Annotated in this window: 53 protein-coding genes and 2 tRNA genes (2 of these 55 running past the window's edge); 20 read left to right on the plus strand and 35 right to left on the minus strand. The window is 66.2% G+C overall.

Translation table 11 applies throughout. The annotated features are described in order from the left end of the window. From truB to rlmE, 13 genes are all read right to left on the minus strand, one after another. A protein-coding gene (truB, locus tag M6E97_RS20680; RefSeq protein WP_003100522.1) for a tRNA pseudouridine(55) synthase TruB crosses the window boundary here: on the minus strand, positions 1–806 show its 5' portion. The gene continues 109 nt to the left of window position 1, outside the view; 806 of the gene's 915 nt are visible here — the first part of the coding sequence; it begins with the start codon at positions 804–806; its stop codon lies off the left edge, out of view. Between the two features lie 2 nt (positions 807–808). Then, positions 809–1,198: a 30S ribosome-binding factor RbfA gene (rbfA, locus tag M6E97_RS20685; protein ID WP_003095188.1), complete on the minus strand. Its 390-nt coding sequence runs from the start codon at positions 1,196–1,198 to the stop codon at positions 809–811. A 102-nt stretch (positions 1,199–1,300) separates the two neighbouring features. Further along, on the minus strand, positions 1,301–3,823 hold the full coding sequence (gene infB, locus M6E97_RS20690; protein ID WP_003100517.1) for a translation initiation factor IF-2: 2,523 nt from the start codon (positions 3,821–3,823) through the stop codon (positions 1,301–1,303). A 27-nt stretch (positions 3,824–3,850) separates the two neighbouring features. Further along, entirely contained in the window at positions 3,851–5,332 is a 1,482-nt protein-coding gene (gene nusA, locus M6E97_RS20695; RefSeq protein WP_003095192.1) for a transcription termination factor NusA, read from the minus strand. A 44-nt stretch (positions 5,333–5,376) separates the two neighbouring features. Then, complete coding sequence (gene rimP / locus M6E97_RS20700; protein WP_003095193.1) at positions 5,377–5,835, minus strand: ribosome maturation factor RimP; 459 nt, start codon at positions 5,833–5,835, stop codon at positions 5,377–5,379. A 126-nt stretch (positions 5,836–5,961) separates the two neighbouring features. Further along, positions 5,962–6,038 (minus strand) — tRNA-Met (locus M6E97_RS20705). Positions 6,039–6,128: 90 nt separating this feature from the next. Continuing rightward, positions 6,129–6,214, minus strand: a tRNA-Leu gene (locus M6E97_RS20710). 13 nt (positions 6,215–6,227) lie between these two features. After that, positions 6,228–6,617 (minus strand): preprotein translocase subunit SecG, encoded by a 390-nt coding sequence (secG, locus tag M6E97_RS20715; RefSeq protein ID WP_024947269.1) that lies wholly within the window; start codon positions 6,615–6,617, stop codon positions 6,228–6,230. 2 nt (positions 6,618–6,619) lie between these two features. Further along, positions 6,620–7,375 carry a triose-phosphate isomerase gene (gene tpiA, locus M6E97_RS20720; RefSeq protein WP_003100513.1) on the minus strand — a complete coding sequence of 252 codons (756 nt, stop codon included), beginning with the start codon at positions 7,373–7,375 and terminating at the stop codon, positions 6,620–6,622. Between the two features lie 65 nt (positions 7,376–7,440). Then, a complete protein-coding gene (glmM, locus tag M6E97_RS20725) occupies positions 7,441–8,778 on the minus strand; it encodes a phosphoglucosamine mutase (protein WP_003095196.1) in 1,338 nt (445 codons plus the stop codon). A gap of 16 nt (positions 8,779–8,794) precedes the next feature. After that, the gene (gene folP / locus M6E97_RS20730) at positions 8,795–9,646 is read right to left on the minus strand and encodes a dihydropteroate synthase (RefSeq protein ID WP_003123508.1); all 852 of its coding nucleotides are present in this window, start codon (positions 9,644–9,646) and stop codon (positions 8,795–8,797) included. A 9-nt stretch (positions 9,647–9,655) separates the two neighbouring features. After that, the gene (gene ftsH, locus M6E97_RS20735; protein ID WP_003095200.1) at positions 9,656–11,575 is read right to left on the minus strand and encodes an ATP-dependent zinc metalloprotease FtsH; all 1,920 of its coding nucleotides are present in this window, start codon (positions 11,573–11,575) and stop codon (positions 9,656–9,658) included. Between the two features lie 198 nt (positions 11,576–11,773). Continuing rightward, positions 11,774–12,397 (minus strand): 23S rRNA (uridine(2552)-2'-O)-methyltransferase RlmE, encoded by a 624-nt coding sequence (rlmE, locus tag M6E97_RS20740; RefSeq protein WP_003095202.1) that lies wholly within the window; start codon positions 12,395–12,397, stop codon positions 11,774–11,776. 94 nt (positions 12,398–12,491) lie between these two features. Here rlmE and yhbY point away from each other — a divergent pair, with 94 nt between their 5' ends. Next, positions 12,492–12,806, plus strand: coding sequence for a ribosome assembly RNA-binding protein YhbY (gene yhbY / locus M6E97_RS20745; protein ID WP_003095204.1), 315 nt, complete (start codon positions 12,492–12,494; stop codon positions 12,804–12,806). 40 nt (positions 12,807–12,846) lie between these two features. Here the strand turns inward: yhbY and M6E97_RS20750 are convergent, their stop codons facing one another. The 9 genes from M6E97_RS20750 to grpE all read right to left on the minus strand — a co-directional run bounded on the left by M6E97_RS20750 (position 12,847) and on the right by grpE (position 23,635). After that, a complete protein-coding gene (locus tag M6E97_RS20750) occupies positions 12,847–13,254 on the minus strand; it encodes a DUF4149 domain-containing protein (protein ID WP_003109321.1) in 408 nt (135 codons plus the stop codon). 10 nt (positions 13,255–13,264) lie between these two features. Next, positions 13,265–13,741: a transcription elongation factor GreA gene (gene greA / locus M6E97_RS20755; RefSeq protein ID WP_003095206.1), complete on the minus strand. Its 477-nt coding sequence runs from the start codon at positions 13,739–13,741 to the stop codon at positions 13,265–13,267. Next, complete coding sequence (gene carB / locus M6E97_RS20760) at positions 13,738–16,959, minus strand: carbamoyl-phosphate synthase large subunit (protein ID WP_003095207.1); 3,222 nt, start codon at positions 16,957–16,959, stop codon at positions 13,738–13,740. The genes greA and carB overlap by 4 nt, the downstream gene beginning before the upstream one ends. A gap of 19 nt (positions 16,960–16,978) precedes the next feature. Next, positions 16,979–17,629 carry a leucine efflux protein LeuE gene (leuE, locus tag M6E97_RS20765; RefSeq protein WP_003095208.1) on the minus strand — a complete coding sequence of 217 codons (651 nt, stop codon included), beginning with the start codon at positions 17,627–17,629 and terminating at the stop codon, positions 16,979–16,981. 11 nt (positions 17,630–17,640) lie between these two features. Continuing rightward, positions 17,641–18,777 (minus strand): glutamine-hydrolyzing carbamoyl-phosphate synthase small subunit, encoded by a 1,137-nt coding sequence (gene carA, locus M6E97_RS20770; protein WP_003095209.1) that lies wholly within the window; start codon positions 18,775–18,777, stop codon positions 17,641–17,643. 182 nt (positions 18,778–18,959) lie between these two features. Beyond that, the gene (dapB, locus tag M6E97_RS20775) at positions 18,960–19,766 is read right to left on the minus strand and encodes a 4-hydroxy-tetrahydrodipicolinate reductase (protein ID WP_003095210.1); all 807 of its coding nucleotides are present in this window, start codon (positions 19,764–19,766) and stop codon (positions 18,960–18,962) included. Between the two features lie 56 nt (positions 19,767–19,822). Next, positions 19,823–20,956, minus strand: coding sequence for a molecular chaperone DnaJ (gene dnaJ / locus M6E97_RS20780; protein WP_023092638.1), 1,134 nt, complete (start codon positions 20,954–20,956; stop codon positions 19,823–19,825). A gap of 115 nt (positions 20,957–21,071) precedes the next feature. Further along, positions 21,072–22,985 (minus strand): molecular chaperone DnaK, encoded by a 1,914-nt coding sequence (gene dnaK / locus M6E97_RS20785; protein WP_003095212.1) that lies wholly within the window; start codon positions 22,983–22,985, stop codon positions 21,072–21,074. Positions 22,986–23,074: 89 nt separating this feature from the next. Further along, on the minus strand, positions 23,075–23,635 hold the full coding sequence (grpE, locus tag M6E97_RS20790; RefSeq protein WP_003095213.1) for a nucleotide exchange factor GrpE: 561 nt from the start codon (positions 23,633–23,635) through the stop codon (positions 23,075–23,077). 167 nt (positions 23,636–23,802) lie between these two features. Here grpE and recN point away from each other — a divergent pair, with 167 nt between their 5' ends. Further along, a complete protein-coding gene (gene recN, locus M6E97_RS20795) occupies positions 23,803–25,479 on the plus strand; it encodes a DNA repair protein RecN (RefSeq protein WP_003135243.1) in 1,677 nt (558 codons plus the stop codon). Positions 25,480–25,548: 69 nt separating this feature from the next. Here recN and fur read toward each other — a convergent pair whose 3' ends face one another. After that, on the minus strand, positions 25,549–25,953 hold the full coding sequence (gene fur / locus M6E97_RS20800; RefSeq protein ID WP_003095216.1) for a ferric iron uptake transcriptional regulator: 405 nt from the start codon (positions 25,951–25,953) through the stop codon (positions 25,549–25,551). Positions 25,954–26,050: 97 nt separating this feature from the next. On the opposite strand from fur, the gene M6E97_RS20805 reads away from it, so the two are divergent. Continuing rightward, positions 26,051–26,581, plus strand: coding sequence for an outer membrane protein assembly factor BamE (locus tag M6E97_RS20805; protein WP_003109323.1), 531 nt, complete (start codon positions 26,051–26,053; stop codon positions 26,579–26,581). A 67-nt stretch (positions 26,582–26,648) separates the two neighbouring features. Here the strand turns inward: M6E97_RS20805 and M6E97_RS20810 are convergent, their stop codons facing one another. Continuing rightward, positions 26,649–26,954 carry an RnfH family protein gene (locus M6E97_RS20810; protein WP_003095218.1) on the minus strand — a complete coding sequence of 102 codons (306 nt, stop codon included), beginning with the start codon at positions 26,952–26,954 and terminating at the stop codon, positions 26,649–26,651. Beyond that, positions 26,947–27,381: a type II toxin-antitoxin system RatA family toxin gene (locus tag M6E97_RS20815; RefSeq protein ID WP_003100497.1), complete on the minus strand. Its 435-nt coding sequence runs from the start codon at positions 27,379–27,381 to the stop codon at positions 26,947–26,949. The genes M6E97_RS20810 and M6E97_RS20815 overlap by 8 nt, the downstream gene beginning before the upstream one ends. Before the next feature lie 274 nt (positions 27,382–27,655). Between M6E97_RS20815 and smpB the strand changes: the two genes are divergently transcribed. Then, complete coding sequence (smpB, locus tag M6E97_RS20820; RefSeq protein WP_003100496.1) at positions 27,656–28,135, plus strand: SsrA-binding protein SmpB; 480 nt, start codon at positions 27,656–27,658, stop codon at positions 28,133–28,135. A 22-nt stretch (positions 28,136–28,157) separates the two neighbouring features. On the opposite strand, the gene M6E97_RS20825 is transcribed toward smpB, so the two are convergent. Beyond that, positions 28,158–28,931, minus strand: a complete 774-nt coding sequence (locus M6E97_RS20825) for an FCD domain-containing protein (protein ID WP_023098137.1) — start codon at positions 28,929–28,931, stop codon at positions 28,158–28,160. Positions 28,932–29,259: 328 nt separating this feature from the next. On the opposite strand from M6E97_RS20825, the gene M6E97_RS20830 reads away from it, so the two are divergent. The 9 genes from M6E97_RS20830 to cueR all read left to right on the plus strand — a co-directional run bounded on the left by M6E97_RS20830 (position 29,260) and on the right by cueR (position 40,423). Next, the gene (locus M6E97_RS20830; RefSeq protein ID WP_023098138.1) at positions 29,260–30,942 is read left to right on the plus strand and encodes a lactate permease LctP family transporter; all 1,683 of its coding nucleotides are present in this window, start codon (positions 29,260–29,262) and stop codon (positions 30,940–30,942) included. Positions 30,943–31,097: 155 nt separating this feature from the next. Then, positions 31,098–32,243: an FMN-dependent L-lactate dehydrogenase LldD gene (lldD, locus tag M6E97_RS20835; RefSeq protein WP_003100494.1), complete on the plus strand. Its 1,146-nt coding sequence runs from the start codon at positions 31,098–31,100 to the stop codon at positions 32,241–32,243. Positions 32,244–32,309: 66 nt separating this feature from the next. Next, positions 32,310–35,126: an FAD-binding and (Fe-S)-binding domain-containing protein gene (locus M6E97_RS20840; protein WP_033939364.1), complete on the plus strand. Its 2,817-nt coding sequence runs from the start codon at positions 32,310–32,312 to the stop codon at positions 35,124–35,126. A gap of 227 nt (positions 35,127–35,353) precedes the next feature. Next, complete coding sequence (gene speD, locus M6E97_RS20845; protein ID WP_003095236.1) at positions 35,354–35,836, plus strand: adenosylmethionine decarboxylase; 483 nt, start codon at positions 35,354–35,356, stop codon at positions 35,834–35,836. Then, the gene (locus M6E97_RS20850) at positions 35,836–36,963 is read left to right on the plus strand and encodes a fused MFS/spermidine synthase (RefSeq protein WP_016254383.1); all 1,128 of its coding nucleotides are present in this window, start codon (positions 35,836–35,838) and stop codon (positions 36,961–36,963) included. Before speD ends, M6E97_RS20850 begins: the two co-directional genes overlap by 1 nt. A gap of 2 nt (positions 36,964–36,965) precedes the next feature. Next, positions 36,966–37,826, plus strand: a complete 861-nt coding sequence (locus M6E97_RS20855) for a hypothetical protein (protein ID WP_033939363.1) — start codon at positions 36,966–36,968, stop codon at positions 37,824–37,826. A 12-nt stretch (positions 37,827–37,838) separates the two neighbouring features. Beyond that, complete coding sequence (gene pmrA, locus M6E97_RS20860; protein WP_003102236.1) at positions 37,839–38,504, plus strand: two-component system response regulator PrmA; 666 nt, start codon at positions 37,839–37,841, stop codon at positions 38,502–38,504. A gap of 23 nt (positions 38,505–38,527) precedes the next feature. Continuing rightward, positions 38,528–39,961, plus strand: coding sequence for a two-component system sensor histidine kinase PmrB (pmrB, locus tag M6E97_RS20865; protein ID WP_003111296.1), 1,434 nt, complete (start codon positions 38,528–38,530; stop codon positions 39,959–39,961). Positions 39,962–40,024: 63 nt separating this feature from the next. Then, a complete protein-coding gene (gene cueR / locus M6E97_RS20870; protein WP_003095248.1) occupies positions 40,025–40,423 on the plus strand; it encodes a Cu(I)-responsive transcriptional regulator in 399 nt (132 codons plus the stop codon). On the opposite strand, the gene M6E97_RS20875 is transcribed toward cueR, so the two are convergent. From M6E97_RS20875 to yedA, 6 genes are all read right to left on the minus strand, one after another. Continuing rightward, complete coding sequence (locus M6E97_RS20875) at positions 40,392–40,958, minus strand: nucleotidyltransferase family protein (RefSeq protein WP_003111297.1); 567 nt, start codon at positions 40,956–40,958, stop codon at positions 40,392–40,394. The genes cueR and M6E97_RS20875 overlap by 32 nt on opposite strands. Continuing rightward, on the minus strand, positions 40,955–41,848 hold the full coding sequence (locus M6E97_RS20880) for an EamA family transporter (RefSeq protein ID WP_033939362.1): 894 nt from the start codon (positions 41,846–41,848) through the stop codon (positions 40,955–40,957). The genes M6E97_RS20875 and M6E97_RS20880 overlap by 4 nt, the downstream gene beginning before the upstream one ends. An 89-nt stretch (positions 41,849–41,937) precedes the next feature. Then, a complete protein-coding gene (locus M6E97_RS20885; RefSeq protein ID WP_003095255.1) occupies positions 41,938–42,831 on the minus strand; it encodes a PA4780 family RIO1-like protein kinase in 894 nt (297 codons plus the stop codon). A gap of 123 nt (positions 42,832–42,954) precedes the next feature. Then, positions 42,955–44,136, minus strand: a complete 1,182-nt coding sequence (locus M6E97_RS20890; protein WP_003095256.1) for a cyclic di-GMP phosphodiesterase — start codon at positions 44,134–44,136, stop codon at positions 42,955–42,957. Between the two features lie 107 nt (positions 44,137–44,243). Beyond that, positions 44,244–44,489, minus strand: coding sequence for a hypothetical protein (locus M6E97_RS20895; RefSeq protein ID WP_003102243.1), 246 nt, complete (start codon positions 44,487–44,489; stop codon positions 44,244–44,246). A gap of 33 nt (positions 44,490–44,522) precedes the next feature. Continuing rightward, the gene (yedA, locus tag M6E97_RS20900; protein ID WP_021264024.1) at positions 44,523–45,413 is read right to left on the minus strand and encodes a drug/metabolite exporter YedA; all 891 of its coding nucleotides are present in this window, start codon (positions 45,411–45,413) and stop codon (positions 44,523–44,525) included. 154 nt (positions 45,414–45,567) lie between these two features. Between yedA and M6E97_RS20905 the strand changes: the two genes are divergently transcribed. Beyond that, positions 45,568–46,035 (plus strand): Lrp/AsnC family transcriptional regulator, encoded by a 468-nt coding sequence (locus M6E97_RS20905; RefSeq protein WP_003095262.1) that lies wholly within the window; start codon positions 45,568–45,570, stop codon positions 46,033–46,035. A gap of 322 nt (positions 46,036–46,357) precedes the next feature. Here the strand turns inward: M6E97_RS20905 and M6E97_RS20910 are convergent, their stop codons facing one another. Continuing rightward, positions 46,358–47,635, minus strand: a complete 1,278-nt coding sequence (locus M6E97_RS20910) for an acetyl-CoA C-acetyltransferase (protein WP_003095263.1) — start codon at positions 47,633–47,635, stop codon at positions 46,358–46,360. Between the two features lie 254 nt (positions 47,636–47,889). Here M6E97_RS20910 and M6E97_RS20915 point away from each other — a divergent pair, with 254 nt between their 5' ends. Continuing rightward, positions 47,890–49,245: a 3-oxoacyl-ACP reductase gene (locus tag M6E97_RS20915; RefSeq protein WP_003111301.1), complete on the plus strand. Its 1,356-nt coding sequence runs from the start codon at positions 47,890–47,892 to the stop codon at positions 49,243–49,245. 111 nt (positions 49,246–49,356) lie between these two features. Here M6E97_RS20915 and M6E97_RS20920 read toward each other — a convergent pair whose 3' ends face one another. Beyond that, a complete protein-coding gene (locus tag M6E97_RS20920; protein WP_003095270.1) occupies positions 49,357–50,358 on the minus strand; it encodes an AraC family transcriptional regulator in 1,002 nt (333 codons plus the stop codon). 260 nt (positions 50,359–50,618) lie between these two features. Here M6E97_RS20920 and M6E97_RS20925 point away from each other — a divergent pair, with 260 nt between their 5' ends. The 4 genes from M6E97_RS20925 to M6E97_RS20940 all read left to right on the plus strand — a co-directional run bounded on the left by M6E97_RS20925 (position 50,619) and on the right by M6E97_RS20940 (position 53,295). After that, the gene (locus M6E97_RS20925) at positions 50,619–51,476 is read left to right on the plus strand and encodes a MaoC family dehydratase (protein ID WP_003095272.1); all 858 of its coding nucleotides are present in this window, start codon (positions 50,619–50,621) and stop codon (positions 51,474–51,476) included. 81 nt (positions 51,477–51,557) lie between these two features. Next, the gene (locus M6E97_RS20930) at positions 51,558–51,863 is read left to right on the plus strand and encodes a nucleotide pyrophosphohydrolase (RefSeq protein ID WP_003102255.1); all 306 of its coding nucleotides are present in this window, start codon (positions 51,558–51,560) and stop codon (positions 51,861–51,863) included. Next, positions 51,860–52,609, plus strand: a complete 750-nt coding sequence (locus tag M6E97_RS20935) for a methyltransferase domain-containing protein (protein WP_049310686.1) — start codon at positions 51,860–51,862, stop codon at positions 52,607–52,609. The genes M6E97_RS20930 and M6E97_RS20935 overlap by 4 nt, the downstream gene beginning before the upstream one ends. 65 nt (positions 52,610–52,674) lie before the next feature. Then, entirely contained in the window at positions 52,675–53,295 is a 621-nt protein-coding gene (locus M6E97_RS20940; protein ID WP_003102259.1) for a DUF4136 domain-containing protein, read from the plus strand. Here M6E97_RS20940 and M6E97_RS20945 read toward each other — a convergent pair. Further along, positions 53,280–54,215 (minus strand): glycerophosphodiester phosphodiesterase family protein, encoded by a 936-nt coding sequence (locus M6E97_RS20945; protein WP_003102260.1) that lies wholly within the window; start codon positions 54,213–54,215, stop codon positions 53,280–53,282. The two genes, M6E97_RS20940 and M6E97_RS20945, sit on opposite strands and share 16 nt — an antisense overlap. Before the next feature lie 131 nt (positions 54,216–54,346). Here M6E97_RS20945 and M6E97_RS20950 point away from each other — a divergent pair, with 131 nt between their 5' ends. After that, on the plus strand, positions 54,347–54,629 hold the 5' portion of the coding sequence (locus tag M6E97_RS20950) for a DUF4136 domain-containing protein (RefSeq protein ID WP_003095282.1). It continues 281 nt past the right edge of the window; the window shows 283 of its 564 coding nt (coding positions 1–283); it begins with the start codon at positions 54,347–54,349; its stop codon lies off the right edge, out of view.

Raw genomic sequence — 54,629 nt, forward strand, 5'->3', positions numbered from 1 at the left:
GCTTCCGGGGCCCGCACCGGCTGCCCGTGCAGCCAGTAGTACGCACTGTGCTCGGACAACTGCAACACCGGCCAATGCAACAGGCCGCTGTCTTCCGGCATCAGGAATTGGTCCAGCGCTTCCGGACCACCTTCGGCATGCACGCGTTCGAGCGTCTCGAGGGTGATCGCCTGGGCCAGGGCGAACGGCCCGGCCTGGGTCCGCCGCAGTGCCGCGACGTGCGCGCCGCAGCCCAGGACCTGGCCAAGATCTTCCACCAGCGTACGCACGTAGGTGCCTTTGCTGCAGGAAACGGCCAGGGTCGCACAGGGCGGCTCGAAAGAGAGCAAATCCAGGCGCGTAATAGTAACAGAACGCGCCTCGCGCTCCACTACCTCTCCTGCACGGGCGAGCTTGTACAGCGGCTGTCCGTCTTTCTTCAGCGCCGAGTACATCGGCGGCACCTGCTCTATGTCGCCACGGAAGCGCGGCAGGGCCTGTTCGAGATCGTCCCGACCGACGGTCACGTCCCGCTCGGCGAGCAGTTCGCCCTCGGCGTCGCCGGTGGTGGTGGTGATGCCCATGCGCATCACCGTCTCGTAACCCTTGTCGGCATCGAGAAGATACTGGGAGAACTTGGTCGCCTCGCCGAAGCACAGCGGCAGCACCCCGGTGGCCAGCGGGTCGAGGCTGCCGGTGTGGCCGGCCTTCTCGGCATTGAGCAGCCAGCGGACTTTCTGCAGTGCCTGGTTGGAACTCATGCCGCGAGGCTTGTCGAGCACCAGGATGCCGCTGATGGAGCGGCGGATACGCTTCACCTGGGCCACGCTCAGTCCTCGGTCTCGTCGCCGTGGCGGCGGCCGTCTTCGGCCACCGCACGTTCGATCAGCGCGGACAGCTCGGCGCCGCGGCGGATGCTTTCGTCGTAGTGGAAATGCAGTTGCGGCACGCTGCGCAGCTTCATCGACTTGCCCAGCAACATGCGCAGGTAGCCGGCGGCGTCGTTGAGGATTTCCATGTTCAGGGCGATCTTGCCGGCATCGTCCTGGCCCATGACGGTGATGAACACCTTGGCGTGCGCCACGTCGCGGCTGACCTCGACACCGGTGATGGTGACCAGGCCCAGGCGCGGGTCCTTGATCTCGCGCTGGATCAGTTGAGCCAGTTCGCGTTGCATCTGATCGCCGATACGCTGGGTACGGCTGTAGTCTTTTGCCATTTTTCAACCTGCCTCCAGCGACACCCGGCCACTGGAAAAAAAAGCGACAAACGCCCGGGACAGCTGGAAGCCGGCCCGGGCGCTGTGGTTACGCACTCGCCATCAAAGGCTGCGTGCGACTTCGACCTTCTCGAACACTTCGATCTTGTCGCCGACCTTGACGTCGTTGTAGCTCTTCACGCCGATGCCGCACTCCATGCCGGCACGCACTTCGGCGACGTCGTCCTTGAAGCGACGGAGAGACTCCAGCTCGCCTTCGAAGATGACCACGTCGTCGCGCAGTACGCGGATCGGACGGTTGCGGTGCACCATGCCCTCGGTGACCATGCAGCCGGCGATCGCGCCGAACTTCGGCGAGCGGAACACGTCGCGCACCTCGGCGATGCCCAGGATGTTCTCCCGCAGATCGCTGCCGAGCATGCCGGTCAGGGCCTTCTTGACGTCCTCGATGATGTCGTAGATCACGTTGTAGTAACGCATATCCAGACCTTCGGCTTCGACGATCTTGCGCGCGCCGGCGTCGGCGCGCACGTTGAAGCCGAACAGCACCGCGTTGGAAGCCAGCGCCAGGTTGGCGTCGGACTCGGTGATGCCACCGACGCCGCCACCGACCACGCGGACCTGCACTTCGTCGTTGCCCAGGCCGCTGAGCGAGCCTTGCAGAGCCTCGAGCGAACCGCGCACATCGGCCTTGAGGACGATGTTCAGGGTCTTCTTCTCTTCCTGGCCCATGTTCTCGAAGATGTTTTCCAGCTTGCCGGCATGGGCACGCGCCAGTTTCACCTCACGGAACTTGCCTTGACGGAACAGGGCGACTTCGCGGGCCTTCTTCTCGTCGGCGACCACGGTCATCTCGTCACCGGCATCCGGCGTACCGTCCAGGCCGAGGATCTCGACCGGGATCGACGGGCCGGCTTCCTTGATCGGCTTGCCGTTCTCGTCGAGCATGGCGCGGACACGACCGTAGTTGATGCCGACCAGCACCATGTCGCCCTGGCGCAGGGTACCGTCCTGGACCAGCACGGTGGCCACCGGGCCGCGTCCCTTGTCCAGGCGCGACTCGACCACCACACCACGGCCCGGGGCCGACGGAGTGGCTTTCAGTTCGAGCACTTCTGCCTGCAGCAGGACCGCTTCGAGCAGTTCATCGACGCCAGTACCGAGCTTCGCCGAAACCGGGACGAAGGGAGCGTCGCCGCCCCACTCTTCCGGGATCACGTCGAGAGCGGCCAGGCCGTTCTTGATGTTGTCCGGGTTGGCCTCGGGCTTGTCGATCTTGTTCACCGCGACCACGATCGGCACGCCCGCCGCTTTCGCGTGCTGCACGGCTTCCTGGGTCTGCGGCATGACGCCGTCGTCGGCCGCGACCACCAGGATCACGATGTCGGTCGCCTGGGCGCCACGGGCACGCATCGCGGTGAACGCGGCGTGGCCGGGGGTATCCAGGAAGGTCACCATGCCACGCTCGGTTTCGACGTGGTAGGCACCGATATGCTGGGTGATGCCACCGGCCTCGCCCGCGGCGACCTTGGCGCGACGGATGTAGTCGAGCAGCGAGGTCTTGCCGTGGTCGACGTGGCCCATGACGGTGACGACCGGCGCGCGGGTGACCGCCTCGCCTTCGAACTTCAGGGACTCGGCCAGTTGTTCTTCCAGCGCGTTCTCGCTGACCAGCTTGACCTTGTGGCCCAGCTCTTCGGCGACCAGTTGGGCGGTCTCCTGGTCCAGGACCTGGTTGATGGTCACCGGGGAGCCCATCTTGAACATGAACTTGACGACTTCGGCGCCCTTGACCGACATCTGGGCGGCCAACTCGGCTACGGTGATGGTCTCACCGATGTTCACTTCACGCACGATCGGTCCTGTCGGGTTCTGGAACCCGTGCTGGTTGCGCTTCTTCAGCTTCGACTTGCCACCACGACCGCCGCGACGGTAACCATCGCTTTCCTCGTCGGTGCTGCGTGGAGCCACGCGCGGAGCAGGAACCTTTTCCTTCTCCTTGACCGAGGGACGGTGCTGGGTGTGCTTGCGGTCGCGGCGGTCATCGTCCTCGTCACGCTTGGGCGCGCGGCGCGGCTCTTCCTTCTTGCGTTCTTCCACGGCGGCAGGCTTGGCCACCGGTTCGGCAGCCGCGACATCCGCCACCACGGCAGGCTCGGCACCGGCAGTAGCCGCTGCTTCCTGGGCAGCCTTGGCACGCGCAGCTTCCTCGGCCTTGCGCGCTTCCTCTTCGGCACGCTGGCGGGCAGCGGCCTCTTCGGCCTTCAGACGCTCCGCCTCTTCCGCCGCGCGCTGCTCCTCGAGTTCGCGCTGGCGCTCGGCCTCGATCTCGTCGGGGCTGCGCTTGACATAGGTTTTCTTCTTGCGAACTTCGACGCTCACCGTCTTGCTGCCACCCACTTTCAGCGTGGTAGTGGTCTTGCGTTGCAGGGTGATCTTGCGCGGCTCGCTGGCGCGATCGCCATGGCTGCCTTTCAGGTGGGTCAGCAGGGCTTGCTTCTCACTATCCGTTACAACTTGTTCGGCACTGGTGTGCGGCAGACCTGCGTCACGCATCTGCAGCAGCAGGCGCTCCACCGGTGTGTCGACCACCTGGGCCAGTTCTTTCACCGTGACTTGCGTCATGCACTTCTCTCCTCAGGCCGCGACTGCTTACTCGAACCAATGGGCCCGGGCGGCCATGATCAACTTGCCGGCACGCTCTTCGTCCATGCCGTCGATGTCGAGCAGATCGTCGATCGATTGCTCGGCCAGATCTTCACGGGTGGTTACGCCACGCAGCGCCAGGTCCAGGGCCAGCTCCTTGCTCATGCCATCGAGGCTGAGCAGGTCTTCTGCCGGTTGTGCGTCGGCGAGCTTCTCTTCGGTCGCAATGGCCTTGGTCAGCAGGCGATCCTTGGCACGGGAGCGCAGCTCGTTGACGATGTCTTCGTCGAAGCCATCGATGCTGAGCATCTCTTCCATCGGTACGTAGGCGATTTCCTCAAGAGTCGTGAAGCCCTCTTCCACCAGTACCTGGGCCAGTTCCTCGTCGACATCCAGCTCGTCGACGAAGCGCTGCAGGATATCCCCGGTCTCGGCCTGTTGCTTGGCCTGGATATCCGCCTCGGTCATCACATTCAGGGTCCAGCCGGTCAACTGGCTGGCCAGACGGACGTTCTGGCCACTGCGGCCGATAGCCTGCGCCAGATTGTCCTCGGCGACGGCGATATCCATGGTATGGGTATCCTCGTCGACGATGATCGCCGCCACCTCGGCCGGAGCCATGGCGTTGATCACGAATTGCGCCGGGTTGTCGTCCCACAGGACGATGTCCACCCGCTCTCCACCGATCTCGCCGGATACCGCCTGGACCCGCGAACCGCGCATGCCGATGCAGGCGCCCTGCGGATCGATGCGCTTGTCCTTGGAACGAACGGCGATCTTGGCGCGCGAGCCCGGGTCACGGGCGGCGGCCATCACGTCGATCAACTGCTCGGCGATTTCCGGTACTTCGATGCGGAACAGCTCGATCAGCATTTCCGGCGCGGTACGCGACAGGACCAGCTGAGGACCGCGGTTCTCGGTACGGATCTCCTTCAGCAGGGCACGCACGCGGGTGCCAACGCGGAAGGTCTCGCGCGGAATGATCTGGTCGCGGGCCAGCAGCGCCTCGGCGTTGTTGCCGAGATCGACGATGACGTTGTCGCGGGTGACCTTCTTCACGGTACCGGAAATGATCTCGCCGACCTTCTCGCGGTAGGCATCGACCACCTGGGCGCGCTCGGCCTCGCGGACCTTCTGCACGATGACCTGCTTGGCAGTCTGCGCAGCGATGCGGCCGAACTCGATGGATTCGATCTTTTCTTCGATGACCTCGCCGACCTTCGCGCCCGGCTTCTGCTCCTGGACGTCCTCGACGGTGATCTCGGTGGCGGGGTCCTGGTAGTCCTCGTCGGCGACGACGTGCCAACGACGGAAAGTCTCGTAGCTGCCGTTATGACGATTGATCTCGACGCGCAGGTCGACCTCGTCCTCGAAACGTTTCTTGGTGGCGGTCGCCAGAGCCAGCTCCAGCGCCTCGAAAATCACGCCGGCCGGTACGCCCTTTTCGTTGGATACCGACTCAACAACCAGCAGTACTTCTTTGCTCATTGTACGCCTCGCCTTTCAATCCATTGGATCCGCGGATTCGCGTCTCAATCAAAACGGGGAATGATGTTGGCCTTGTCGATCGAATCGATCGGCAGCAGGTACTCGTGATCGTCCACCAGGACCACCACATCCTGCTCCTCCACACCACGGAGAATGCCTTGGTAGTTACGCCGCCCCTCATAGGGCGAACGCAGCCTGATCTTCACTTGCTCGCCGGCATGCTTGGCGAACTGTTCGAGGGTGAACAGCGGCCGATCCATGCCCGGAGAGGACACCTCCAGGGTGTACTCGCCGCTGATCGGGTCTTCGACGTCGAGAATACCGCTGACCTGCCGACTGACGGCTTCACAGTCATCGATGAGGATGCCTTCGGGGCGGTCGATATAGACGCGCAACACCGAATGACGACCCTGGGAAATGAACTCGACGCCCCAGCACTCATAGCCGAGCGCCTCGACCACAGGGGCCAGCAAGGCCTGCAACTGTTCTAGCTTGCTCGACACCTGATCGCCTCGCGTATGTCGTAGAAACAAAAAATGGGCGAAACGCCCATCCCTAAATTGCCACTCGGAACCGTGGCATGGACTGTCCAGCTAACAAAAAGCCCCTAAAAAGGGGCCCTGAAAAACTGGTTGCGGGGGCTGGATTTGAACCAACGACCTTCGGGTTATGAGCCCGACGAGCTACCAGACTGCTCCACCCCGCGTCAAAGCTGGTGCAAGATTATACGACCGACACCCTGGTGGGTCAACCGAACCTTGCGGAGACAAACCCCGCATGACGGGGCTTGCTTATATGGTACCGAGGAGGGGACTCGAACCCCTACAGCCTATGGCCACTACCACCTCAAGGTAGCGTGTCTACCAATTCCACCACCTCGGCAGAAACCTTTCTCTTACTTCTGTTCAGGAGCCGCCGGTACATCGCCTGCACTTTCCGCAGACTTGGACTGCTCCTGAAGAACCGGCACATCGTCAGCGGCCGGTGCTTTCTCTTGCTTCTGCTCCAGAACTGCCGGATCCGGCAGCCCGATGTGTTGCAGAGCATCAGACTTTTCTTTAGCGAAGTACGCTAAGCCAAGGCTGGTCAAGAAAAAAACCGCTGCCAGTATACCAGTAATCCGACTCAAAAAGGTAGCGGAACCTTGGCTTCCGAAAACAGTTGCCGAAGCACCTGCACCGAAAGAAGCCCCTGCATCCGCACCCTTGCCATGCTGAACGAGGATCAGGCCAACAAGACCCAATGCCATCAGCAGATGCACGACAATTACGACCTTTTCCAGCATCTTCAGCTTCCCGCGGCACGACAGATCGCGCCGAACTCATCCGCATTGAGGGAGGCTCCACCTACCAGCCCCCCATCGATATCCGGCATGCCGAACAACTCGGCTGCACTTGCCGCCTTTACACTGCCGCCGTAAAGGAGTCGCACACCTTTTGCGACCTCGGCATTTTCCGCTGCCAGTTGCGCGCGGATCGCCGCGTGCACTTCCTGGGCTTGCGCGGGGGACGCGGTCAACCCGGTCCCGATCGCCCAGACCGGCTCGTAAGCCACGACTGCGCGAGCAAAAGCTCCAACACCCAACTCGTCGATCACGCTACCCAGCTGCCTTGCGACAACCTCCAGCGTCTTGCCTGCCTCGCGCTCCGCCCGGGTCTCCCCGACACACAGCACCGGCACCAGGCCGCACGACTGAGCCGCAGCAAACTTGCGACTCACAACCTCGTCACTCTCGCCGAGAATCAGGCGACGCTCCGAGTGGCCCACGAGGACCATGCTACAACCGACATCCGCCAACTGACTGGGAGCAGTCTCACCGGTCAGCGCGCCTTGCATCGGCTCGACGGCGCTGTTCTGCGCACCTACATCGATCGCCTTGCCGGCCAGGCCCTGGATGACCTGACTGATGAACAAGCAAGGCGGCATCACAGCTACATCGACTCCGCTCGGCAACGCCAGCTGACGCAAGCCTTTGATCAACTCGGCCACACTGGAATGCGTACCGTGCATTTTCCAGTTACCGGCCACCAAGGGTCGACGCATGCTGTACCTCGCGGGGCAAAGTGGGCGCAGATGTTACTCAACAGTTTCCAGACTGGCAAGCAAAATCAAGCACATACCTCAGAAACAATTTTTGCCAACTGTTCGGCGTGGGCACGAACGCTAGCTTCCTCGTCGCCCTCGACCATCACCCGGACCAACGGCTCTGTGCCGGATTTGCGCAGCAGGACACGACCGCGCCCGCCCATTTGCTCGGTGACGCGGACGCTGGCCTCCTTCACCGAGGGGTGCTCGAGCGGATCGTTTTCGCCCTTGAAGCGCACATTGATCAGCACCTGGGGGCACTTGCGAATCCCCTGGCGCGCCTCGGCCAGGGTCTGGCCGCGATGCTTGAGCGCCATCAGCACCTGTAGCGCCGCGATGATGGCATCGCCCGTCGTGGTGTTCTGGCAGCAGACGATATGCCCCGAATTCTCCCCTCCCAGCATCCAGTTCCGAGCCAGCAGTTCGGCCATCACATAGCGATCGCCGACCTTCGCCCGCACGAACGGGATATGCAGTTCCTGCAAAGCCAGCTCCAGGCCGAGGTTGCTCATCAGGGTGCCGACCACACCACCTTGCAGCCGCCCGCTTTCCTGCAGGTCGCGCGCGATGAGGAAAAGCAGTTCGTCGCCATCCACGACCGCACCGGTATGGTCGACCATCATCACCCGGTCGCCGTCGCCGTCGAAGGCGATGCCGAGGTCGGCATGGTGCTCGACCACCGCAGCCTGCAGGCCATCCAGGTGAGTGGAGCCGCACTTGTCGTTGATATTCAGGCCATTCGGGCTGGCCGCCAGCACCGTCACTTCCGCGCCCAGTTCCCGGAAGACGCTGGGAGCGATCTTGTAGGTAGCGCCGTTGGCGCAGTCGAGCACGACCTTGAGACCGTTGAAGTCGGTGCTGGTCGGCACGCTGCTCTTGCAGAATTCGATGTAGCGCCCCGCCGCGTCATTGATCCGCGAAACCTTGCCGAGACGGGCGGACTCCACCACGGTCATCGGCGCATCGAGCAGTTCCTCGATCATCAGCTCGACGTCGTCCGGCAGCTTGGTCCCCTGCCCGGAGAAGAACTTGATGCCGTTGTCGTCGTGGGGATTGTGCGAAGCGCTGATCACCACCCCGGCCTCGGCGTGGAAAGTCCGCGTCAGGTAGGCGATGCCCGGGGTAGGCATCGGCCCCAGCAACAGGGTGTCGGCGCCGGAAGCGGAGAGCCCGGCCTCGAACGCCGACTCGAACATGTAACCCGAGCTGCGCGTGTCCTTGCCGATCAGGACCCGGCAGTTGCCCTGCCGGCGGAAGGCCATGCCCACCGCCCAGCCCAGCTTGAGAACGAAGTCCGGAGTAATCGGAAACTCGCCAACACGACCACGGATACCGTCAGTCCCGAAGTATTTTCTGCTCATCTTTTGTCTTCCGTGCTCAATCCGCCATTTCAACGGCGGAGATCATTCGCATCACGTCGACGGTCGCCGCCACGTCATGCACTCGAATTATCCGTGCGCCCTTGGCCAGCGCCAGGGCCGCCAGCGCGAGACTGCCGTAGAGGCGTTCGTCCACCTCCCGCCCCAGTACCTTGCCGATCATGCTCTTGCGCGAAACGCCGACCAACAACGGCAGGCCCAGGTCATGGAGCGCCTGCAGATGCCTGAACAGCACCAGGTTGTGCTCCAGTGTCTTGGCAAAACCGAAACCCGGATCCAGTAACAGCCGCTCGCGGTCGATTCCGGCCGCCACGCAGGCATCCACACGTTCCTGCAGGAACGCGCCGACTTCCGCCACCACATCCTGGTAGGCAGGCGCATCCTGCATGGTCTGCGGTTCTCCACGCATGTGCATGAGGCAGACCGCCAGGCCGCTATCCACCGCAGCATCCAGCGCACCGTCGCGCTGCAGCGAACGGACGTCGTTGATCAGACCCGCTCCGAGACGCGCAGTTTCGCGCATGACCGCAGGCGTGGAGGTATCCACCGAAATCACGACGTCCAGCTCGCGGGCGATGCGTTCGACTACCGGAGCGACCCGCTCCAGCTCCTCCGTCGGAGAAACGCTGCGCGCACCGGGACGGGTCGACTCGCCGCCGACGTCGATGAGCGTTGCGCCTTCCCGCACCATGCGCTCGGCATGCCGCAGGGCATCGTCCAGCCGGTCGTAACGGCCGCCGTCGGAAAAGGAATCGGGGGTGACATTGAGGATGCCCATGACATGCGGGCGGGCCAAATCAAGAACCCGACTGCCGCAAGGCAGTCGGGTCGGGTATTGCGGATTGCTCATTCAGGGCTCTCAGTGCTCGCCGGCCGGCCCACCGATGGGAGGGGTGTTCTCGCGGCGGCCCGACTCTTCCAGGTTGGCCGGCGGGGTGCCGGTACCCGAACCACCCTGCCAGTCACGCGGCTCGCGCGGCACGCGACCGGCCATGATGTCGTCGATCTGGTCGGAGTCGATGGTCTCGTACTTCATCAGTGCGTCGGCCATCATCTCCAGCTTGTCGCGGTTCTCGTCGAGCAGTCGCTTGGCGGTACCGTAGCAGTCGTCGATGATGCGCCGGACTTCCTGGTCGATCATCTTGGCGGTCTCGCCCGACACATTGGCGTGCTGGCTGCCGGCGCTACGGCCGAGGAACACCTCGCCCTCCTCCTCCGCGTACATCAGCGGGCCGAGTTTCTCGGACAGACCCCACTTGGTCACCATGTTCCGCGCCAACTGGGTAGCACGCATGATGTCGTTGGAAGCGCCAGTGGTGACGCCTTCGAAGCCGAGGGTCATCTCTTCCGCGATACGGCCGCCGAACAGCGAGCAGATCTGGCTTTCCAGCGCGCGCTTGGACAGGCTGTAGCGATCTTCCTCGGGGAGGAACATGGTCACGCCCAGGGCACGTCCGCGCGGAATGATGGACACCTTGTAGACCGGGTCATGCTCCGGCACCAGGCGACCGACGATGGCGTGGCCGGCCTCGTGGTAGGCGGTGTTGCGCTTCTCCTTCTCGGACATGACCATGGTCTTGCGCTCGGCGCCCATCATGATCTTGTCCTTGGCCAGCTCGAACTCGCGCATGTCGACGATGCGCTTGTTGGAGCGCGCGGCGAACAGCGAGGCCTCGTTGACCAGGTTGGCCAGGTCGGCGCCGGAGAAACCGGGCGTACCGCGGGCGATGACGGCAGGATCGACATGGTCGCCCAGCGGCACCTTGCGCATGTGCACCTTGAGGATCTGTTCGCGCCCGCGGATATCCGGCAAGCCGACCACCACCTGGCGGTCGAAGCGGCCCGGACGCAGCAGCGCCGGGTCCAGAACGTCCGGACGGTTGGTGGCAGCGATGACGATGATGCCATCGTTCATCTCGAAGCCATCCATCTCCACCAGCAACTGGTTGAGGGTCTGCTCGCGCTCGTCGTGACCGCCGCCCAGGCCGGCGCCGCGATGGCGGCCGACGGCGTCGATCTCGTCGATGAAGATGATGCACGGCGCGTGCTTCTTGGCCTGGTCGAACATGTCGCGGACACGGGAGGCGCCCACGCCGACGAACATCTCGACGAAGTCGGAACCGGAAATGGTGAAGAACGGCACCTTGGCTTCGCCGGCGATGGCCTTGGCCAGCAGGGTCTTGCCGGTGCCGGGCGGGCCGACCATCAGCACGCCACGCGGGATACGGCCGCCCAGGCGCTGGAACTTGCCCGGATCGCGAAGGAACTCGACCAGCTCGCTGACCTCCTCCTTGGCCTCGTCGCAGCCGGCGACGTCAGCGAAGGTGGTCTTGACCTGGTCCTCGGACAGCAGGCGCGCCTTGCTCTTGCCGAAGCTCATCGGGCCACCGCGGCCGCCGCCGCCGCCCTGCATCTGGCGCATGAAGAACATGAAGACGGCGATGATCACCAGGATCGGGAAGCTGGCGACCAGCAACTGGGTCCAAATGCTCTGCTGTTCGGGCTGCTTGCCCTCGACCACGACGTTGTTGTTGACCAGGTCGCCGATCAGGCCGTTGTCCTGGATCGCCGGGCGGATGGTCTTGAAGGTATCGCCGTCGCTACGCTTGCCGGTGATGACATAGCCATCCACGGTCACTCGCTCGACCTTGCCATCCTTGACCTGCTGGATGAAGTCCGAGTAGTTCAGCGTCTGTGGCTCGCTCGGGCTCGAGAAATTGTTCATCACGGTCACCAGTACCGCCGCGATGATCAGCCACAGAATCAGATTCTTTGCCATGTCGTTCAATTGACTACCCTCTGAAGCCGGCTCCGTCCTGGAAACCGCTTCACACGACGGCCAGACTCCTTCCGGCCAAAAGTACTACACAAGCGCCCGCGCACGCAGGCGTTGTCTGTAACCCTTTATGAACCCTCGCCCGTCCCGGCACAACAGGTCATCGACCAATAGACAGGCTATAGGGTCAATCATTCCAGTCTATTCCCCGCGAAAGCCGCGTGCGAGCAGATACTGTTCCCGCGAACGATCACGCGACGACAGGGGCTTGCGCATCTGTACCTTGTCGAACATTTCCCGGGCCTGCTTGTGGTACTGGTCGAAACCTTCGCCCTGGAAGATCTTGATCAGGAAATCGCCGCCCGGCCGCAGCACACGGCCGGCCAGGTCCAGCGCCAGTTCGCAGAGATACATGGCGCGCGGCTGGTCGGCGGCCCGCACTCCACTCATATTGGGGGCCATATCGGAAATCACAAGGTCTACCGGATGATCGCCGATCGCCTCGAGGATCCGCGCGAACACCGCGTCCTCGGTGAAGTCGCCCTGGATGAAGGTGACGTCGGGGATGCTGTCCATCTCAAGGATGTCCGAAGCGATCAGCCGGCCACGGTCGCCGATCACCCGGCTGGTGACCTGCGACCACCCGCCCGGCGCGGCGCCCAGGTCGACCACGGTCATGCCCGGACGCAGGATGCGGTCCTTCTCCTGGATCTCCAGCAGCTTGTAGCTGGCACGCGAGCGATAGCCATCGCGCTGGGCCATCTTCACGTAGGGATCGTCGAAATGTTCTTTCAGCCAACGCTGGCTGGTTTTGGAGCGGGCCACGGAATACCTCTTCGGGCACCCCCGGTCGGCGGGGGCAGCATCACTTGGACTAAAACTGGGGTAAAATAGACGACTTTTTCCCAGGGGTCTGATTATGGCGCTCACTCAAGAGCAGAAGAAACAGTTCAAATCTATCGGTCACCACCTGAAACCGGTATTGATCGTAGCCGAGAACGGCTTGACCGAAGGCGTTCTCGCCGAACTCGAGCGCGCACTCAACGATCACGAACTGATCAAGGTGAAACTGGCGCTGGCCGAGCGCGACGATCGCCGCGCCCTGCTCGACGAACTCTGCGCGCAGTCGCGCAGCGACCTGGTGCAAAGCATCGGCAAGATGGCGCTGGTCTATCGGAAGAACCCGAAGCCGAACAAGAATCTCTCGAACATCAGCCGTTTCGCCGGCATCTGATGCCCCATCCAACCAAGGTCGGGAAACTTCCCGACCTGGTTCAGACGCCTTCCTCGTCCCGCCCCGGTACCGGCTGCAACACCAGCAGCAGGCCACACATCGCCACCGCCAGGTAGTTGAACAGCAGCCAGCGCACCGCCTCGGGCGCCAGCCCACGCACCAGGAAATACACCAGGCAGAGCAGCGCGACGGCGAGCAACAACTGACCGCGAAGGTCTCGCCAGAGGCTCCTCGGCCCGTGGCTCGACACCAACACCAGCGCCTGCAGCACCGCACAGAATCCGGCGAAGCCGATCAGCAGCGGCGTCAACGCCGCGGCTACGGTTTCCACCAGCAGCGGCGCCAGTCCGGTCTTGGCCAACGCAGGCAGGACCACGAACTGCAGCAACCAGAGGCCGCCGACCCAGAACGTCTGGGCCAGCAGCCAACTGATCGCGCCTGCGCGCAACGGGGCGCGCTTAGATATGGCGAACCTCGACGATCTCGTACTCGACGTCGCCGCCCGGGGTTCTCACCAGCACGGCATCGCCTTCGGTCTTGCCAATCAGCGCACGGGCGATCGGCGAATTCACCGAGATCTTGCCACCCTTGATATCCGCCTCGTCGTCGCCGACGATCTGGTAGGTCACGGTCTCGTCGGTCTCGACGTTGGCGATGTCGACGGTGGTGCCGAAGATCACCTTGCCGCTGTGCGGGATGGCGGTGACATCGATGACCTGGGCGTTGGACAGCTTGGCCTCGATGTCGCGGATACGCGCCTCGACCATGCCCTGCTGTTCGCGCGCCGCATGGTACTCGGCGTTTTCCTTGAGGTCGCCCAGTTCACGCGCTTCGGCGATGGCCTGGCTGATCTGCGGGCGCAGCACGCCCTTCAGGTGTTTCACTTCTTCTTCCAGGGCGCGGGCGCCCTGGACGGTCATGGGGAACTTGCTCATGCCTTGATTCCTGCGTGGAGATCCTGCAGACGCCGAACGGTCTTCTCGGGACCGAACTTGAGCGCCTCACAGATCGCCTGCCCACCCGCAATGGTGGTGGTGCAGCAGATCTTGTGCTGCAGGGCGTTTCGACGAATGGAGTAGGAGTCAGCGATGGACTGCCGGCCCTCGGTGGTGTTGATGATCAGGGTGACCTCGTCGTTCTTGATCATGTCCACCACGTGCGGGCGACCTTCGGTCACCTTGTTCACGCGACGCACCGGCAGGCCTGCGGCTTCGATGACACGCGCGGTACCGGCGGTGGCTACCACTTCGAAGCCCAGCGCGACCAGGTCGCCAGCCACCTGGGCGGCGAACGGCTTGTCGTCTTCGCGGACGCTGATGAAGGCGCAACCGGCGGTCGGGAGGATCTCGCTGGCCCCCAACTGAGCCTTGGCAAAGGCTTCGGCAAAGCTATCACCGACGCCCATCACTTCACCAGTGGACTTCATTTCCGGGCCGAGGATCGGATCGACGCCGGGGAACTTGGCGAACGGGAACACCGCTTCCTTGACGCTGAAGAACGGCGGGATGATTTCCTGGGTGAAGCCGACCTCGGCCAGGGTCTTGCCGGCCATGACGCGGGCGGCGACCTTGGCCAGCGACTCGCCGACGCACTTGGAGACGAACGGCACGGTACGCGAGGCGCGCGGATTGACCTCGATGACGAAGATATCCTCGCCCTGCACCGCCATCTGCACGTTCATCAGGCCGACCACGCCAAGCTCCAGGGCCATTTTCTTGACCTGCTCGCGGATCTCGTCCTGGATGTGCTGCGGCAGCGAGTACGGCGGCAGCGAACAGGCGGAGTCGCCGGAGTGAACGCCAGCCTGCTCGATATGCTGCATGATCGCGCCGATCACCACGATCTCGCCGTCGCATACCGCGTCGATGTCGACTTCGATGGCGCAGTTGAGGAAGTGATCGAGCAGCACCGGGCTGTCGTTGGAAACCTGCACCGCCTCGCGCATGTAGCGCTTGAGTTCTTCTTCCTGGTAGACGATTTCCATCGCCCGCCCGCCCAGCACGTAGGACGGACGTACCACCAGCGGATAACCGATGGCCTTGGACGCGGCCAGGGCCTCGTCTTCGCTGCGCGCGGTAGCGTTGGCCGGCTGGCGCAGGTTCAGGCGCTGGACCATCTGCTGGAAGCGCTCGCGGTCTTCGGCACGGTCGATGGCGTCCGGGCTGGTGCCGATGATCGGCACGCCGGCCTCTTCGAGGGCGCGGCAGAGTTTCAGCGGGGTCTGGCCGCCGTACTGGACGATCACGCCCTTGGGCTGCTCGACGCGGACGATCTCAAGGACGTCCTCGAGGGTCACCGGCTCGAAGTACAGGCGGTCGGAGGTGTCATAGTCGGTGGAGACGGTTTCCGGGTTGCAGTTGACCATGATGGTCTCGTAGCCGTCTTCGCGCATCGCCAGCGCCGCGTGCACGCAGCAGTAGTCGAACTCGATGCCCTGGCCGATGCGGTTCGGACCGCCGCCGAGGATCATGATCTTCTCGCGGCTCGACGGGTTGGCCTCGCACTCTTCCTCGTAGGTCGAATACATGTAGGCGGTGTCGGTGGCGAACTCGGCGGCGCAGGTATCGACACGCTTGTAGACCGGCAGCACCTTCAGCTTGTGGCGATGGCTGCGCAGGTTCTTCTCGGTGACGCCTAGCAGCTTGGCCAGGCGCGCGTCGGAGAAGCCCTTGCGCTTGAGCTTGTACATCAGCTCGCGATCGATGGAGGACAGGCCGAGGGTCTTGACCTTCTCCTCGTCCTTGACCAGGTCCTCGATCTGCACCAGGAACCATTCGTCGATGCGGGTCAGCTCGAACACTTCCTCGACGCTCTTGCCGGCGCGGAAGGCGTCGGCGACGTACCAGACACGCTCGGCGCTGGGCACGGTCAGCTCGCGCTTGAGGATGCTGTCGGCCTCCGGGTCGTTCAGGTCGAGCTTCGGATCGAAGCCGGTGGCGCCGACTTCCAGGCCACGCAAGGCTTTCTGCACCGACTCCTGGAAGGTCCGGCCGATGGCCATGACTTCGCCGACCGACTTCATCTGGGTGGTCAGGCGGGCATCGGCTTTCGGGAACTTCTCGAAGGCGAAGCGCGGGATCTTGGTCACCACGTAGTCGATGGCCGGCTCGAACGACGCCGGGGTGCGACCGCCGGTGATGTCGTTCTGCAGTTCGTCGAGGGTGTAGCCGACCGCCAGCTTGGCGGCGATCTTGGCGATCGGGAAACCAGTGGCCTTGGAGGCCAGGGCCGAGGAGCGGGAAACCCGCGGGTTCATCTCGATCACCACCATGCGCCCGGTGTTCGGGCAGATGCCGAACTGCACGTTGGAACCGCCGGTTTCCACGCCGATCTCGCGCAATACCGCCAGCGAGGCGTTGCGCATGATCTGGTATTCCTTGTCGGTCAGGGTCTGCGCCGGCGCCACGGTGATCGAGTCACCGGTGTGCACACCCATCGGGTCGAAGTTCTCGATGGAGCAGACGATGATGCAGTTGTCCTTCTTGTCGCGGACCACCTCCATCTCGTATTCCTTCCAGCCGATCAGCGACTCGTCGATCAGCAGCTCGTTGGTCGGCGACAGGTCGAGGCCACGGGCGCAGATCTCTTCGAACTCTTCACGGTTGTAGGCGATACCGCCGCCGGTGCCGCCCATGGTGAAGGACGGACGGATGATGCAGGGGAAGCCGACCTGCTCGAGCACGCCGTAGGCCTCCTCCATGCTGTGGGCGATGCCCGAGCGCGGACAGGCCAGGCCGATATCCTTCATCGCCTTGTCGAAGCGCGAGCGGTCCTCGGCCTTGTCGATGGTATCGGCATTGGCGCCGATCATCTCCACGCCGAACTTCTCCAGCACGCCGTGGCGCTCCAGGTCCAGGGCGCAGTTCAGCGCAGTCTGGCCGCCCATGGTCGGCAGCAGCGCGTCGGGGCGTTCCTTCTCGATGATCTTGGCCACGGTGGCCCACTTGATCGGCTCGATGTAGGTCGCGTCGGCCATCGCCGGGTCGGTCATGATGGTCGCGGGGTTGGAGTTCACCAGGATGACGCGGTAGCCCTCCTCGCGCAGGGCCTTGCAGGCCTGGGCGCCGGAGTAGTCGAATTCGCAGGCCTGGCCAATCACGATGGGGCCGGCACCGAGGATCAGGATGCTCTTTATGTCTGTACGTTTTGGCATGGGACTCTCGTTGCAATAATCAGGACAGGGTTGCGGTGGCCAGCTTCACACCAAAGCCGACGAACAGGGCGCCGACGCCCGAAGTGGCGCCGGCAGCCAACCGTTGCCGCCGGCGGAACCAGGCCGCCAGCCGCACACCGGTGAAAATCAGGAAGCTCAGGTAAAGGGCGCTGACCAGTTCCAGGATCACCGCCAGCACCAGGAACGACAGGCCCGGATAGGCATAGCCGGGATCGACGAACTGGATGAAGAAGGAGATGAAGAACAGGATCGCCTTGGGATTCGACAGGCTGAGCAGCAGCGCCTTGCGGAACGGCTGGTGGACATCCACCTGTTCGGCCTGCGCCGCCGTCGCCTCGGGATTGCGCAGCTTGCGCCAGGCGCCCCGCAGCATGCCGACGCCGAGATAGAACAGGTAGGCCGCACCGAGGTACTTCAGGCCGATGAACAGCATCGGCTCGGCCTTCAGCAGGGAGGCCACACCGAGGGCCGACAGCAGCATCAGCACCGCGTCTCCGAGGAACACGCCGCAGGCGGCCCGGTAGCCGGTCGCCACGCCACGCTGGGCCGAAGTCGCGAGGACGAACAACGAATTCGGTCCGGGCAACAGGATCACGAAAACCACACCCAGCACGTAGGTCCAGAAATCGGTTATCCCCAGGGTCGGCATGGCTCTGCTCCTCAGCGACGCTCGGCCATCGCCGAGATGAAGCGGTCGAACAGCGGGGCGACGTCATGCGGACCGGGGCTCGCCTCGGGGTGGCCCTGGAAGCTGAAAGCGACCTTGTCGGTGCGCTCGATACCCTGCAGGGTACCGTCGAACAGCGACTTGTGAGTGGCTCGCAGGTTGTCCGGCAGGGTGCTCTCGTCGACCGCGAAACCGTGGTTCTGGCTGGTGATCATCACCACGCCGCTGTCCAGGTCCTGCACCGGGTGGTTGGCGCCGTGGTGCCCGTGGCCCATCTTCAGGGTCTTGGCGCCAGAGGCCAGGGCCAGCAACTGATGGCCGAGGCAGATGCCGAACACCGGGATCTCGGTATCGAGGAATTCGCGGATCGCCTGGATCGCGTAGTCGCACGGTTCGGGGTCGCCGGGGCCGTTGGAAAGGAAGATGCCGTCAGGGTTCAGCGCCAGCACTTCGCTGGCCGGTGTCTGCGCCGGCACCACGGTCAGGCGGCAGCCGCGCGCCACCAGCATGCGCAGGATGTTCAGCTTCACGCCGTAGTCGTAGGCCACCACGTGATACGGCAGTTCACCGGCCGGGATCTCCGGATGACTGTCGCTTTCCAGGTTCCAGACGCTGGAGCGCCACTCGTAGCGCTCGGCGGTGGTGACCTCCTTGGCCAGGTCCATGCCCTTCAGGCCGGGGAAGGCGCGAGCCAGCTCCAGCGCGCGTTCCTCGGTAGCGTCGGCACCAGCCAGGATGCAGCCGTTCTGCGAACCCTTCTCGCGGAGGATACGGGTCAGGCGACGGGTATCGATGCCGGCGATGGCGACGGTGCCGTTGGCTTTCAGGTAGTCAGGCAGCGACTGCTTGCTGCGCCAGTTGCTGGCGATCAGCGGCAGGTCGCGGATGATCAGGCCGGCGGCCCAGACACGGTTGGCCTCGGCGTCTTCCGGGGTGGTACCGGTATTGCCGATGTGCGGGTAGGTCAGGGTGACGATCTGCTGGGCGTAGGAAGGATCGGTAAGGATTTCCTGGTAGCCGGTCATGGCGGTGTTGAACACCACCTCGCCAACGGTCTGGCCGTCGGCACCGATGGCTTCACCGCGAAAAATGCTGCCGTCGGCAAGTGCAAGTATGGCTGGCTTAGTCAAGAAGACCTCCCGTAAATCAAGCCTGACTGGTCGCGCAGGTGTAAAAAAGCGGGATGACACCGTGAAGAGTCATCCCGCTTTTTTTCGATTCATGCTGCGCTGCTTTTAGTGGACACACTAAAGCTGTAGTTTACAGAATCGCGACATTCCGGTCCACCAATAAGACGACGTGCGGCAGCGCCTCAGCGTAGGCCGAGCACATCCTGCATGTCGTACAGGCCGTTCTCCTTGCCCTCCAGCCACAGCGCCGCACGCACCGCGCCACGGGCGAAGGTCATGCGGCTGGAAGCCTTGTGGGTGATCTCCACGCGCTCGCCCTCGGCGGCGAACAGCACGGTGTGGTCGCCCACCACGTCGCCGGCGCGCACGGTGGCGAAGCCGATGGTTTCCCGCGCCCGCGCGCCGGTCTGCCCCTCACGTCCGTAGACCGCCACTTCCTGGAGGTCCCGGCCGAGCGCCTGGGCTACCACCTCGCCCATGCGCAAGGCGGTGCCGGACGGTGCATCGACCTTGTGCCGGTGATGGGCCTCGATGATCTCGATATCCACTTCGTCGCCCAGCACCCGTGCCGCGGTATCCAGAAGCTTCAGGCAAAGGTTCACGCCGACGCTGAAGTTGGCAGCGAAGACGATCGGGATATCCTTCGCCGCTTCGGCCAGCAGCAGCTTCTCGTCGGCGCTGAAGCCGGTGGTGCCGATGACCATCGCGCGGCGCGCCTTGCGGCACTGCTCGATGTTCTTCAGGGTTACGGAGGGATGGGTGAAGTCGATCAGGACGTCGAACTCCTCGCAGACCTTGCCCAGGTCCCCGGACAGCGGCACGCCGATCCGGCCGAGACCGGCCAGCTCGCCGGCGTCCGCCCCCACCAGGGTGCTATCCGGACGATCCACCGCCGCCGTCAGCCCGGCGGCACCGCCGGTCTGCTGAACGGCCTCGATCAGGTTCTTGCCCATGCGCCCGGCGGCGCCCACTACGGCTATACGTCGCATAAAACCACTCCACGCGGAACCCGGACGCGGCGGTCAGGCCGCGCCCATGGCTTTGTTTATAGGTCGTCGAAGAAACGCTTCATGCCTTCGAACCAGCCACTGGCCTTGGGCGAATGCGAGGTGTCGCTCTGCAACGACTTGCGGAACTCCTCGAGCAGCTCGCGCTGGCGCTTGTCCAGGTTCACCGGGGTTTCCACCACCACCTTGCACATCAGGTCGCCGGCGCCGCCGCCGCGCACCGGGGCCACGCCCTTGCCGCGCAGGCGGAACAGCTTGCCGGTCTGGGTGCTTTCCGGAATCTTCAGCTTGACCCGGCCATCCAGGGTCGGCACTTCCAGCTCGCCACCCAACGCAGCGTCGGCGAAACTGATCGGCACTTCGCAGTACAGATGCTTGCCGTCGCGCTGGAAGATCGGGTGCTCGCGCACATTGACCACCACGTACAGGTCGCCCGCCGGACCACCCATGCTGCCGGCCTCACCTTCGCCGGTGAGACGGATGCGGTCGCCGGTGTCGACGCCGGCCGGCACCTTCACCGACAGAGTCTTCTGCTCTTCCACGCGCCCCTGGCCATGGCAGGAGCCACAGGGATCGGAAATCATCTTGCCGCTGCCGTGGCAGCGCGGACAGGTCTGCTGGACCGAGAAGAAGCCCTGCTGCATGCGCACCTGGCCGATACCGCCGCAAGTGGTGCAGGTGACCGGTGTGGTGCCGGGCTTGGCGCCGCTGCCGTTGCAGGTCTTGCAACCGACCAGGGTCGGCACGCGGATGGTGACGGTGGTGCCGCGTACCGCCTCTTCCAGGTCGAGATCCAGGGTGTAGCGCAGGTCCGCGCCGCGCTGCGCGCCGCCGCGCGAGCCACCGCGGGCGCCGCCGCCACCGAAGAAATCGCTGAACACATCGCCGAAGATGTCGGAGAAGCTCGCCCCGCCGAAACCGGCGCCAGCGCCCCCTCCCATGTTCGGATCGACGCCGGCATGGCCGTACTGGTCGTAGGCCGCCCGCTTGCTGGCATCGGAGAGGACCTCGTAGGCCTCGTTGGCCTCCTTGAACTTGTCCTCGGCTTCCTTGTCGCCAGGATTGCGGTCCGGGTGGTATTTCATCGCCAGGCGACGGTAGGCCTTCTTCAGGTCCGCCTCGCTGGCGCCACGCTCAACCCCCAGAACCTCGTAAAAGTCTCGTTTCGCCATAACCTTTCCGTCTCAATTAAGGACCCTCCAGACACGCCAACGCGGGAGCAGGCTCCCGCGTGGCGGATCATGCGTACCGGCCTGGCCGGCACGCGGGGCAGAAGCAAGCCGGGGCTTACTTGTTGTCCTTGACCTCTTCGAACTCGGCGTCCACCACGTCGTCAGCGGCTTTCGCCTGCTCGCCCTGGGGAGCGTCTTCGCCCTGCTGGGCCTGTTCGGCGTACATCTTCTGCGCCAGCGGGGTGGAAGCCTGGGACAGAGCATTCATCTTGGCCTCGATCTCGGCCTTGTCGTCGCCCTTCACCGCCGCTTCCAGCTCGCCCAGCGCCTTCTCGATGGTCGCCTTGTCCTCGGCGGTGGCCTTGTCGCCCGCCTCGGTGATCATCTTGCGGGTCGCGTGGACCAGCGCGTCGCCCTGGTTGCGAGCGGCAGCCAGTTCCTCGAACTTGCGGTCCTCCTCGGCGTTCGCCTCGGCATCGCGGACCATCTGCTGGATCTCATCCTCGGACAGGCCGGAGGATGCCTTGATCACGATGGACTGCTGCTTGCCGGTGGCCTTGTCCTTCGCCGAGACGTGCAGGATGCCGTTGGCATCGATATCGAAGGTCACCTCGATCTGCGGCACGCCGCGCGGAGCCGGCGGAATGTCGGCCAGGTCGAACTTGCCCAGCGACTTGTTCTGCGCGGCCTGCTTGCGCTCGCCCTGCAGCACGTGGATGGTCACCGCGCCCTGGTTGTCGTCGGCGGTGGAGAACACCTGCGACTTCTTGGTCGGGATGGTGGTGTTCTTCTCGATCAGACCGGTCATCACGCCGCCCAGGGTCTCGATGCCGAGGGTCAGCGGAGTCACGTCGAGCAGCAGCACGTCCTTCACGTCGCCGGCCAGGACCGCACCCTGGATGGCGGCACCGACAGCCACGGCTTCGTCCGGGTTGACGTCCTTGCGCGCTTCCTTGCCGAAGAACTCGGCAACGGTCTTCTGTACCAGCGGCATGCGGGTCTGGCCGCCGACCAGGATCACTTCATGGATATCGGAAACATCCAGGCCGGCATCCTTCAGCGCGGTGCGGCACGGCTCGATGGTGCGCTGCACCAGGTCTTCGACCAGGGACTCCAGCTTGGCGCGGGAAACCTTGACGTTCAGGTGCTTCGGACCGCTCGCGTCGGCAGTCACGTACGGCAGGTTGACGTCGGTCTGCTGGGTCGAGGACAGCTCGATCTTGGCTTTCTCGGCCGCTTCCTTCAGACGCTGCATGGCCAGCGGGTCGCCCTTCAGGTTGATGCCGCTTTCCTTCTTGAACTCGTCGACGAGGTAGTCGATCAGGCGGATGTCGAAGTCTTCGCCGCCGAGGAAGGTGTCGCCGTTGGTGGCCAGCACTTCGAACTGATGCTCGCCGTCGACTTCGGCGATCTCGATCACCGACACGTCGAAGGTACCGCCGCCCAGGTCATAGACGATCACGGTGTGGTCGCCCTTGGCCTTGTCCAGGCCGTAGGCCAGCGCCGCCGCGGTCGGCTCGTTGATGATCCGCTTGACGTCGAGGCCGGCGATGCGGCCGGCGTCCTTGGTGGCCTGGCGCTGGCTGTCGTTGAAGTAGGCCGGAACGGTGATCACCGCTTCGGTGACCGGCTCGCCGAGGTAGTCTTCGGCGGTCTTCTTCATTTTCTTCAGCACTTCGGCGGAAATCTGCGGAGGTGCCATCTTCTGGCCCTTCACTTCCACCCAGGCGTCGCCGTTGTCGGCCTTGACGATGCTGTACGGCACCATCTGGATGTCTTTCTGTACCACGTTCTCTTCGAAGCGACGGCCGATCAGGCGCTTCACCGCATACAGGGTGTTCTGCGGGTTGGTGACCGCCTGGCGCTTGGCCGGCTGGCCCACCAGGGTTTCGCCATCGTTGGTGTAGGCGATGATCGAGGGGGTGGTACGCGCGCCCTCGGCGTTCTCGATGACCTTGACGTTACCGTTCTCCAGGATAGCCACGCAGGAGTTGGTGGTACCCAGGTCGATGCCAATGATTTTGCCCATATTCACTCTCCAGAAACTTTGATTCCGTGCGACCCGCCCGTGGGTCTCGTGCTCGGTTGACTACCCAGATGGGGTCGTCGCGTCGAATTTCAAGCCTGCTCGTCGATGGAAGGCGGGGTTTCCGCCGGCGCCTTGCTGACCACCACCATCGCCGGACGCAGCAGGCGGCCGTTGAGCAGGTAGCCTTTCTGGAACACCTTGAGGACACTGCCCGGCTCGGCCGAAGCGCTTTCCTGCATGGCCATCGCCTGGTGCTGCTCGGGGTTGAAAGGCTCGCCTTCCGGGTTCAGCGCCTCCACCTGGTAGCGGCGCAGGGTGTCGTCGAACATCTTCAGGGTCAGTTCCATCCCTTCGCGCATCGGCTTGATCGCCTCGTCGTTGGGATCGGACATCTCCAGGCCGCGCTCGAGGGTGTCGACCACCGCCAGCAGGTCGCCGGCGAATTTCTCCAGCGCGAACTTGTGCGCCTTCTCGACATCCTGCTCCGCACGCCGGCGTACGTTCTGCAGATCCGCGACCATGCGCAGCGCCTGGTCCTGGGCGGCAGCCAGCTGCTCCTCCAGTTCCTGCACGCGGGCGGTCAGGTCCTCGGCGGCGCCGGTGGGCTGCTCGGGGGTCTGTTGATCCAGGGTCTGCTGTTCGTCAGCCATGCCACTCTCCTTCAAAAATAAGCTGGCAAATACAAGGCGAACGCATAAGTTCGCAACGTTGCCGGCTATATGGGGACGGCTTTCCACGGTTCAAGGGGCGAGCGGCAATTGCCAGCCGGAAAAAATACTGTATAAATAACCAGACAAAACCCACGGAGCCACCCGCCATGCTGGTTCACCTGTCCGTTCACAACTACGCCATCGTCGAGCACCTGGATCTCGAACTCGCTACCGGCATGAGCGTGATCACCGGCGAAACCGGCGCAGGCAAGTCGATCATGCTCGACGCCCTCGGCCTTACCCTCGGCGACCGCGCCGACAGCGGCGCGGTACGTCCCGGAGCGGACAAGGCCGACATTCTCGCCAGCTTCGACGTCAGCGCCATCGCCGAGGCCCGCGACTGGCTCGCCGAGCGCGACCTGGAACAGGACGGTCCGTGCATCCTGCGCCGGGTGATCACTGCCGAAGGTCGCTCGCGTGCCTACATCAACGGCACGCCCTGCCCTCTGGGCGACCTGAAGAGCCTGGGCGAACTGCTGATCGACATCCATAGCCAGCACGAGCACCAGTCGCTGCTGAAGAGCGAGACCCACCGGCGCCTGCTCGACGAGTACGCCGGCTGCCAGGAGCTGGCGCGCCAGGTGCAGCTCGCCGCGCAACGCTGGAAGCAGACCAGCCAGGAACTCGAACGCCTGTCGCGTAGCGGCGACGAACAGCGCGCCCGCCACCAGTTGCTCAGTTACCAGCTGGAAGAACTGGAAAACCTGTCCCTCGGCGAAAACGAACTGGAAAGCCTGGAGCAGGAGCAGAAGACCCTGAGCAACGCCGAAAGCCTGCTCGCCGCCTGCCGCCAAGTCGTGGAAATGTGCAGCGAGAGCGATGCCGGCAACGTCCTTTCCGCGCTCAATGCCAGCCTCAGCCGCCTGACCTCGTTCAGCGGCCAGCCCGCCGCCCTCGGCGAAGCGGTCAACCTGTTGTCCAGCGCGCAGATCCAGGTCGAGGAGGCGATCGGCGAACTGAACCGCTTCGTCGACCACTTCGATGCCGATCCCAATCGCCAGCAGCAGGTCGAGGAGCGCCTGGACGTCATTTATTCCCTGGCGCGCAAGCACCGGGTCCAGCCCGCCGAACTGGCCGACCTGCAGCAGCGCCTGTTCGACGAACTGGAGGCGCTGAACGCCGACGACGAAGCGGTCGGACGCCTGGGCGACGAGCTGGCCGCCTACGCCCGGCATTACCAGGAAAAAGCCGACGAACTGAGCCGCCTGCGCCAGGCCGCGGCCGCACCTCTTGCCGCCAGCGTGGAACAGGAGATGCAGCGCCTGGGCATGCCCGGAGGGCGCTTCGCCATCGTCCTGCATCCCGGCGACAGCGCCGAGCCGCAGGCCAACGGACTGGAAAGCGTGGAGTTCCTGGTCAGCGCCAACCCCGGGCAGCCGTTGAAAGGGCTGGCCAAGGTCGCCTCGGGCGGCGAACTGTCGCGGATCAGCCTGGCGATCCAGGTGATCACGGCACAGACCTCGCGCATCCCCACCCTGGTCTTCGACGAAGTCGACGTCGGCATCGGAGGCCCCACCGCCGAAGTGGTCGGACAGTTGCTGCGTCGCCTCGGCGAACGCGGCCAGGTCCTCACCGTGACCCACTTGCCGCAGGTCGCCGCCCAGGGCCACCAGCACCTGTTCGTGCACAAGGAACGCGGCAGCAGCGAAACCCGCACGGCGGTCGCCACCCTGAACAAGGCCCAGCGGATCGAGGAGATCGCCCGCATGCTCGGCGGCGTCGACCTGACCAAGGAATCCCTGGCCCACGCGAAGAAACTGGTCAACCTGGCCGCCCAGAACTGAACGTTCCTTCAATGGAAAATGAAAACGGCGACCCCAGGGTCGCCGTTTTCGCATGGAACCGTTGCGCGACTACTTCTTCTTGCGCACGTAGAGCACCAGATTGTGATCGACCAGCTCGAAGCCGCGCTCGCGGACGATTTCCTTCTGGCGCTTCTCGATTTCCGCATCCATGAACTCGATCACCTCGCCGGTATCGACGCAGACCATGTGGTCGTGGTGGCCGCTATCGGCGAGCTCGAACACGGCATGGCCGCCATCGAAGTTGTGACGCACCACCAGGCCGGCGGCCTCGAACTGGGTCAGCACCCGATAGACGGTTGCCAGGCCCACGTCCTCGCCTGCTTCCATCAGCGCCTTGTACACGTCTTCGGCGCTCATGTGGCGTTGCTCGGCCGAGTCGAGCATCTGCAGGATCTTGACCCGCGGCAGGGTCACTTTAAGGCCGGCTTTTCGAAGTTCGCTATTTTCAACCATGTCTGCTTTCTCAGCGCGGGATGTTTCGCAGTATCCCGGAATACGGGTATGATCGGGCTTTTATTTGCCCAGCCAAGATAGTGGAAGTCGCTCACCGATGCAAAACGCCAAGCTCATGCTGACCTGTCTCGCTTTCGCGGGGCTTGCCGCACTCGCCGGTTGCTCGTTTCCTGGCGTCTATAAAATCGACATCCAGCAAGGCAACGTCGTAACGCAGGACATGATAGACCAGTTGCGTCCCGGAATGACCCGACGCCAAGTGCGGTTTATCATGGGCAACCCACTGATCGTCGATACCTTCCACGCCAATCGTTGGGACTACCTCTACAGCATCCAGCCGGGCGGCGGTCGTCGCCAGCAGGAACGCGTCAGCCTGTTCTTCAACGACAGCGACCAACTGGCCGGCCTGAACGGCGACTTCATGCCCGGCGTCAGCCGCGACGAAGCGATCCTCGGCAAGGAAGGCAGCACCACCGTCACCCAGCCGGCCGACCAGCAGAAACCGGAAGAGCAGAAGGAAGAGCCGCCGAAACCGGGCTCCACCTTGGAACAGCTCCAGCGCGAAGTGGACGAAGCCCAGCCGGTACCGGTTCCGACCCCCGAACCTTTGGACCCCAGCCCGCAATGACGGCTGGCGTTCCACGAAAAAGCCCGGCATTCGCCGGGCTTTTTCATTTCCGCAGGAAACCTCACGGCTAACCGCCTTCGCGCTCGCTCCGGGCCCGTGCGGCACGCTGCTTGCGCACCTCCTTGGGATCGGCGATCAACGGGCGGTAGATCTCCACCCGTTCGCCGGCCTCCAGCACCCGCTCCTCCGGGCGAGCCAGGAGCTTGCCGAAGATACCCAGCGGACAACCTTGCACATCCAGCCCTGGAAACGCCTCGGCGATGCCGGAGAGCAGCACGGCCTCGCGTGCGCTGGTACCTGCCGGCACGCTCAGGCGCAGTAACGCCTGTCGCTCCGGCAGCGCGTAGACCACCTCGACGGCGATCTCAGCCATAGAGTTGCTTGGCGCGCTGGCAGAACGCGTCGACCATGGTGTTGGCGGCCTGGGTGAACAGCGGCCCGAGGGTCGCCTTGACCAGCGGCCCGGCGTAATCGAAGGTCAGGTCGAGAGTGATCTTGCAAGCCTTCTCGCCCAGCGCCTTGAACTGCCAGACGCCATGCAGTTCGGTGAACGGTCCGTTTTCCAGGTTCATCTCGATGGAAGCTCCCGGCACCAGCACGTTGCGGGTGGTGAAGCGCTGGCTGAGGCTACCCTTGGCCACGGTCAGCTCGGCGCGCATCAGGCTTTCGCTCTCCTCCAGGACCTGGCTGGCCGAACACCAGGGCAGGAACTCCGGATAGCGCTTCACGTCGTTCACCAGATCGAACAGCGCACGGGCGGGATAAGGCAACAGCGCCGAACGCTGGATATGGGTGCTCATAGAACTCTCACTTCTGCTGTCGAGCGGGCGACTCCCCAAGCATAGCCGGCGGGACGGCGGCATCCGCCACGGCGGCGCGCTGCGCCCGCCGACCGGGGCCAGGGTTCGGCAGAAAAACGCTCAGCACAGCCTGACGCCACTTGAAGACTTTTCTTACAAAACCTTGGCCAGCGGCCAGGAAAAGAGTGGGCATTGTCCGAAATTCACCTCTATCCCTCAAGCGCGACGCCGCCCCATAGCGGTGAAGCCGGCGACTCCCTATAATGCGCCGCCTATGGCTAAGCAGAAGAAACACCCTTCGGGGACCATCGCGCAGAACAAGAAGGCTCTGCACGACTATTTCATCGAACAACGCTTCGAGGCGGGCGTCGCCCTGGCGGGCTGGGAAGTGAAAAGCCTGCGCGCCGGCAAGGCCCAACTGGTCGACAGCTACGTGCTGCTCAAGGATGGCGAGGCCTGGCTGCTCGGCAGCCACATCACGCCCCTGACCACCGCCAGCACGCACGTGATCGCCGACCCGGTGCGCACGCGCAAGCTGCTGCTGCACAAGCGCGAACTGGGCAAGCTGTTCGGCGCCGTGCAACAGAAGGGCTACGCCTGCGTCGCCCTGTCGATGTACTGGAAGAAGCACCTGGTCAAGTGCGAGATCGCCCTGGCCAAGGGCAAGAAGGACTTCGACAAGCGCCACACCGAGAAGGAGCGCGACTCCGATCGGGAGATCCAACGCGCCATGCGCCACGGCAAGGACGACTGAGCGCCTCCCTGCACGCGCCTCGCTAGTCTTCCTGCACGCTGCGCCGGCGCTGCGAGCGCTTCATCCTGCGCGCCTCTTCCTGGACCTCCGCCAGGACCTCCTGCACATAATGGATGTGCTGGTTGGACACCTCCCGGGCCAGCTCCGCCTGACCGCTGATGATCGCGTCGTATAGGCGCTGGTGCTGCTCCATCAGTTGCGCGCGGGTTTCCGTGCGCTGCGCGTACATCCCGCCGATATTGGTCACCACGTTGCGCCGCAGCAAGTCGAACAGGCCCTTGATGGTGTGCAGCAGCACGGTGTTGTGGCTGGCCTCGGCGATCGCCAGGTGGAAGCGCGCGTCGGCGGCGCCCTCTTCCGCGCTGACCTGGTCGTTGCGCGCATAGCAGGCCTGGAGCGCCTCGAAGGCCTCGGTCAGGCGCTGGTGATCGAGGGAGGTCGCACGCAGCGCCGCGTAGTAGGCACAGGCCCCTTCCAGCGTGTGGCGAAACTCCAGCAGGTCGCGCTGGGCCTCCGGGTTACCCTCCAGCAGGTGCAGCAGCGGATCGCTGAAAGTCGCGCCCAGCGATTCGGTCACATAGTTGCCGCCCCCCTGGCGGCTGACCAGCAGCCCCTTCGCCACCAGTTTCTGGATCGCCTCGCGCAGCGACGGCCGGGAAACCCCGAACTGCTCGGCAAGCACGCGCTCGGCGGGCAGCCGCTCGCCGGACTTCAGCGTGCCCTCCAGGATCATCGCCTCCAGTTGCGCAACGATGTCATCCGACAGACGGCGCTGCCTGACCTGACCAAATTCCATATCCCGACACCCTTACCCGAAGTTTCGTCGCAAAGCCTCTGCCATGCGCCCAGCGCGAAAAAGAGAGGAAGCGTACCGAGCCGCTCCCCGCACCACAAGCGAGCCGCCACGAGCCCCGCACGAGCATCCTTAGACAAAAGTCGTAGACGGGCAAATTGACACGCCGAACGCTCGACTCTTAACCTGAGCGCTCGCTTTTGTAAATTGGTCTTACCAATTATGCGAGCTTTGCCAGGTTCGGCTGCCCAGCGCCCTTGCACACACAGGTCTTGGCGCGTGTCCGATCTGGTCACAGGCAAACCCAACAACAATTAGGGAGCCAACCCCCATGCAAGCCTGGCAACAACTCTATACCCCCCTGGGCAGTCTCGGCCTGTCGGCCGCCGCGGCCGTCATCCCGATCGTGTTCTTCTTCCTCGCCCTGGCGGTATTCCGCCTCAAGGGCCACATCGCCGGCAGCATCACCCTGGCGCTGGCCATCACGGTGGCCATCTTCGCCTTCCACATGCCCGCCGACATGGCCTTCGCCGCCGCCGGCTACGGCTTCCTCTACGGTCTCTGGCCGATCGCCTGGATCATCGTCGCCGCGGTCTTCCTCTACAAACTGACGGTGAAGAGCGGCCAGTTCGAGGTGATCCGCAGCTCGGTGCTGTCGATTACCGGCGACCAGCGCCTGCAGGTACTGCTGATCGGCTTCTCCTTCGGGGCCTTCCTCGAAGGCGCCGCCGGTTTCGGCGCGCCGGTGGCGATCACCGCCGCCCTGCTCGTCGGCCTCGGCTTCAATCCGCTCTACGCCGCCGGCCTGTGCCTGATCGCCAACACTGCGCCGGTGGCCTTCGGCGCACTGGGCATCCCGATCATCGTCGCCGGCCAGGTGACCGGTATCGACGCCTTCAAGATCGGCGCCATGACCGGCCGCCAACTGCCGTTCCTGTCGATCCTGGTACCGTTCTGGCTGGTGTTCATGATGGACGGCTGGCGCGGCATCCGCGAAACCTGGCCGGCCGCCATCGTCGCCGGCGGCAGCTTCGCCATCACTCAGTACCTGACGTCCAACTTCATCGGCCCGGAGTTGCCGGACATCACCTCGGCGCTGGTCAGCCTGGTCTCCCTGACCCTGTTCCTCAAGGTCTGGCAGCCGCAGGGCGCCAGCGAAGCGCTCGCCGCCAGCGGCGGCGCGGCCGTGGCCGGTGGCGGCTACGGCGGGCAACGCAGCGTCGAACCGTCCGCCTACAGCTTCGGCGAGATCCTCAAGGCCTGGTCGCCGTTCCTGGTGCTCACCGTACTGGTGACCATCTGGACCCTGAAACCTTTCAAGGCCCTGTTCGCCCCGGGCGGCGAGCTCTACTGGCTGGTGTTCAACTTCGCCATCCCGCACCTGGACCAACTGGTGGTCAAGGGCGCGCCGATCGCCACCAGCGCCACGCCGATCGCCGCGGTATTCAAGTTCGACCCGATCTCCGCCACCGGCACGGCGATCTTCCTCTCGGCGCTGGTATCGATGTTCATCCTGCGCATCGGAGCGAAAATTGGTATTACCACTTTCAAGGAAGTCCTGGTGGAGCTGAAGTGGCCGATCCTGTCCATCGGCATGGTCCTGGCCTTCGCCTTCGTCACCAACTACTCGGGCATGTCCACCACCCTGGCCCTGGTCCTGGCCGGTACCGGCGCGGCGTTCCCGTTCTTCTCGCCGTTCCTCGGCTGGCTGGGGGTATTCCTGACCGGTTCGGATACGTCCTCCAACGCCCTGTTCAGCTCCCTGCAGTCGACCACCGCGCACCAGATCGGAGTCAGCGACACCCTGCTGGTGGCCGCCAATACCAGCGGCGGCGTGACCGGCAAGATGATCTCCCCGCAATCCATCGCCGTGGCCTGTGCCGCGACCGGGATGGTCGGCAAGGAATCCGACCTGTTCCGCTTCACCCTGAAGCACAGCCTGATCTTCGCCGCGCTGGTCGGACTGATCACCCTGGCCCAGGCATACCTATTCACCGGCATGCTGGTGCACTGACCGCGCCCTGATCGGCCGCGCGTCGGCGATACTGCGCAGGAAATGGCCCGGGGGAGACTCGCCTACGATCGTAGGCCCGGCTCCCTTGGCCATTTCCGCCGTGTCCCGCTCCACTGCGCTCGATGCAAAACCTTTCGACACAACGGAAGAGCCCAATGATCATTTCCGCTTCCACCGACTACCGCGCCGCCGCCCAACGCAAGCTGCCGCCGTTCCTCTTCCACTATATCGACGGCGGCGCCTACGCCGAGTACACCCTGCGCCGCAACGTCGAGGACCTGTCGGCCATCGCCCTGCGTCAGCGGGTGCTGAAGAACATGTCCGAGCTGAGCCTGGAAACCCGCCTCTTCGACGAGACCCTGGCGATGCCGGTGGCGCTCGCCCCGGTCGGTCTCACCGGCATGTACGCCCGCCGCGGTGAAGTCCAGGCGGCGCGCGCGGCGGCGGCGAAGGGCGTGCCCTTCACCCTGTCGACGGTATCGGTGTGCCCGATCGAGGAGGTCGCCCCGGCCATCGACCGGCCGATGTGGTTCCAGCTCTACGTGCTGAAGGACCGCGGCTTCATGCGCAACGCCCTGGAGCGGGCCAAGGCCGCCGGCGTCACCACCCTGGTGTTCACCGTCGACATGCCGGTCCCCGGCGCCCGCTACCGCGACGCCCATTCCGGCATGAGCGGCCCCTACGCCGCGCCGCGCCGCATCCTGCAAGCCATGACCCACCCGGCCTGGGCCTGGGACGTCGGCCTGCTGGGCAAGCCCCACGACCTCGGCAACATCTCCGCCTACCGCGGCAACCCGACCGGACTGGAGGACTACATCGGCTGGCTGGGCGCCAACTTCGACCCGTCGATTTCCTGGAAGGACCTGGAGTGGATCCGCGAGTTCTGGGACGGCCCGATGGTGATCAAGGGCATCCTCGACCCCGAGGATGCCAGGGATGCGGTGAAGTTCGGCGCCGACGGCATCGTCGTCTCCAACCACGGCGGCCGCCAGCTCGATGGCGTGCTGTCCAGCGCCCGCGCGCTGCCGGCGATCGCCGACGCGGTGAAGGGCGAACTGGCGATCCTTGCCGACTCCGGCATCCGCACCGGTCTCGACGTGGTGCGGATGATCGCCCTCGGCGCCGACAGCGTGCTGCTCGGCCGCGCCTTCGTCTACGCCCTGGCCGCCGCCGGCGAGGCCGGGGTGCGCAACCTGCTCGAACTGATCGAAAAGGAAATGCGCGTGGCCATGGTCCTCACCGGGGCCAAGTCGATCGGCGAGATCAGCGCCGACTCGCTGGTCCGCGAACTGGGCGCCTGAGACGCCCGCCAGAAAAGCCTGAAAACGCCCGGGGCGTGACCGTCGTCCCAGGGCCGAGGAAAGCCGATGAGCCTGCCGATTCCCTTTCTCGAGACCGTCGAGCGGCTGATACCGCGCGAACGCCGCTTCGACGACCCGCTGTCGACCCTGGCCTTCGGCACCGACGCCAGTTTCTACCGGTTGATTCCCAAGCTGGTGCTGCGCGTCGAAAGCGAGGACGAGGTCGCCGCGATCCTATCCGCCGCCTACCGCGAGCAGGTCCCGGTGACCTTCCGCGCCGCCGGCACCAGCCTCTCCGGCCAGGCCATCAGCGACTCGGTGCTGCTCGTCCTCGGCGACAACTGGAACGGCCGGGAAATCCGCGCCGACGGCGCGCAGATCCGCCTGCAGCCGGGTGTCATCGGCGCCCAGGCGAACGCCTGGCTGGCGCCGTTCGGCCGCAAGATCGGTCCCGACCCGGCCTCGATCAACGCCTGCAAGATCGGCGGCATCGTCGCCAACAACGCCAGCGGCATGTGCTGCGGCACCGCGCAGAACAGCTACCACACCCTTGCCGGCCTGCGCCTGCTGCTGGCCGACGGCACCCGCCTGGACAGCGAGGACCCGGCCAGCGTCGCGGCCTTCCGCGCCAGCCACGGCGAGCTGCTGGAACGGCTCGCCGAACTCGGCCGCGAGACCCGCGCCAACGCCGAACTGGCCGCGAAGATCCGCCACAAGTACCGGCTGAAGAACACCACCGGCCTGTCGCTGAACGCGCTGGTCGACTACGACGAGCCGCTGGACATCCTCACCCACCTGATGGTCGGCTCCGAGGGCACCCTCGGCTTCATCAGCGCGGTGACCTACGACACCGTCCCGGAACACCCGCACAAGGCCTCGGCGCTGCTGGTTTTCCCCACGGTGGAAACCTGCTGCACGGCGGTCGCGGTGCTCAAGCGCCAGCCGGTCTCGGCGGTGGAACTGCTCGATCGGCGCAGCCTGCGCTCGGTGGAGAACATGCAGGGCATGCCGGAATGGGTGAAGAGCCTTTCCGCCGGTGCCTGCGCCCTGCTCATCGAGTCCCGCGCGGCGAGCCGCACGCTGCTGCACGAACAGCTCGGGCGGATCATGGCCTCCATCGCCGAATATCCGCTGGAGAAGCAGGTCGACTTCAGCGAAGACCCGGCGGTCTACAACCAGCTCTGGCGCATCCGCAAGGACACCTTCCCGGCTGTCGGCGCGGTGCGCGAGACCGGCACCACGGTGATCATCGAGGACGTCACCTTCCCCGTCGAACGACTGGCCGAGGGAGTCAACCGCCTGATCGAGCTGTTCGACAAGCACCGCTACGATGAGGCGATCCTCTTCGGCCACGCGCTGGAGGGCAACCTGCACTTCGTCTTCACCCAGGGCTTCGACTCGCCCGAGCAGATCGCCCGCTACTCGGCGTTCATGGACGACGTGGCGCACCTGGTGGCGGTGGAGTACGGCGGCTCGCTGAAGGCCGAGCATGGCACCGGGCGCAACATGGCGCCGTTCGTCGAACTGGAGTGGGGCGAGGACGCCTATCGCTTGATGTGGCAGCTCAAGCGCCTGCTCGACCCGCGCGGCATCCTCAACCCGGGTGTGGTCCTCAGCGACGACCCGCAGAGCCACCTGAAGAACCTCAAGCCGCTGCCGGCCGCCGACGAGATCGTCGACAAGTGCATCGAGTGCGGTTTCTGCGAACCGGTCTGCCCGTCGCGCGGACTGACCCTCACGCCACGCCAGCGCATCGTCCTGTGGCGCGACATCCAGGCGAAGAAGCGCGCCGGCGTCGACACCACGGCGCTGGAGCGCGACTACCGCTACCAGGGCATCGACACCTGCGCCGCCACCGGCCTATGCGCCCAGCGCTGTCCTGTGAACATCAACACCGGCGAGCTGATCCGCAAGCTGCGCGGCGCCGACGCCCGGCACGCCGAAGGCGCCACCTGGCTGGCGCGCAACTTTGCCGGCGCCATGCGTGCTGCGCGCTTCGCCCTGCTCGCTGCCGACGGCGCCCGGCGTCTGCTTGGCGCGCCCCTGCTGGCCAGGGCCAGCCGCGGCCTCAGCCAGGCCAGCGGCGGCCGCGTGCCGCAATGGACGCCGGCGCTGCCGCAGCCGGTACGCTTGGCGCCGCCACCCGCCCCGCTCGACGACGAGCGGCCACGGGTGGTCTATCTCGCCGCCTGCGTCTCGCGCGCCATGGGCCCGGCCTTCGGCGACGAAGAGCGCGAGCCGCTGCTGGACAAGACCCGCCGTCTGCTGGAAAAGGCCGGCTACCAGGTGGTATTCCCGGATAACCTGGACAACCTCTGCTGCGGCCAGCCGTTCGCGTCCAAGGGGTATGCGAAGCAGGCCGACGACAAGCGCGACGAGCTGCTCGCCGCCCTGCTCCAGGCCAGCCGCGGCGGCCTCGACCCGATCTACTGCGACACCAGCCCCTGCACCCTGCGCCTGATCCAGGGTCTGGACGATCCGCGGCTGCAGATCCACGACCCGGTGAAATTCATCCGCAGTCACCTGCTCGATCGCCTGGAGTTCATCCCGCAGGACAAACCGGTAGCGGTGCACGTCACCTGCAGCACCCAGCACCTCGGCGAGAGCCAGGCGCTGATCGACCTGGTCGGCCGCTGCACCCGCGAGGTGGTGATCCCGGAAGGCATCCACTGCTGCGGCTTCGCCGGCGACAAGGGCTTCACCACGCCGGAACTGAACGCTCACTCCCTGCGCAGCCTGAAGGACGCCGTGCAGTTCTGCGAGGAAGGCGTGTCCACCAGCCGTACCTGCGAGATCGGCCTCAGCGAGCACGGCGGGATCGACTACCGCGGGGTGGTCTACCTGGTGGACCGGGTGACGCAGGCGAAGGGCGCGCCTCGGTAGGGCGAATAACCGCCTCGCGGTTATCCGCCGGGCCATGCTCCGCAGAAGCGGCGAATAGCGCCGCTGGCGCTATTCGCCCTACGTCAGGCGAAATGGGTGCTCCGGCGTCGTCGGCCCGCGCCGGGGCGGGCAAAAAATCCGTCGTTAAGCACCTCTTAAGTCAGCCGCGCCTATCGTGCCTTCCACCGCGAGGACATCCCTCGCCGAAACGGAAGCAGGAGGCCTTCATGGCAATTCAACCGTTGCGACTCGATCCGATCACCGTGCTCGGCAAGCAACTGGTCATCGAGCTGTTCGACTGCGTCGACCAGCGCTTCGACGATATCCAGTGGATCGAGGAAAGCATGCTCGAGGCCGCCCGCCAGGCCAACGCCACCATCATCACCTCGGCGTTCCACAAGTTCAGCCCGATCGGCATCTCCGGCGTGGTGGTGATCGCCGAATCGCACCTGGCGATCCATACCTGGCCGGAGTACGGCTATGCCGCGGTCGACGTGTTCACCTGCGGCGACGTGCTCGATGGCGCCCAGGCCGTGCGCGTGCTCAGCGAACGCCTGGGCAGCCGTCGGCACCTGATCTCGAGCATGGACCGCGGCCTCGGCGGCCATCGCCTGGGGCTGCTCAGCCGCAGCCTGGCCGGCAATGGCCCGGTCGACGAAGACAGCCCGACCCTGCGCTGGGCGCTGGGCCAGGGCACGGGGGTGGCCTGATGGATACGCCGATCGAACGCGCCCCGCTGGCTCCCGACCTGAGCCAGGCCCGTTACGCCGTCGACCTCACCGGCCTGGTGCCGGCGGAGGTCGCCGCCGGGCTGCCGCCGCTGCCGCCGAACCACTTCTATTTCTATCCGCCGGACCCGCTGCTGGAAGGCGACGGCGCGATCACCGCGATCGAGGACAGCGACCCCTTCGACCAGTACGTCTACCGCCTGCGCCGGGTGCTCTACCAGGGCCGCACGCGCTGGCAGAACGTGCTGATCGCCGACACCTACAACTACGACCGCGTGTTGATGCTCGACGGCGCGATCCAGAGCGCCGAGAGCGACGAGTCGCTGTACCACGAATTGCTGGTGCAGCCGGCCATGCTCGCCCACGACGAGCCGCGCGACGTACTGATCATCGGCGGCGGCGAAGGCGCCACCCTGCGCGAGGTGCTGTCCCATGCCAGCGTGCGGCGGGCGGTGATGGTCGATCTCGACCGGGAGCTGGTGGAACTGTGTCGCGAACACCTGTTCCAGTGGCACCAGGGCGCCTTCGACGACCCACGCTGCGAACTGCTCGCCGAGGACGGCCGGGCCTATCTCGAGCGCGACCCGTCGCTCTATGACGTGGTCATCATCGACGTCGTCGACATGCTCGACAACGGCCCGGCCCAGGCTCTCTATACCCGCCAGTTCTACGAGCTGCTGCATTCGCGCCTGCGACCGGGCGGGGTGGTCGCGGTGCAGGGGCTGGAGTTCTCCCACAGCGACGACAAGCCCCACGCGGCCCTCGCCCGTACCCTGCGCAGTGTCTTCTCCCAGGTCCACAGCTACCGCGCCACGGTGCCCTCGTTCCTCTCCTCCTGGGGCTTCCTGCTGGCTTCCGACTGGCTCGACGCGAACCACTGGCAGGCCGAGGACATCGACCGACGCATCGAACGCAAGCTCGGCCCGCTGTGGCTCGACCACCTCGACGGCGACTACCTCAAGGCCTGCTTCGTGATGGACCGGGAAACCCGCTTCCTGCTCGCCCAGCCGGGACCGGTACTGGAAGACGGCGTACCCTTCGTCGCACCGCCGGATATCGAGGAGATCGAGTTCGGCCCGGCACAATTGCCGGCCCTGGCGAGGACCTGAAGATGTCCGCCGCTCCCCTGGCCAGCGTACCGCTGGCCGTCACCGGCGCGCCCTGCCTGCTGCACCGGGTACGCTTCCGCTCCGCCGCGGACGGCGGCGGCCTGCCGCTGCTGGCCACCCTGCGCGATCCGCAGCCGGCGCTGGCCGTCCTGGCGCAACGCATCGAGCTGAGCGAAGACGCGGAACTGCCGGAGACCGCCGTCGACGACGAGCTGCTGGTGATCTTCGCCAACGCCGGGCTACAGACCGGGCACGCCTGGCGCCAGCGCCTGGAAGCCTGGATGGCCGCCGGCGAGGACGAGCGCCAGCCGACCCTGGAAGCACCCTCGTTCGGCGAGCGAGTGCTGTGGCGCCCCGGCCGCGCGCTGGTCATCGGCAATCCCGAACGCTGCCGGGAGCTGCTCGAAGGCCTGGCCGTCTTCGCCTGGCACGAAGGTCACCTGCGGCGCCTGGAAGACGACACCGCGGCGGCCTGGGAGCCGGCCCAGGCCGATGTCGAACTGACCCAGCTACCGCGCCGTGCCGCCCTGCGGCGCCAGGAACATGTGAACCGGCAGGTACGACGCACTACACTCTGGCGCATGGCCTACGCCCGCCTGGAGTCGCACCTGGAGAAGCCGCCGCTGCAACTGAACGGCGCGGTGCGCCGGCTCTACAACGAACTGGCCATGCAGGCCGAAGTGCACGATCGCCTGGCGACCCTGGACGACCGCATCGAAGTGCTGCAGGACCTCTACGAACTGGCCGCCGACCGCCTCGGTGAATACCGTTACTTCCGGGGCGAACTGCGGGTCGAATGGCTGATCGTCGCCATCCTCCTGCTGGAGGCCGGCCTGAGCCTGTGGGAATTGTGGAATCACTGAAACGAGGCTGCCATGAGAATACTGCTGGCCGAGGACGACCTGCTGCTCGGCGACGGCATCCGCGCCGGGCTGCGCCTGGAAGGCGATACCGTGGAATGGGTGACCGACGGCGTGGCCGCGGAGAACGCGCTGGTCACCGACGAGTTCGACCTGCTGGTGCTCGACATCGGCCTGCCGCGCCGCAGCGGCCTGGACATCCTGCGCAACCTGCGTCACCAAGGCCTGCTCACCCCGGTGCTGCTGCTCACCGCGCGGGACAAGGTGGCCGACCGGGTCGCCGGGCTCGACAGCGGTGCCGACGACTACCTGACCAAGCCCTTCGATCTCGACGAACTGCAGGCACGGGTGCGCGCCCTGACCCGCCGCACCACCGGTCGCGCCCTGCCGCAACTGGTGCACGGCGAGCTGCGCCTGGACCCGGCGACCCACCAGGTGACCCTGTCCGGCCAGGCGGTGGAACTGGCGCCGCGCGAATACGCGCTGCTGCGCCTGCTGCTGGAGAACAGCGGCAAGGTGCTCTCGCGCAACCAACTGGAGCAGAGCCTCTACGGCTGGAGCGGCGACGTCGAGAGCAACGCCATCGAGGTCCATGTCCATCACCTGCGGCGCAAGCTCGGCAACCAGTTGATCCGCACCGTCCGCGGCATCGGCTACGGCATCGACCAGCCGGCGCCCTGAAAACCGCCTACCGGAGTCCTCCGATGCCGCGTACCGCCGTCCCCTCCGTCCGCCGGCGCCTGCTGATCAACCTGCTGGTCGGCTTCGTGCTGTGCTGGCTGAGCGTGGCGGCGCTGACCTACCACCTCTCGCTGAAGCAGGTGAACCGCCTGTTCGACGACGACATGGTGGACTTCGGCGAAGCCGCCCTGCGCCTGCTCGACCTTGCCACCGAAGACCAGGCCAGCGAGGACGGCTCGATCACCGAGATCATCGAACGCAGCCGCGAGGCGATCCAGGGCCTGCCCCTGCTGCGCCGCGAAAGCGCCCTCGGCTACGCCCTGTGGCGCGACGGCCAGCCGCTGCTGTCGAGCCTCAACCTGCCGCCGGAGATCACGGCCCAGGGCCCCGGCTTCAGCACCGTGGAAGCCCAGGGCACCCACTGGCGGGTGCTCCAGCTGAATATCGACGGCTTCCAGATCTGGATCAGCGAAAACCTGATCTACCGCCAGCACACCATGAACCTGCTGCTGTTCTACTCGCTGTTCCCGCTGCTGCTGGCGCTGCCGTTGCTCGGCGGCCTGGTCTGGTTCGGCGTTGCCCGCGGCCTGGCGCCGCTACGCGAAGTGCAGGCCGAGGTCCAGCAGCGCTCCGCGCGACACCTGCAGCCGATCGCGGTGGAGGCGGTGCCGCTGGAGATCCGCGGCCTCATCGACGAACTCAACCTCCTGCTGGAGCGCCTGCGCACCGCCCTCGAGGCCGAACGCCGACTGACCAGCGACGCCGCCCATGAGATCCGCACGCCGCTGGCCAGCCTGCGCACCCATGCCCAGGTCGCGCTGCGTTCGGAAGACCCCAAGGCCCACGCCCGCGGCCTGCTGCAAGTCAGTCGCAGCGTCGAGCGGATCAGCACCTTGATGGAGCAGATCCTGCTTCTCGCCCGCCTCGACGGCGACGCCCTGCTGGAGCAATTCCACCCGGTCAACCTCGCCACCCTGGCCGAAGACGTACTCTCCGAACTGGCGCGCCAGGCCATCGACAAGGACATCGAGCTGTCGTTGCACCAGGAGACCGTGCACGTGATGGGCATCGACCTGTGGCTGAAGGCGATGGTCGGCAACCTGGTGGGCAACGCCCTGCGCTACACACCGGCTGGGGGCCAGGTCGAGATCCGCGTCGAGAATCGCGCCCAGCACGCCGTGCTGCGGGTGCGCGACAACGGCCCCGGGGTCGCCCTGGAAGAGCAGCAGGCGATCTTCACCCGCTTCTACCGCAGCCCCGCCACCAGCAGCGGCGAGGGCAGCGGCCTGGGCCTGCCGATCGTCAAGCGCATCGTCGAACTGCACTTCGGCAGTATCGGCCTGGGCAAGGGACTGGAGGGCAAAGGGCTGGAAGTACAGGTGTTCCTGCCGAAGACCCAGCCGGACGCGACGCGGCCGCCGGCCAGAGGTCCGGACAGCGGGCGGTCACATATCTGATAGCCTGCGCATTGGCCGGGAAAGGGATAGGCTAGCGGCTTCGCAACCTCCCAGGAGACCCGGATGAATATCGGTGAAGCGGCGAAGAAAAGCGGACTGACGCCGAAGATGATCCGTTACTACGAGTCCATCGAGTTGCTCCGCCCGGCCGGACGCAGCGCCAGCGGCTACCGCCACTACAACGAGAACGACCTGCATACCCTGGCGTTCATCCGCCGTTCGCGGGACCTCGGTTTCTCCCTCGACGAAGTCGGCAAGCTGCTCACCCTCTGGCAGGATCGCCAGCGCGCCAGTGCCGACGTCAAGGCCCTGGCGGCGCAGCACGTGCGCGAGCTGAACCGCAAGATCGAGGAACTCAGCACCCTGCGCGACACCCTGCAGGACCTGGTCGAGCACTGCCAGGGCGACCACCGCCCCGACTGCCCGATCCTCAAGGATCTGGCGTCTGGCTGCTGCCACTGATATCCAGCAGCGGCCAGCGCGCCGTCCAGTTCTTCTCCCGCAGGCGCCGCCGGTAGACCTCCGGCTTGCCGGCGAAATGCGCGGTGGGCCGCACCTTCAGCGCCAGCAGGTCGTCGACGCCCAGCGGCGCCAGTAGCTCCAGGCGTTCGCCGACGAGTCGCAGCGCCACCGCCGTGCACGTTTCCGCCCAGTGGCACAGCGCATCGGCGCAATCCCGGTAGGGCCGGTCGCCGTTGCGCAGGTGCATGCGCGCCTGGTTCTTCACCGACCAGGGCGCCTCGCAGCGACGGCGCAACGCGGCCTCGAAGTCGGCGTCGGCCTGCGGGTCGAGGGCCCGCGGGGCGAAATGAAGTACGTCGATGTCCGCCAGCGGCGTGGCTTCGCCGTAGCCATGCAGATGGTCCCATACCGCGTTGCGCACGAAGCCGGCGCCGATCCAGGCGCCCTCCGGGCCGACCTCGCGCAGCACGCGGAGCAGATGCAGGCGCGAGGAATCGGCGGCGATCAGCGCGAGGATGTCTTCCGCCGTTTTCATCCCAACCGCCGCACCGGCCAGGCGAAGCGTCGCAGCAGGCTGGCCGGCAACAGGGTGATGGCCAGCCCGACGAACACCAGCGCGCAGGCCAGCAGGCTGTCCAGGTCGAGGCGTTCGCCGAGCAGCAGCCAGCCGGCGAGCATGCCCGACACCGGCACCGCCAGGGCGAACGGCGTCACCAGGCTGGCCGGGTAGTGGCGCAGGAGGAAACTCCAGATGGCGAAGCCCACCGTGGTCGCGCCGAAGGCGATGTAGAGCAGCGCGCCGAAGCCGCCCCAGCTCATGTTCAGCACGGCGCGCTCGATGGCGTGCGGACCTTCGAATACATAGGAAAGCGCCAGCAGCGGCAACGGCGGGATCAGGCTGACCCAGCAGATCAGGCGCAGCATGTCGGTGGCCCCGGAACGCTTGGTGGCGATGTTGGCGAAGGACCAGGCCAGCGCCGCGGCGACCACCAGCAGGAATGCCAGCAGGCTGTCTCCCAGCGGCCGCTCCAGGCCGATCAGGACCAGCCCCGCCGCCGCCAGCAGGAGGCCGAACAACCCGCGCGGCGACGGCCGCTCGCCCAGCCACAGGGCGGCGATGAGGATGGTGAAGAATACCTGGCTCTGCAGCACCAGCGACGACAGCCCGGCCGGCATGCCCTGGGCCATGCCGACGAACAGCAGGCCGAACTTGACCACTCCGAGGAGCACGCCGATCAGCAGGATGCATCCGAACGGCGCCGGCATCGGCCCGCGCAGGACCAGCAGCGGCAGCGCCGCCAGGGCGAAGCGCAGGGCGCAGAACAGCAGCGGCGGGAAGTCGCCGAGGCCGACCTTGATCACGACGAAGTTCAGACCCCAGATCAGGGTCACCAGCAGGGCGAGCAGGACATGTGCAACAGGCATGGCGGCCTCCGGAAAACTTCAGGCCACGCTAGCAGTTGCGTGCGCAAGGGTCGCGATACAGTTGGCGGGAAAAAACATCCGCCAGCCGCTCACTGCAACCAGGGCGGCGGCGGTTCCTCGCGCTCGCCACGCGGCGCGTCGTCGGCCTGGCGCAGCGCCTGGCGACGCGCCTCCTCGCGCTGCGCGGCCTCGATCTCGCGGAGCACCGCGCGCACGTCGGCGGCCTCTTCGGCTTCGACGAAGGTGCCGCTGAGCGGGGTTTCCGCTGTCAGCTCGCCGGCTTCGTAGAGCGCCCACATTTCCTTGGCATAGCGGGTCTGCCTGAGTTCCGGGGCGAAGCGGCCGAAGTAGGCGGCCATGTTGCCGACGTCGCGTTCGAGCATGCTGAACGCATGGTTGTTGCCGGCCGCGTCGACCGCCTGCGGCAAGTCGATGATCACCGGGCCATCCGGACCGAGCAGGACGTTGAACTCGGAGAGGTCGCCGTGCACCAGGCCGGCGCAGAGCATGGCGACGATCTGGCGGATCAGGAAAGCGTGGTGGCGCCGTGCCTCGTCGGGCTCCAGCGTCACGTCGTTGAGACGCGGCGCAGCATCGCCGTCGGCGTCCGCCACCAGTTCCATCAGCAACACGCCATCGAGGAAATCATAGGGCTTCGGCACCCGCACACCAGCCCCGGCGAGACGGAACAGGGCCGCCACTTCGGCATTCTGCCAGGCTTCCTCCTGTTCGCGGCGGCCATACTTCGAGCCCTTGGCCATGGCCCGCGCCTGGCGGCTGTTGCGGACCTTGCGGCCCTCCTGGTACTCGGCGGCCTGGCGGAAGCTGCGCTTGTTGGCCTCCTTGTAGACCTTGGCGCAACGCAGGCTGTCGCCGCAACGCACCACATAGACCGAGGCTTCCTTGCCGCTCATCAGCGGGCGCACGACCTCGTCGATCAGACCGTCTTCGATCAACGGTTCCAGGCGTCTGGGTGTCTTCATCGGTGCTACGCGGTTCCTCGGGGCCAATGTGGAAGGCAAAGGGTCTGACGTTATACGGCAAACGCCGTGCCGAGCACAGCCGGACGCGCCGGCTTTCCGCCGGACTGCGCACCGATCGGCGTACTAGGCTGGTGGCGCGGTGAGTTCGATGCTTTCCGCCACCGCCTGTTCCAGCCGCTGCATCTCCACGTCCAGCGCCTCGGCGCTGTCGGCGTAGCGCTGGGCAACCTCGGCGAAAGCGTCGGCCACGGCGACGAAGGCCTCCACCAGCCGTGGGTCGAATTCACTGTCGGCGCCGGCCTGGATCAACAGCACCGCCTCGGCGTGTGCCAGCGGCGGCCGGTAGGCGTGCCGGCTGGTCAGTTCATCGTAGCGGTCGGCCAGAGCGACGATCCGCGCCGCCAGGGGAATCCGCTCGCCCGCCAGGCCCTCCGGAAAGCCCCGGCCATCCCAGCGTTCGTGATGGCTGTAGGCGATCTGCCGGGCGAAGCGGAGGAACCCGGAAGGCTGGCCGAGCCGCCGCTCGGCGCTGGCCAGGGCGTCGCGTCCGGCGCGGGTATGGCCCTGTAGCAGGGCGGTGTCGGCGGCGTCCAGTTGCCCGGGGTTGAGCAGGACCCGGTCGGGCACCGCGACCTTGCCGATGTCATGCAACAGCGCCGACTTGCTCAGCAGGTCGACAGCCTCCGGAGTCAGCTCGTCGGCGAACGCCCGCTGCGCCGCCAGGTGCTCGGCGAGCAGCCTGACATAGCGCTCGATACGCGGAAGATGGCGGCTGCGCGGGTTGTCGCGAAGATCGCCAAGGGTCGCCAGGGCTTCGATGACGGCGTCCTGCAACTGTTGCAGTTGGCGCGTGCGACGGCGCACTTCGAGTTCCAGGTATTCGCTCTTGTCGCGCAGGAAATCGGCATTGGCCTTCAGTTGCAGGTGGGTGCGCACCCGCGCCAGGACGATCGGCGGGCTCACCGGCTTGCCCAGGTAATCCACCGCGCCCAGGGCCAGGCCCTGTTGCTCGTCGTCGCGATCGGCGCGGGCAGTGAGGAACATCAACGGGATGTCGCGGGTCAGCGGATCGGCCTTGAGCCGTCGGCAGACCTCGTAGCCGTCCATGCCCGGCATGTTCACGTCGAGCAGGATCAGGTCCGGGCGCGGCTCTTCGACGGCCGCCCGCAGCCCGGCCGGGCCGCTGCCGGCGGTGCGCACGCGGTACTGCTCCTCGAGCAGCTCGCGCATCAGCAGCAGGTTGTCCGGGGTGTCGTCCACCACCAGCACGAGTTCCTGCTCGGGCCTGTCCAGCATGCTCTCCATCGCCCCTCCGCCCTTCGCTACGGGGCCGCCTCGCGGCGACCGTCACTCCGTATTGAAGACGCTGGAGACGACTTCTGCACGCCCGGTCAGGCGCCCGGGGCGACCGTTCAGGGCGTCAGGCGGAAACGCAGTGGCGAATCCTCGGCCTCGGCGCCGTTCTCGCTCTCGCCGAAGGCCCGGCGCTCGATGGGGTCCTGGCCGAAATACTCCTTGATCGGCGACTCGATGGCCTTGCCGCCGGGGCTCACGTGACTGGCGCAACCGCCAAGGAATACCAGGACCACACCGATGACCAGCGCTTTCATCTTCGTACCCCCGTCAGCCCGGCCCATCCGGGCGCTGCGCCGCAGCATGGCGCAGCCCGCCTTAGGGATCGCTTAAGGCATTCAGGCGGCGGCGCGGCTGGCGCGCCACTGGGGCAGGCCGATGAGCACCACGGCGCTGATGATCACCAGCATCGCCAGCCCCTCGATACCGCCGATCCGCTCGCCGGCGAACAGGGTGCCGAGCAACACCGCCACCGCCGGATTGACGTAGGCATAGCTGGTGGCCGCCGCCGGCCGCACGTTGCGCAGCAGGTACTGGTAGGCGCTGAAGGCGATGATCGAGCCGAACAGGATCAGGTACACCAGCGCCAGCCAGCCGCTGGTGCTCGGCCAATGCTCCAGGCGCTCACCGCTGGCCAGACTGCCGACCAGCAGCACCGCGCCGCCGACCAGCATTTCCACGGCGCTGGCCATCGGTCCGGCCGGCAGCGACAGGCGCCGGCTCCACACCGAGCCGAAGGCCCAGGACGCGGCGGCGAACAGGATCAAGCCGGCGCCGGCAGGGCTGGCCTGGAGGTTCGAACCGAGGTTGAGCAGGACGATGCCGAACAGCCCGAGCACGATGCCGCCCCATTCCAGGGTGGTGTTGCGCTGGCCGAACAACTGGCTGAACAGCAGGGTGAACAGCGGCACCGTAGCCACCGCGAGGGCCGCCACCCCGGAAGACACGCCCCAGTGCTCGGCCACCGTCACCCCGCCGTTGCCGCAACTGAGCAGGAGGATTCCGACGATCCCCGCGCCGCGCCACTCGCGCCAGGTCGGCAACGGCGCGCCGCGCCAGCGCAACCAGGCGAACATCAGGCCGCCGGCGATGACGAAGCGCACCCCGGCCATCAGCATCGGTGGCCAGGACTCGACGCCGAAGCGGATCGCCAGGTAAGTGGATCCCCAGATGAAGTACAGGGCGAAGAACGCACCGAAAAGCAACAGCGGAATGCGACGGGCAGGCATGGAAAGCACTCGACAGGGCAGGCGGGAGAAAGACTTCATTTTATGAGGTCGCCACCCGCCGGTTAAGGCACAGCCGCTGGTTATCGGGACGTAACACTTTTCTTTCCATGGAAATCGGCCATGCTTTCCGTCGATTCGACAACCGGGACCCATCATGGACAAATACGACCGTGCGCTCCTCGCCGCCCTGATCGACAACGGCCGCCTGACCTTCGCCGAACTGGCCCGGCGCATCAACCTGTCGCCCCCGGCGGTGGCCGACCGGGTGGCCAAGCTGGAGGCCGAAGGGGTGATTACCGGCTACCACGCCTCGGTGAACCTGGCCAAGCTCGGCCTGCCCATCGAGTGCGTGATCGAACTGCGGATCACCGAGAAGGATTGCCAGTCGGTGCTCGACGAACTGGCCCGGATCCCCCAACTGACCCTCTGCCACCGGATCACCGGCGACGCCTGCGTGCTGATGAAGGCCGCTGTGGCTTCGATGCCGGAGCTGCAGGACCTGATCGACCGGCTGATGAAGTTCGGCATCAGCAAGACCTCGATGATCCTCTCCACCCCCTTCGCCGACCGCCAGCCGGCAAGCCTGCGGGGGCAGGACGGCAATGGCGGATGTGCGGCGTGAGCCCTTCGCCGGGGTTATCCGGCAGGCGTCGGGATCCGTACCTCATCGCCGCCACGAACCCAAAGCGTAGGGCGCATAACGCCAACGGCGTTATCCGCCGCAGCGGCACTCCCGGCCGATAGCGGAGCCGCCCTCACCCCAACTCTCTCCCTGAAGAGAGAGGGGATTCTCCGTACAAGCGTCGAATTCGCTGTCTCCAACGCCGCCGACGAACCCGAACCGTAGGGCGCCGGCAAAAAAAAGGCGGTCCCGTTCGCACGGCACCGCCCAAGTCACGGAGTTGCTTACATCGTCGAGCGACAAGGCCGCTCGCCCTATTGGATTACCGCTCGATGATCGCGGTCACACCCTGCCCACCGGCGGCGCAGATGGAAATCAGCCCGCGTCCCTGCTCCGCCACCGAGAGCAGCTTGGCCAGGTTGGCGACGATCCGTCCTCCCGTGGCGGCGAACGGGTGGCCGGCGGCCAGCGAGCTGCCCTTGACGTTGAGCTTGCTGCGGTCGATGGAGCCCAGCGGCTGGTCGAGGCCGAGACGGGTCTTGCAGTACTCGGGGTCTTCCCAGGCCTTCAGGGTGCAGAGCACCTGGGCGGCGAAGGCCTCGTGGATCTCGTAGTAGTCGAAGTCCTGCAGGCTCAGGCCGTTGCGTGCCAGCAGCCGCGGCACCGCGTAGACCGGCGCCATCAGCAGGCCCTCCTGGCGATCGACGAAGTTCACCGCCGCCGCCTCGCCGTCCTTGAAGTAGGCCAGGATCGGCAGGCCGCGCGCCTTCGCCCACTCCTCGCTGGCCAGCAGTACCACCGAGGCGCCGTCGGTCAGCGGCGTCGAGTTGGCCGCCGTGAGGGTGCCGCGCGAGCCGCGCTCGAACACCGGCTTGAGGGTGCCGATCTTCTCCAGGTCGATGTCCGGGCGCAGGTTCTGGTCGCGGGTCAGGCCGCGGAACGGCGTCATCAGGTCGTTCTGCCAGCCCTCCTCATAGGCCGCGGCCAGCTTGTGGTGGCTCTCGAAGGCCAGCCTGTCCTGCTCGTCGCGGGGAATCTGCCAGGTCTGCGCCATCAGTTCGCAGGACTCCCCCATCGACAGCCCGGTGCGCGGCTCGCCGTTGCGCGGGATGGCCGGGACCACGTGGCGCGGGCGGATCTTCAACAGGCTCTTGAGCTTGTCCAGGTTGCTCTTGCCACGGTTGGCCTCGAGGAGAATCTTGCGCAGACCCTCGTTGACCCCGATCGGCGCGTCGGAAGTGGTGTCGACGCCGCCGGCGATGCCGCTGTCGATCTGCCCGAGGGCGATCTTGTTGGCCACCAGGATCGCCGCCTCCAGGCCGGTACCGCAGGCCTGCTGGATATCGTAGGCCGGGGTTTCCGGGGCCAGGCGCGAACCGAGCACGCATTCGCGGGTCAGGTTGAAGTCGCGCGAATGCTTCAGCACGGCGCCGGCCACTACCTCGCCAAGGCGCTCGCCATGCAGGTTGTAGCGCTCCACCAGGCCTTCCAGGGCGGAAGTGAGCATCTCCTGGTTGCTCGCCGTGGCGTACACGGTGTTCGAGCGGGCGAAGGGAATACGGTTGCCGCCGACAATGGCGACCCGGCGCAGCTGGGTCATGGAAGAACTCCTTGCTGGAATCGTTTACGCCGAGCCGAGGCTCGACCCGTTAACTGAGCGGTCAGTGGCGCACAGGCTAACCTTAGCCGGTCGCGTCGCATTGGCCGCCCTGCCGTTATCCCGGTCAGCGCGGTCAATTGCGGCGAACAGGTGGCTGCGTAGAGTTGTCCACACTGTTACCCGCGTTCCCTCGGCATCGTTGGCCGGCGGAATCCACCTTCAGCCTTGGAGCCTTTCCACCGGGAGCCCGTTCCATGACCGATCGTTACATCGCCTTCGCCAACTCCCCCGTCGGCCGCCGCCTGGTTGGCGCCGTCGGCCTTCCCTCCCCGCTGCGCCTGGAGCGCTGGCAGGCCGGCCGGGTGCGGCCGGTGGACGGCCCGCTGGTGATCGGCGGGAGCGGCGCGCTGGCCGAGGCCGTGCTGCCCTTCGCCGGCAAGCTGACCGATGCGGTGTTCGCCGCCGTCGAGGGACAGTTCGAGCTGCCGCGCTGGACCGCCGAACACAGCCCGCGGGCCAAGGCGGTGCTGTTCGATGCCAGCGGCCTGACCCGCTTCGAGCAGTTGGTGGCGCTGCGCGACTTCTTCCAGCCGGTGCTCAAGGGCCTCGACACATGCCCGAAGGTGGTGGTCCTCGGACGCGCCCCCGAGTCTCTCAAGGACCCGGTCGCCGCCAGCGTGCAACGCAGCCTGGAAGGTTTCACCCGCTCCCTGGGCAAGGAAATCCGTCGCGGCGGCAACGTGCAGTTGCTGTACGTCGGCAAGGGCGCCGAGGACCAACTGGAAGGCGCACTGCGCTTCTTCCTCTCGCCGAAGAGCGCCTACGTCTCCGGCCAGGTGATCCGTCTTGCCGCCAACAGCGCCCAGGTCCACGACTGGAGCAAGCCGCTGGCCGGCCAGCGCGCGCTGGTCACCGGCGCCGCCCGCGGCATTGGCGCGGCCATCGCGGAAACCCTGGCGCGCGACGGCGCGGAAGTGGTGCTGCTCGACGTGCCGCCGGCCAGGGAGGCCCTCGAAGGCCTCGCCGCGCGCCTCGGCGGCCGTGCCGTGGCTCTCGACATCTGCGCCGCGGACGCCGGGCAGCAACTGGTGGACGCGCTGCCTGAGGGCGTCGATATCGTCGTGCACAACGCCGGGATCACTCGCGACAAGACCCTGGCGAAGATGAGCAGCGACTTCTGGAACTCGGTGATCAACGTCAACCTCAATGCCCCGCAGGTGCTGACCCAGGCCCTGCTCGACGGCGGCAAGCTGCATGACAACGGCCGGGTGGTATTGCTGGCGTCGATCAGCGGCATCGCCGGCAACCTCGGGCAGAGCAACTACGCGGTGAGCAAGGCCGGCCTGATCGGCCTGGCCCAGGCCTGGGCGCCGGCGCTGGGCAAGCGCGGCATCACCATCAACGCGGTGGCGCCGGGCTTCATCGAGACGCAGATGACCGCCGCCATTCCGCTGACCATCCGCGAGGCCGGCCGGCGGATGAACTCCATGAGCCAGGGCGGCCTGCCGCAGGACGTCGCCGAAACGGTGGCCTGGTTCGCCCAGCCGTCGTCCGGCGCGGTCAGCGGCCAGGTGCTGAGGGTGTGCGGGCAGAGCCTGCTGGGGGCCTGAGGCGGCCCCTGCCCCCCCGGCGACAGGACGCCGACCCGGTAAGGCGGATAACGCCAACGGCGTTATCTGGCCCTGCACCGGGAAACCACCGGTAGCCCCTTCGGACAGGCCCTACCCGCGCCCCTGCTGCCCGCGCCGGCGGAACTCCACCGGCGTCTCGCCGACCCAGCGCTTGAACGCGCGATAGAAGGTGCTCGGCTCGGAAAACCCGGTGCGTTCGACGATCACTTCGATGCGCTCGTCGGTCTTCAGCAGCAGTTCCTTGGCCAGTCGGCAGCGGTAGTCGGTGACCAGGTCGTTGAAGCGCACCCCGGCCATCGCCAGGCGTTCGCGCAGACGTCGGGCCGGCATGCCGAGGCGCGCGGCGACCTGCTCCAGGGTGGCGCCTCCGTCCACCAGCAACTCGCCGATCAGTTCGCGGACCTGGCGCACCAGGTCCAGGCGCTCCACTTCGGCCAGTTGCCGGCGCGCCAGCGACTCGTGCATGCGCAGCAGTTCCGGGGCGGCGTGGCGCGAGGGTTTGTCCAGCACCGCGGCATCGAATACCAGCGCGTAGCGCGGCATGCCGAGGATCGTCGGGCAGCCGTAGACCGCACGGTAGCGCTCCATCGGCGCGCCGGTTTCGTTCATCAGTTGCACTTCCAGCGGCTTGAACTCGCCCTCGGTGAGCGCGCCGAACAGGCGGATCACCGCGCCGGCGAGCATTTCCGGGAAGTGACGGTTGATCGCCGGCGATTCGCCCAGCGACAGCACCGCGCGCTCGCCCTCCACCTCCAGTTGCGCCTGCAGGGTGTCGGACAGCAGGCGTACGTAGCGCAGGGAATGGCGCAGGCCGGCGCCGAAGGTATCGCTGGAGAGGAACAGGTATTCCAGGAGCAGGCCGTGGAACGCCGGCAGGTGCTCGGCCAGGTGCAGGCCGACATGCTCTTCGCCGCACTCGTCGGCGGCGGCCTTCCAGAACAGGTTCTGTGCGGAATGGGGGAAACGGCCGGCCGGCAGGCCACCCGGCGGCAGCCCGACACGGACCAGGACCCGGTCCGGATCGCAGCCGCTGGCGCGCAGGGCGTCGATCACCGGGCGCATCAGCGCTACATCGTCGGTCAGATCACGCATGGTGTTTTTTCTAGTTATCCATGGGGCGGGCCCATCTTAGGCAGCTTTGCCATCCCCTCTCAAGGAGAGGCCATAGAAATAACCCATCCCGCATGACGGAAAAACCCTCAGATCGACTAGCCGCCGGCGTGGTCGAAAATCTCGATGCAGACGCATCCCGGAGCCGATTGACCGCCCTGCCAGCGGCGTCGGCCAGGCGGCCAATGCCTGCTGCGGGTGCTCGACTAAGCTGACAGCCACCTATTTCGAGGAGATGTCCAATGCCCACCGCCTGGCTCGACCTGCCCGCCCCACCCGCCCTGCCCGGCCTGTTCCTGCGCGCCGCACTGCGCCGCGGCATCCGCGGCAAGGCCCTGCCCGAGCGCGGCCTGCGCAGCCAGGTCACGGTGGACCCGAAGCACCTCGAGCGCTACCGCCAGGTCTGCGGCTTCCGCGACGACGGCCTGCTGCCGCCGACCTACCCGCACATCCTCGCCTTCCCGCTGCAGATGGCGCTGCTCACCGACAAGCGCTTCCCCTTCCCGCTGCTCGGTCTGGTCCACCTGGAGAACCGCATCGACGTGCTGCGCGCGCTCGGCGGCCTCGGCCCGTTCACCGTGAGCGTCGCGGTGGAAAACCTGCAACCGCACGACAAGGGCGCCACCTTCAGCATCGTCACCCGCCTGGAAGACCAGCTTGGCCTGCTCTGGGTCGGCGACAGCAAGGTGCTCTGCCGCGGCGTCAAGGTGCCCGGCGAGATTCCACCGAAAGCCGAGCAGGAGCCGCTGCCGCTGGAGCCGGTCGACAACTGGAAGGCGCCCGCCGACATCGGCCGGCGCTATGCCCGTGCCGCCGGCGACTACAACCCGATCCACCTGTCGGCGCCCAGCGCCAAGCTGTTCGGCTTTCCCCGCGCCATCGCCCACGGCCTGTGGAACAAGGCTCGCAGCCTGGCCGCCCTCGGCGAGCGACTGCCAGCCTCGGGCTATCGGGTCGAGGTGCGCTTCCAGAAGCCAGTGCTGCTGCCGGCCAGCCTCACCCTCCTGGCCAGCGCGGCGGCGGCGGACGGCCAGTTCAGCCTGCGCGGCAAGGACGACCTGCCGCACATGGCCGGGCATTGGAGCCGGCTACAGGGCTGACGCCGGTCCGCCATACCTTGAAGCTTCGGGCGCAAAGCCCGAAGCTATGCGGCTGCTTACCGCCACCGCGAAGAATCCCCCATGGACCTGCACGAACTCACCGCGCGCCTGCACGCCATCCGCGACCGCAACGACTGGCGCCAATTCCACAGCCCGAAGAACCTGGCCATGGCCGCCAGCGTCGAGATGGCCGAACTGGTGGAGATCTTCCAGTGGCTGACGGAAGACCAGTCGCGCACGCTGTCGGCCGAGCAGCTCGAACACGCTGGCCAGGAAGTTGGTGACATCGTCCTTTATCTGCTGCTGTTCTGCGGGGAAACCGGCCTCGACCTGGAACAGGTGGTGCGCGCCAAGCTGGCCGACTGCGAACGGCGCTTCCTGCCATGAGCGACCGCCACTTCGACGAACTGGCGACGCGCTTCGCCGAAAAGATCTACGGCGGCGCCAAGGGTGCGATCCGCCTCGCGGTACTCCAGGCCGACCTCGCCGAAGCCCTCCCGGAGCGACCTCTGCGGGTCCTCGACATCGGCGCCGGGCTCGGCCACATGTCGCTCTGGCTGGCCGCTCGCGGCCACCGCGTAACCCTCGCCGAGCCAGCGCAACCCATGCTCGACGGCGCCCGCCAGCGCTTCGCCGAAGCCGGGCAGGCCGCCGAATTCATCCAGGCGCCCTGGCAGGAACAGCTCGGCCAGCTCACCGAGCCCTACGACCTGGTGCTCTGCCACGCCGTGCTCGAGTGGCTGGCCGAACCCCATGCGATCCTGCCGGTGCTGCACCAACTCTGCGCACCCGGCGGCTGGCTGTCGCTGGCCTTCTACAATCGCGACGCGCTGATCTACCGCAACCTGCTCAAGGGCCACTTCCGCAAGCTGCGCAAGGAGCGCTTCGCCGGCGAGGGGCAGAGCCTGACCCCGCAGCGCCCGCTCGACCCGCGCGAGCTGGAACAGGCGCTGGCAGCGCGTTGGCGCATCGAGGCGCGCAGCGGCGTGCGGGTGTTCCACGACTACATGCCGAGCGAGTTCCAGGCCAAGGCCGAACGGCTCGACCTGGTGGAAATGGAACTGGCCTACCGCCGCCACCCGGCCTTTGCCGGGCTTGGCCGCTACCTGCACTGGCTGTGCCGCCCGCAATGAAAGGCGCAGAATGCAGTCTGAGCCTGCAAGGGCCGCCGACGTAGCGCGGCCACGGAGCGTCGAGCATGCAATCGCGACTGTTGATCCTGCCGTTACTCGCCAGCCTGGCCGCCCTCGGTGCCTGCCAGGGCGACAATCCCTACCGCGCCAGCTCTCTGCCCTACCCGCCGCAGCCGGCCACCGCGGCCAATCCCGGCCTCGATCCCGGCGCCTATCCGGCGGCGCCGCGCGACTACGCCCGCTACCGTAGCTGGAGCTGGGCCGCCGCCGGGGTCAGCGGCTTTCCCCAGGGCCTGGACGACAACCAGTTGCGCGACGCCGTCAGCCAGCAGCTCGACCAGCGCGGCCTGCGCCCGGCGCGGCCGGGCAGCGCGGCCGACCTGCAGGTCAGCGCGTTCCTGCGCAACGAACTGCGCACCCGCCAGGTCACCGACTACTACGGCGGCTACTACGGCAACTACGGCGGCTGGCGCGATCCCTGGTACGGCTATGGCGCCAGCTACCCGGTGACCCGCAGCTACACCGTGCAGGTCACCGTGGTCCGCGTCGAGCTGAACGACGCCCGCAGCGGCCAGCCGGTGTGGGGCAACAGCGCCGAGTTCGACTCCGGCGACTCCGCCAGCGAACAGGCCAAGGCCCTGCGCGAAGCGGTGAAACGGGCGCTGTCGAGCTACCCGCCGGGCTGATCGGCGAGCACCCGGCGGCGGATCGCCTCCATCTTCCTGGGCGAGTTGCTCATCACCGCATCGGCGCCCAGGGCGCGCGCGGTGCGGTAGTCCTCGGCGGTCTCGATGCCGAACATCACCACCTTCACCGGCTCGCGGCGCACGCAGTCCATCGCTTTGCGCGTCCACAACTGCGCCGCCGGCACCTTGTAGGAAGACTCGCCAAGGGTGAAGCGCTCGGTCACCGTCAGTTCGCGGCGCAGCTCGATGCCCATCCAGGTGCCGCCGGCCGGCGGTGCCTCGCAGCGCTCGCCGAAGGCCAGGCCGACCAGGCGGTTGCGCGTCGCATCGCGGCTTTCGAACTGTCGCGCGCGGTCCGCGTAGCGCTGCGTCAGGTAGTCGTTGGCGGCCTTCTCGGTGGAATAGAAACGCACCCGCGACCAGGCCTTCTGCCGTTCCAGCTCGCCGGCCACGGCATCGACCAGCGGCTCCACCGGCAGCGACTTCATGTCGAGGAACACCGGCACCTGCGGCGGGATCGCCCGTAGCGCCTGGCGCAGCGTAGGAATCCGCAGCGGCTTCTGGCGGTAGGGATAGCTGCCGTCCTCGGCCTTGAACATATAGCCGGCGTTCAAGCGCGCCAGCTCGGCCAGGCTCGACTGGCCGACCGCGCCGGCGCCCTGGGTCAGGACCGCCAGGTCAGCGGGGCGATAGAGCACCGGATGGCCATCGGCGCTCAACTGCACCGACAGCCATAGCGCGTCGGCGCCGTTGTCCAGCGCCTTGCGGATCGCCAGCAGGGTATTCTCCGGGTAGTCCGCGGTGCCGGCGCGATGGGCCACCAGCAGCGGGCCCGGGCCATCCGCCGGTACCACCGAGCGTGCCTCGACGCAGCCGGTCAGCGACAGGCCCAGCAGCAGGATCGCAATACTTCGATTCATTTCATTCTCCCGTCGCGCCCTATAGGGCGGGTGCTCGCCAACGTTACTTGTGGAGACGCTTCAAACCCGCGTTTCCTCTTGCCTTTCATCCGGCGCTGAGCTTGGATGTGAACTCTGACTGGAGAAAAACCATGATCCGCCGAATCCTGCTGCTCGGCCTGCTCCTCAGCCTCGCAGCCTGCGAAACCACCCAGCTCGACCGCGACTTCGACAGCTCCCGCGACTTCGCCGCCTACCGTAGCTGGAGCTGGTCGCAACCCGCCTTCGAATACCGCCCCGACGACCCACGCATCAAGAGCGACCTCACCGAGCAACGCATCCGCGAAGCCGTCGCCCAGCAGCTCGACCAGCGCGGCCTGCGTCCGGCCCAGGGCAACGCCAGGGGCGACGTCACGGTGCGCGCCTACCTGATCG

It is taken from the genome of Pseudomonas sp. B111 (assembly GCF_026428275.1).
Taxonomy (GTDB): Bacteria; Pseudomonadota; Gammaproteobacteria; order Pseudomonadales; family Pseudomonadaceae; genus Pseudomonas; species Pseudomonas aeruginosa.

What these genes read in the sequence shown, in the direction of transcription:
- speD (WP_003095236.1), top strand. Translation starts at nt 35,354, where the DNA reads ATGGCAATTCAACCGTTGCGACTCGATCCGATCACCGTGCTCGGCAAG.
- M6E97_RS20825 (WP_023098137.1), bottom strand. Translation starts at nt 28,931, where the DNA reads ATGGAATTTGGTCAGGTCAGGCAGCGCCGTCTGTCGGATGACATCGTT.
- folP (WP_003123508.1), bottom strand. Translation starts at nt 9,646, where the DNA reads ATGAGCAATCCGCAATACCCGACCCGACTGCCTTGCGGCAGTCGGGTT.
- recN (WP_003135243.1), top strand. Translation starts at nt 23,803, where the DNA reads ATGCTGGTTCACCTGTCCGTTCACAACTACGCCATCGTCGAGCACCTG.
- M6E97_RS20935 (WP_049310686.1), top strand. Translation starts at nt 51,860, where the DNA reads ATGAGCGACCGCCACTTCGACGAACTGGCGACGCGCTTCGCCGAAAAG.
- M6E97_RS20880 (WP_033939362.1), bottom strand. Translation starts at nt 41,848, where the DNA reads ATGCCTGTTGCACATGTCCTGCTCGCCCTGCTGGTGACCCTGATCTGG.
- M6E97_RS20925 (WP_003095272.1), top strand. Translation starts at nt 50,619, where the DNA reads ATGCCCACCGCCTGGCTCGACCTGCCCGCCCCACCCGCCCTGCCCGGC.
- M6E97_RS20940 (WP_003102259.1), top strand. Translation starts at nt 52,675, where the DNA reads ATGCAATCGCGACTGTTGATCCTGCCGTTACTCGCCAGCCTGGCCGCC.
- M6E97_RS20815 (WP_003100497.1), bottom strand. Translation starts at nt 27,381, where the DNA reads ATGAGCACCCATATCCAGCGTTCGGCGCTGTTGCCTTATCCCGCCCGT.
- rbfA (WP_003095188.1), bottom strand. Translation starts at nt 1,198, where the DNA reads ATGGCAAAAGACTACAGCCGTACCCAGCGTATCGGCGATCAGATGCAA.
- tpiA (WP_003100513.1), bottom strand. Translation starts at nt 7,375, where the DNA reads ATGCGTCGACCCTTGGTGGCCGGTAACTGGAAAATGCACGGTACGCAT.
- M6E97_RS20885 (WP_003095255.1), bottom strand. Translation starts at nt 42,831, where the DNA reads ATGAAGACACCCAGACGCCTGGAACCGTTGATCGAAGACGGTCTGATC.
- grpE (WP_003095213.1), bottom strand. Translation starts at nt 23,635, where the DNA reads ATGGCTGACGAACAGCAGACCCTGGATCAACAGACCCCCGAGCAGCCC.
- dnaK (WP_003095212.1), bottom strand. Translation starts at nt 22,985, where the DNA reads ATGGGCAAAATCATTGGCATCGACCTGGGTACCACCAACTCCTGCGTG.
- greA (WP_003095206.1), bottom strand. Translation starts at nt 13,741, where the DNA reads ATGAGCAAGTTCCCCATGACCGTCCAGGGCGCCCGCGCCCTGGAAGAA.
- M6E97_RS20895 (WP_003102243.1), bottom strand. Translation starts at nt 44,489, where the DNA reads ATGCTGCGGCGCAGCGCCCGGATGGGCCGGGCTGACGGGGGTACGAAG.
- M6E97_RS20850 (WP_016254383.1), top strand. Translation starts at nt 35,836, where the DNA reads ATGGATACGCCGATCGAACGCGCCCCGCTGGCTCCCGACCTGAGCCAG.
- M6E97_RS20945 (WP_003102260.1), bottom strand. Translation starts at nt 54,215, where the DNA reads ATGAATCGAAGTATTGCGATCCTGCTGCTGGGCCTGTCGCTGACCGGC.
- M6E97_RS20930 (WP_003102255.1), top strand. Translation starts at nt 51,558, where the DNA reads ATGGACCTGCACGAACTCACCGCGCGCCTGCACGCCATCCGCGACCGC.
- yedA (WP_021264024.1), bottom strand. Translation starts at nt 45,413, where the DNA reads ATGCCTGCCCGTCGCATTCCGCTGTTGCTTTTCGGTGCGTTCTTCGCC.
- yhbY (WP_003095204.1), top strand. Translation starts at nt 12,492, where the DNA reads ATGGCGCTCACTCAAGAGCAGAAGAAACAGTTCAAATCTATCGGTCAC.
- M6E97_RS20840 (WP_033939364.1), top strand. Translation starts at nt 32,310, where the DNA reads ATGAGCCTGCCGATTCCCTTTCTCGAGACCGTCGAGCGGCTGATACCG.
- M6E97_RS20890 (WP_003095256.1), bottom strand. Translation starts at nt 44,136, where the DNA reads ATGGAGAGCATGCTGGACAGGCCCGAGCAGGAACTCGTGCTGGTGGTG.
- carB (WP_003095207.1), bottom strand. Translation starts at nt 16,959, where the DNA reads ATGCCAAAACGTACAGACATAAAGAGCATCCTGATCCTCGGTGCCGGC.
- secG (WP_024947269.1), bottom strand. Translation starts at nt 6,617, where the DNA reads ATGCTGGAAAAGGTCGTAATTGTCGTGCATCTGCTGATGGCATTGGGT.
- M6E97_RS20805 (WP_003109323.1), top strand. Translation starts at nt 26,051, where the DNA reads ATGCAAAACGCCAAGCTCATGCTGACCTGTCTCGCTTTCGCGGGGCTT.
- M6E97_RS20875 (WP_003111297.1), bottom strand. Translation starts at nt 40,958, where the DNA reads ATGAAAACGGCGGAAGACATCCTCGCGCTGATCGCCGCCGATTCCTCG.
- M6E97_RS20920 (WP_003095270.1), bottom strand. Translation starts at nt 50,358, where the DNA reads ATGCGTGATCTGACCGACGATGTAGCGCTGATGCGCCCGGTGATCGAC.
- M6E97_RS20910 (WP_003095263.1), bottom strand. Translation starts at nt 47,635, where the DNA reads ATGACCCAGCTGCGCCGGGTCGCCATTGTCGGCGGCAACCGTATTCCC.
- lldD (WP_003100494.1), top strand. Translation starts at nt 31,098, where the DNA reads ATGATCATTTCCGCTTCCACCGACTACCGCGCCGCCGCCCAACGCAAG.
- infB (WP_003100517.1), bottom strand. Translation starts at nt 3,823, where the DNA reads ATGACGCAAGTCACGGTGAAAGAACTGGCCCAGGTGGTCGACACACCG.
- M6E97_RS20830 (WP_023098138.1), top strand. Translation starts at nt 29,260, where the DNA reads ATGCAAGCCTGGCAACAACTCTATACCCCCCTGGGCAGTCTCGGCCTG.
- M6E97_RS20810 (WP_003095218.1), bottom strand. Translation starts at nt 26,954, where the DNA reads ATGGCTGAGATCGCCGTCGAGGTGGTCTACGCGCTGCCGGAGCGACAG.
- cueR (WP_003095248.1), top strand. Translation starts at nt 40,025, where the DNA reads ATGAATATCGGTGAAGCGGCGAAGAAAAGCGGACTGACGCCGAAGATG.
- pmrB (WP_003111296.1), top strand. Translation starts at nt 38,528, where the DNA reads ATGCCGCGTACCGCCGTCCCCTCCGTCCGCCGGCGCCTGCTGATCAAC.
- dapB (WP_003095210.1), bottom strand. Translation starts at nt 19,766, where the DNA reads ATGCGACGTATAGCCGTAGTGGGCGCCGCCGGGCGCATGGGCAAGAAC.
- smpB (WP_003100496.1), top strand. Translation starts at nt 27,656, where the DNA reads ATGGCTAAGCAGAAGAAACACCCTTCGGGGACCATCGCGCAGAACAAG.
- M6E97_RS20855 (WP_033939363.1), top strand. Translation starts at nt 36,966, where the DNA reads ATGTCCGCCGCTCCCCTGGCCAGCGTACCGCTGGCCGTCACCGGCGCG.
- leuE (WP_003095208.1), bottom strand. Translation starts at nt 17,629, where the DNA reads ATGCCGACCCTGGGGATAACCGATTTCTGGACCTACGTGCTGGGTGTG.
- pmrA (WP_003102236.1), top strand. Translation starts at nt 37,839, where the DNA reads ATGAGAATACTGCTGGCCGAGGACGACCTGCTGCTCGGCGACGGCATC.
- M6E97_RS20905 (WP_003095262.1), top strand. Translation starts at nt 45,568, where the DNA reads ATGGACAAATACGACCGTGCGCTCCTCGCCGCCCTGATCGACAACGGC.
- dnaJ (WP_023092638.1), bottom strand. Translation starts at nt 20,956, where the DNA reads ATGGCGAAACGAGACTTTTACGAGGTTCTGGGGGTTGAGCGTGGCGCC.
- fur (WP_003095216.1), bottom strand. Translation starts at nt 25,953, where the DNA reads ATGGTTGAAAATAGCGAACTTCGAAAAGCCGGCCTTAAAGTGACCCTG.
- nusA (WP_003095192.1), bottom strand. Translation starts at nt 5,332, where the DNA reads ATGAGCAAAGAAGTACTGCTGGTTGTTGAGTCGGTATCCAACGAAAAG.
- ftsH (WP_003095200.1), bottom strand. Translation starts at nt 11,575, where the DNA reads ATGGCAAAGAATCTGATTCTGTGGCTGATCATCGCGGCGGTACTGGTG.
- glmM (WP_003095196.1), bottom strand. Translation starts at nt 8,778, where the DNA reads ATGAGCAGAAAATACTTCGGGACTGACGGTATCCGTGGTCGTGTTGGC.
- M6E97_RS20915 (WP_003111301.1), top strand. Translation starts at nt 47,890, where the DNA reads ATGACCGATCGTTACATCGCCTTCGCCAACTCCCCCGTCGGCCGCCGC.